Consider the following 55859-nt stretch of genomic DNA (forward strand, 5'->3'; position numbering starts at 1 on the left):
GTTGCGCGGGCCGCGCACCTCGACCTCGGTGGCCTCCCACAGCTGTTCGTGCACCTCGCGGGAGCCGCCGCGGCTGTTCTCCGCCAGCCGGGCGGCGATGGTGTACGAGTCGATCTCGGCGGGCTCGCCGCACAGCGAGTACTGGCGGACCAGCCCGGACGGCAGGACGAGGTCGAGGTGCGCGCCCGGCTCCCAGGCGGGCAGGTCCGCGCCGTACCCGCCGGACAGCCGCAGCTGCACCACGCCGTCGGCGATCTCCGTGCGCTCGGCGACGGTCAGCACCATCGTGGCCTGCCGGTTCCCGGCGGCATCGGAACCAGCGCCGCAGCCAGCAGGGGTACCGGGGACGGCGGCGGGGGCGGACGGGCCCGGGGCCCGCCGGTCGCGGCGCTTCGCCAGGTGCCTGGCCGTCAGCGCCGCCGCACCGGCGGCGAGCAGGACTGTGCGGAGTCGGGGAACGCCGACGTTGTTAGACATGGCGTCAATGTACTGACCGGTATCCGGGCGCACCAGGGGGCTGCGGCCACCCGGCGCGTGACGTCCGCCGCGGCACCGGGCGCCGCGGCGGACGTCACGCGCCTCACTCACGCGAGGGGTTCAAGCGTCCCGCCGTCGGCGAGGGTGGCCGTCAGCTCCGCCTTGGCGCCCTCGTGCGCCTCGGCGGCCAGCGTCCGCCCCTGCGCCTCGGCCGACACGTCCCCGGTCGCGGTGACGGACGTGACCTGGCTGCTCCCGGCGGCCAGCACGTACCAGGTGCCCGCCGCCGACTTCCACAGCACGCCGCTGAGGACCCGGGGGTCGCGCGGTCCGCAGGCCGGATCGTCCTCGGCCATGGCGGCCACCGCGCCCGGCGTCGCGGCCCCCTCGGCGGCCGCACGCTGCCCCGCGGTGGGCGGCGCCTGGAACTGGACGAGCGCCCGGGTGCCCGGACCGCGCCACGTCTCCGTGCGGGTGCACACCCAGCGCGCGGACCCGTCCCCCTCCGGCAGCTCCTGGGAGGCGAACGCCCAGGTGTTCACCGAGCGCACCCCGCCCCCGGCCACCGTCGCCAGGTGGCAGGCGGAGCGGGCCAGCGCCTCGCGTCCGCCCGGGGTGAGCGGGTCCTTCGGGCCCGACCCCGGCCTGCCCTGGGTGAGCAGGGCCGGGGTGATCTCGCCGAGGTCCGTCAGCAGATAGGGCGTCTCCCTGCCGTGCGCGGCTACCCGCAGCGCGGGCCAGACGGCGCACTCCGACCGCCCCAGCGGCGGGCTGGTCACCGGCTGGGTGACGCCGTCCTCGCGGCGCTCCACGGGGCCGCCGGCGTCCTCCGCCCTGAGCAGGTCCACGGTCGCCAGCTCCGTGACCCAGGGGGCCGTCAGATAACGGGCGTTGCCGTCGCTGCGGGTCAGCAGCACCGCACTGGCGGACTCGGCACCGGCCGCGTCCGCCCGCGCGAAGTCCAGCCCCACCGGCCCCTTGGTGCCGCCCTGCGGCTCGGCGTAGCGCACGATGCGCAGCCCGTCGTACAGCAGCACCACGGAGGCGGCGTCCACCACGCCCGCGTACAGCAGCTGCGGGGGCCCGGCCGCGGGACCGGCCTGCGTGCCCGGCGTCGCGGTCACGTTCACCTGGCCGCCGGGCCGGGCCCACACCGCCAGCGCCCGGCGCAGCAGCGCCTCGTCACCGGCGAGCGAACCCCGCGCGGGCCACACCGAGAAGTCGGTGCGGGCGGAGTCCTTCCACGCCGCCTCCGCGACGCGCACGAGCTTGGCCGGGTCCAGGGCCCGTTCGGCCGCGGGGTTCTGCGCGTAGGCCGGGGCGGCGGCGCCCTCCCGCCCCCAGGTGTCGCCGGGCAGGCCCAGCAGCACGCCGCACACCACCGCGGCGGCGAGCGCGGCCAGCGCCGCGCGGGCGTGCTGGCGGCGGCGCATCAGGTCCGTGGGGCGGGCCTGGAGCGAGCAGGCGTCGAACTCGGGCGACTCCAGCAGCACGCGGTCCCGGCTGCCGGGGGGCGTGGCCACCCCGTCCGCCTCGGCGAGCGCGGCCTGCGGCTCCGCGACGCCGGCGGCCTCCAGCAGCCGCACCACGTCGGGGTCGGCCATCCGTTCCAGGCCGCGCAGGACGAACGCGGCGCGCCCGGGCCCGCCGACGGCTCCCAGCGCCTGTTCGAGCGCCACCTCGTCGGCGCCGCCGGACCGGGGGAACAGGCGCAGACCCGCCACCTGCGGCAGCAGCGGCCGGGGCCGGGGCACCCAGCCCAGTTCCCGGCCGCCGAGGCGGGGCGGGCGCGGCGCGGCCAGGGCGCCGCGCACGACCCTCAGCCGCAGGTACGCGTAGTGGGGATCGGTGGTGCGCTGCCGGGGCAGGGGCGGTTCCTCCTTCGCGGCCCGCCCGCGCGGGAGCGCCCGCTGGGCGAGCGCGTGGGCGGTCAGCGCGCGCCGGTGCCGGCCGAGCGAGGGCGGCAGCAGCAGGTAACCGAGCCGTACCAGCCGGGGGTAGTGCTCGACCAGTGCCGCCTCGGCCCGCTCGACGTCCACGGGACCGGCGGAGGGGGACTGATGGGGGGAGGTCGCATCCTTCAGGGCCACGTATCGCTGAACGAGCGACGTGGGCGATGGTCACTGGCGGACGGCGTCCGGCCGCCCGCCGGCGGCTGCTCCGCGGGCCTCCCCGGGAGGACGCCCGGTCCCCCTCCGGAGGGCGCGTCCGGAGGCAGGCCGGGGTGAACTCGCCCGCTTGTGCCCGGAGTCCGGAGCCGAAGTCCAAAGTCCGGACAGTCCCGGGCGGTGCTGTGACAAACATCGTTCAGGACCGGTCAGATACGGGCGTGATCATGTCATGATTCCGTGAATCCGGGCCTCCGGGGACACCGGAATCAGCGACCCCGGCCCCCGGAGTACCGGCTCGACCCGCCCCGCCACCGCCCCTCCCGGCGCACCGTCCCCGTGCGCGACCCCCTACCCCGGAGGAGCACCTCGCCCATGTCCGTCGACACCCCTGCCCAGAAGCCCGCCCCCGGCGCGGCACCGGCCCGGCCACCGGCCCCGCGCCCGTCCGCCTGGTCCGCCCTGCGCCCCGTCGTCCTGCGCCTGCACTTCTACGCCGGTCTCCTCGTCGCCCCCTTCCTGCTGGTCGCCGCGGTCACGGGGGGCCTGTACGCGGCGTCCTACCAGATCGAGCGCGTCGTCTACGCCGACGAGCTGTACGTCCCCGGAGGGGGGACCGTCCTGCCGCTGGACCAGCAGGTGGACGCCGCCCTGGACGCCTACCCGCAGGGCACCCTGACCGCGGTGTGGCCGTCCGCCGGACCCGGCGCCACGACCCGCGTCCTCATGGACCACCCCACCGCGCCGGAGGGCCGCGCCCTCGCCGTCTTCGTCGACCCCCACACCGCCGACGTCACCGGAGACCTGGCCAGCTACGGCAGCAGCGGTGCGCTCCCGTTCCGCGCCTGGATCTCGGAGTTCCACGCCGGGCTCGGCCTGGGCGACCCGGGCCGCTTCTACAGCGAGCTGGCCGCGAGCTGGCTGTGGGCCGTCGTGCTCGGCGGCCTCGCCCTGTGGCTCACCCGCCGCCGTGCCGCCCGGAAGCTGCGCGGCACGAAGGGCCGCCGCCGCACCCTGGCCGTGCACGGCACCGTCGGTGTGTGGGTCGCGCTCGGTCTGCTCGTCCTCTCCGCGACCGGCCTGACCTGGTCGCAACTGGCGGGCGGGAACGTCGGGGACCTCAGGTCGCAGCTCGGCGGCACCACGCCTTCGATTCACATCGGCGGCGGCGAGCACGCCGGGCACGAAGGCCACGCCGGAGACGGAGGCGGCACCTCCGGCCACGACACGTCCGGCGTGCGGGAACACGTCAGCCTGGAGCACGTCCTGACGACCGCCAGGACGCAGGAGGGCCTGACCGGGCCCGTCGCGATCACCGTGCCCGCGCCGGACGGAGCGGGACCGGCCGCGTACGTCGTCAAGCAGACGGACGCCCAGGTGCCGCAGCGCATGGACCAGGTGGCCGTGGACGCCACCAGCGGTGAGGTCACCGGACGGCTCGACTTCGCCGACTACCCGCTGCTGGCCAAGCTCACCTCCTGGGGCATCAGCCTGCACGACGGCAAGCTGTTCGGCCTCGCCAACCAGATCGCGCTGTTCGCCGTCGCGGCCGGGCTCGTCGTGCTCATCCTGTGGGGCTACGCGATGTGGTGGAACCGGCGGTCCGGCCAGGCCCCCCGGTATGCCGTCGGCCGCCCGTACCCGCGCGGCGGACTGCCCCGGACGCCGCCGCGCGTGCTGCTGCCGCTGCTGGCCGCCGCGGCGCTGGCGGGCTGGTTCGTGCCGCTGCTCGGCCTCAGCCTGCTGGCGTTCCTGGCCGTGGACACCGGCCTGGGAGCCCTGGCCCGGCGCCACGGCCGCAACTCCGCCTGAACCCGCCGCGCCGGACGGCGCCTGCCCGCCGCGGAGGCAGGCGCCGTGCGGCGCGCACCCCGTCCCGCGCCCCCACGACCCGCGGGCCTCCGCGGACCACCGGCCGTGCACCGGCCGTGCACCGGCTGTGAAGCGGCTGTGAAGCGGCTGTGAACCGGGTCGCACCGGCGCCCCGCGCCGGACTGGAGGAGGCGCGGGCGGGTACCGGCATAGGCTGGGCCCCGCCCCGGGCGCCGATCACCCCGCGTCACCCCGCGTACCGACCAGGAGGAACCCACCGTGCCGCAGATCACCGTCGACTACGCGGCGCCACTGGCCGCCGCGTTCGACCGCCACGCCTTCGCCCTCGCCCTGCACACGGTCACCGAGCAGACCATCGGCGCCTCGGTCGCCGCGTGCAAGACGCGCTTCCGGCGCATCGAGGAGTGCGTGATCGCGGAGGGCGAGGAGCGCGTGGACATGATCCACATCGAGGTGGCCGTCCACTCGGGCCGCACCCAGGAGGCCAAGACGGAGCTGGCCCGCGCCGTGTGCGAGATGGCCCGGACCCGGCTGCACGCCGCCCCCGGACGGCGGCTTGACGTCTCCGTCCACGTCGGGGAGATGGACCGGCAGGCGTACGCCGCCCACCAGGAGGACGCCCGGGACCAGGGGGTGCCCGCGTGAGGATCGGCCTGCTGGGCACCGGTCACTGGGCCGCGCACACCCACGCCCGGGCCCTCGCCGGGCACCCGGGCGCCGAACTGGCCGGGGTGTGGGGCCGCCGCCCCGAGGCCGTCGCCGCGCTCACCGAGCGCTACGGCTGCCCGGGGTACGCCGACGTGGACGCGCTTTTGGCCGACTGCGACGCCGTGGCCGTCGCCCTGCCGCCCGACGTGCAGGCCCCGCTCGCGGTCCGGGCCGCCGAGGCAGGCCGCCACCTGCTGCTGGACAAGCCGCTGGCGACGACGGTGCCGGGCGCCCGCGCGGTGGCCGAGGCCGCCGCGCGCAGCGGGGTGCGCTCGGTGGTCTTCTTCACCCTGCGCTTCGCGGAGTCCTCCGCCCGCTGGATCGCCGAGCAGTCCGCCGCCGGGGGCTGGGTGACCGGCCGGGCCGACTGGTACTCGCCCGTCTTCGGCGGCGCCGACAGCCCCTACACGGCCTCGCCCTGGCGCCGCGAGAAGGGCGCGCTGTGGGACGTCGGCCCGCACGCCCTGTCGCTGCTGCTGCCCGTCCTCGGGGACGTCGCCCCCGAGGACGTCACCGCCGCCCGGGGGCCGGGGGACACCGTCCACCTGCTCCTGCGGCATGCGGGCGGAGCCTCCAGCAGCGTCACGGTCAGCCACTCCGTGCCGCCGGCCGCCGCCGGTGTCGTCGCCGAGCTGCGCGGCGCCGCCGGGGTCGTGGCGGTGCCCGAGCGGGACGAGCCCGCCCACGCCGCCTACGCCCGCGCGGTGGACGCGCTGCTCTCCGGCGAGCCGCACCCCTGCGACGCCGCGTTCGCGCTGCGCGTCACCGAGCTGCTGGCCGCCGCCGAGCAGCGCCTGCCCGCCGCGACGGCCACGGCACCGTGACACGGCGGCCCGGTCCGCGGGGAACGGACCGGCCCGCCGTGCCGCCCCCGCCGGCCCGGAAGCGGCGGCGTCAGTCCAGGGCGGCCACCCGCTCGCGGTAGCCGCGCACCGGGGGCGCGTCCCGGTACGGCTCCAGCCGCCGCTCGAAGTCCCGGACGTACTCGTGGGCCCGCACCGAGCGCAGCTCGGACACCGCCCTGGCGGCGTCCGCGCCGAGCGTGCACGCCTCCTCCACCTCCCCGAGCCCCAGCCGCGCCGTCGCCAGCACGATCCGGGTCAGCACGCGGCTGCGCGCGTAACCCGGAGCACGCAGCTCCAGCGACCGTTCCGCGTACCGGGCGGCGGTGCGGTACTGCTGGAGGTCACGGTGGCAGTGCGCGAGGTCGTCCGCGAGCTGCGCCTCGTCGAAGAAGCGTGCCCAGTGCGGCACCTCCTCGCCCGGCCCGGCCGCCTCCAGCGCCCGTTCGGCCCGCGCCAGGGACGCCGTCGCCGAGCGGGCGTCGCCGAGCACGCCGTGGGCGCGGGCCTCCGCGGCGTGCAGCAGCGCCTGGACGGGGGCGGGCACGGCCGTACCGAGCCCCTGCTGTGCCACCCGGGCGAGCTGCACCGCCTCCCGGCCGTGCTTCAGGTGGACGGCCTGGCGGCTCATCGTGACCAGCACGTAGCCGCCGTAGGTCCGGTCCCCGGCGGCCTGCGACAGGCGCAGCGCCTGCACGAAGTACCGCTGGGCGAGGCCGTGCGCGGCGATGTCGTACGCCGTCCAGCCCGCGAGCCGCGTCAGGTCGGCCGCCGAGGCGAACAGGCGGCGGCCCAGCACCTCCCCGTAGGTGCCGCGCAGCATCGGCTCCGCCTCGTGTTCCAGGTACCGCACGAGCGCCTGCCGGGCGTGCCCGCCGCCGTACGCGTGGTCCAGGGCGCGGAACAGCTCGGCCACCGAGCGCAGGGCCGCGACGTCGCCGCCGGTCACCCGCTGTCCGGGGCCGCGCTCGACCTGCTCCATGCGGTCCACCCGCAGCCGGGCCACCGTCGGCCCCCGGCCCTGCGGGGGTACCCGGGGCAGCGGTGGCGGGTCCCCGCGCCCCACCCGCTCGTCGGGACGGCCGATCAGCCAGTCGCGGCTGGGCACGACGAGCCCCGCCGCGGTGAACGCGATCTTCCGCAGCTCCCGGTGGCTCCCGGCGTCTTTGCGCCACAGCCCGCCGACGATGTCCACCGCCTCGCGGGGCGTCGCGGCGAACTCCAGACCCGCGTACACCGGGGCGCACGGGTCCAGGCCGAGGTCCTGGGCGGTGAGCCGGCGGCCGAGCCGCCGGGTGAAGACCTCGGCGATGAGCGCCGGGGTGGTGCCGCGTGGCTGCTGACCGCGCAGCCAGCGGGTGACGGAGGTCTTGTCGTATCTGAGGTCGAGGCCGTGTTCCAGGCCGAGCTGGTCCACCCGGCGGGCCAGGCCCGCGTTGGAGAAGCCCGCCTCGGCGATGAGCGCGGCGAGCTGGCGGTTGGGCGTGCGCTGCTGGGAGGGGCGGCTCCCAGGTCGTTCCGTCGACATCGGCTGTGCGGTCTCCTGCCTGTCGTTCGGTACAGACGCCTGGGCGCCCTGCGGAAACGGCGTGAATGTAACGGCCTGGCCAGCCCCGGCTTGGCGCTTGGCGCGGTATTCATCCATACGTGTGAGTGCGAGCGGTGCCCGCTCCCCGCCGCCGCCCGAGGCGACACCACCCGTCCGCCGTACAGTGGGCGTCAGACGTGCGGACGGCACGGATGGCCGTCCGCGAGCACGAGAGGGGAAGCCGCCGTGAGCGAGCTGCGCTTTGTCCACCTGGGCTTCGGCGAGGACGCGGTGGAGTACCGGGCGGCCTGGCAGCGGCAGCGCGACGTCCACGCGGCGCGGTTCGCCGACGAGATCCCCGACACCTGCCTGCTGCTGGAGCACCAGGCCGTCTACACCGCCGGGCGGCGCACGCTGGACAGCGAGCGCCCGCTCGACGGGACGCCCGTCGTCGACGTGGACCGGGGCGGCAAGATCACCTGGCACGGCCCCGGGCAGCTCGTCGGCTACCCCATCCTGAAACTGCCCCGCCCGGTGGACGTCGTCGCCCACGTGCGGCGCCTGGAGGAGGCGCTGATCCGCACGTGCGCCGAGTTCGGCGTCGAGACGACGCGAGTGGAGGGCCGCAGCGGGGTGTGGGTGCTCGGCGATCCACTGGAGCAGCGCCGCGCGCTGGGCGGCCTCGCGCTGGACTTCGGCCCCCGGCCCGCCGCGGCGTCGGGCCCCGGGCCCGACGCCGCGGGGCCGGACGCGGCCTCCGGGGGCGACGACGACTACGACCCGCGCCTGATGGGCCCCGAGTACGCGCCGTCCAACGCGGGCCAGCGCGGCGAGGACCGCAAGCTGGCGGCCATCGGCATCCGGGTCGCCAAGGGCGTCACCATGCACGGCTTCGCGCTGAACTGCGCGCCGGACAACACGTCCTTCGACCGCATCGTGCCCTGCGGCATCCGGGACGCCGGGGTCGGCTCGCTCTCCGGCGAACTGGGCCGCACGGTCACCGTCGCGGAGGTGCTGCCGGTCGTCGAGAAGCACCTGCAGGCCGTCCTGGAGTCGGCCGAGCCGCTGCCGCGCGCAGTGTGACGGTCACCACCGTGCGTCCTGGCCTTGGTAACCGTGGCGCACCATCGTGAAAGACGGCGCGACCATGGGGCGTACCCTGGAAGACGCCGAGGAATCGAAAGCTTTAGGAGCCGGACGTGTCCGCTGTCGCACCCGACGGTCGCAAGATGCTCCGCCTGGAGGTCCGCAACAGCCAGACCCCCATCGAGCGCAAGCCCGAGTGGATCAAGACCCGGGCGAAGATGGGGCCGGAGTACAACGCGCTCCAGTCCCTGGTGAAGAGCGAGGGCCTGCACACGGTCTGCCAGGAGGCGGGCTGTCCCAACATCTTCGAGTGCTGGGAGGACCGCGAGGCGACGTTCCTCATCGGCGGCGAGCAGTGCACCCGGCGGTGCGACTTCTGCCAGATCGACACCGGCAAGCCCGCCGAACTGGACCGCGACGAGCCGCGCCGCGTGGCCGAGTCCGTCCGCCAGATGGAGCTGCGGTACGCCACGATCACCGGCGTCGCCCGCGACGACCTGGAGGACGGCGGCTCCTGGCTGTACGCGGAGACGGTGCGGCAGATCCACGCGCTGATGCCCGGCACCGGCGTGGAACTGCTGATCCCCGACTTCAACGCCGTCCCCGAGCAGCTCGCCGAGGTCTTCTCCTCCCGCCCCGAGGTGCTGGCGCACAACGTCGAGACGGTGCCGCGCATCTTCAAGCGCATCCGTCCCGCGTTCCGCTACGAGCGCTCCCTGGAGGTCATCACCCGGGCGCGCGAGGACGGGCTCGTCACCAAGTCGAACCTCATCCTCGGCATGGGCGAGACCCGCGAGGAGGTCAGCCAGGCCCTGCGCGACCTGCACGAGGCGGGCTGCGAGCTGATCACCATCACCCAGTACCTGCGGCCCACGCCGCGCCACCACCCCGTCGAGCGCTGGGTGAAGCCGCACGAGTTCGTGGAGCTCCAGCAGGAGGCCGAGGAGATCGGCTACGCGGGCGTCATGTCCGGCCCGCTCGTCCGCTCCTCCTACCGCGCCGGACGGCTGTACCAGCAGGCCGTCGAGCGCCGCGAGGCGGCCGCGGCGGCCGCCGTCCCCGACGCCGCCGCGGCGGCGGGCGGAGCGGCCTAGCAGCCGGACCGCACCGGGGCGGCCGAAAGGCGTTCCACGCCTTTTGACCGCCCCGTCACGCGGTGGTAACACCATGCGGTGACGCTGGTGCGGTGGCCGGCCCCCGTCCTGCCCCGGTCCCGCCCGCCCGTCCGCGTGTGCCCGTTCCGTCCCGTTCCGCCACGCCCTCCGGAGGTCCCGACCATGGTCCTGCAGGCAGCCGACGCCCCCCGCACGCCGGTGCGCCAAGGCCGTCCCGTCGACCACGTGACGGTCACCGCCGCCCGGCCGTCCCTCTCGGACGCCCTGCGCGCGCTGGAGACCGTCCTGCTGCGCGGCGGCCACAGCACCGCCCGGCGCAACGCCTGGACGTCCGTGCTGGAGGACCGCCGCAGGGCCAGGGACCGGCTGGAGGTCGCGCACGTCCTGCAGGCCGCAGCGGAAGGCACGCGCCGGGCCACGTAAACTTCCTCCCATGGCGAGGAAGGAACAATCCGAGAACCCGGGGCGGCTCAAGCAGATCGCCCTGACCTACAAGATGACCCGAAGGGCCGACCGCTGGATCGGGTTCATCCTGCTCGGCGTCGGTCTGCTCACGTTCGGTGTCGTCCTCGGCATCGGGTTCCTCATCGGGCACCCGGTGTACCTGGGCATTCTGGGCTTCCTGCTGGCCTTCCTCGCGGTGGCGATCGTCTTCGGCCGACGTGCCGAGCGGGCGGCGTTCGGGCAGATGGAGGGCCAGCCGGGAGCGGCGGCGGCGGTGCTGGAGAACATCGGGCGCGGCTGGTCCGTGACCCCGGCCGTGGCGATTAACCGCAGCCAGGACGTCGTCCACCGCGCGGTGGGGCGCCCCGGCGTGGTGCTGGTCGCCGAGGGCAACCCGAACCGGGCGCGGGGCCTGCTGGTCTCCGAGAAGAAGAAGATGGCGCGGCTGCTGGGCGATGTCCCCGTGCACGACGTGATCGTCGGCAACGGCGAGGGCGAGGTGCCGCTGAAGAAGCTCCGCACCACCGTGGTGAAGCGGCCGCGCGTCCTCGCGGGCTCCCAGGTGACCGAGATCAACGACCGGCTGCGGGCGGTCGGTGACCTGATGAACAACATGCCGATCCCGAAGGGGCCCATGCCGAAGGGCATGCGCATGCCGAAGGGTGGCCAGGGCGGCCGTCGCTGAGACCGGGCCCGCCACCGGGCCACGGCCGTGACGAGGGAACGAGGGGCACGCCGGTCACCCGGCGTGCCCCCCTTCGCGACCTGGACGGGCCGGAACGGCGGGGCGGCCCGGACGCGGCGAGGGTGACCCGGAGCGTCAGGTGCGGACCTGGACGGCGCCCGAGAGCCGGTCGTGCAGTCCCCGGGTGTCCCGGTCCCACACCAGTGCCGGGAGGGCGAGCACCAGCAGTGCCGTGCGCAGCAGCACCCGGGGCACCGACAGCCGTCCGCCCGTCACCGACAGCACCTGCAACCGCAGGATCCGCTTGCCCGGCGTCGAACCGACCGTCCCCACCGTCAGGAACGACATCACGCCGAAGACCAGCAGCGTCCAGTTCCCCGTCCCGCTCACGCCCGAGTCCGACAAGAGCCCGTAGGCGATCACGAGGCACAGCAGCCAGTCGATGAAGATGGCGGCGAACCGGCGCCCGAGCGGCGCGACGGAACCCGGCCCCTCCTCGGGCAGGCCGAGCCGTTCACCCCGGTAGCCGAACTCCGCGCCCATCTCCTCGGCCGCGGCGCGCGGGCCCGAGAGCCAAGATCCGATTGCCTGCCTTTTGTCCACGCGTCCACGGTAGCGCGCGTGCTCCGCGAGGCGGACGGCGGCCGCCCGTCCGCGCAGGCGGGGACCGTATGCGAACGCGCGCCGGGCCCGTCGCGGCGCCCGGGAAGCCGGGCCACCGGGTCGCGCCTGGTTAACATCGGCGAAACAATCGGGTCATGCTGGAGAAATCCCGTATGCCTAGGGTCGAGCCCAGCGGGCCACCGCACTGGGCTGCGACCTTTAGCTGCAATCCCGTCCCGTCGCGGCGGGACTAGGAGGACTTGGATGTTCCAGAACGCCGACGAGGCCAAGAAGTTCATTTCGGACAACGACGTGAAATTCGTCGACGTCCGCTTCTGCGACCTGCCGGGGATCATGCAGCACTTCACGGTCCCCGCGGACATCTTCGACCCGGCCGAGCACCTGATGTTCGACGGCTCCTCGATCCGCGGCTTCCAGGCCATCCACGAGTCCGACATGGCGCTCGTCGCCGACCTGTCCACCGCGCGCCTGGACCCGTTCCGCAAGGACGCCACCCTCAACGTCAACTTCTTCATCCACGACCCGATCACCGGCGAGCAGTACAGCCGCGACCCGCGGAACGTGGCGAAGAAGGCCGAGGCGTACCTCACCTCCTCCGGCATCGCCGACACCGCCTTCTTCGGTCCCGAGGCCGAGTTCTACGTCTTCGACGACGTCCGCTTCGAGACCAAGGCCAACGCCGGGTACTACCACATCGACTCCGAGGCCGGCGCCTGGAACACCGGCGCGATCGAGGACGGCGGCAACCGCGGCTACAAGGTCCGCTACAAGGGCGGCTACTTCCCGGCCCCGCCGGTGGACCACTTCGCGGACCTGCGCGCGGAGATCTCCCTGGAGCTGGCAGCCGCCGGGCTCAAGGTCGAGCGCCAGCACCACGAGGTCGGCACCGCGGGCCAGGCGGAGATCAACTACAAGTTCAACACCCTGCTCGCCGCCGCCGACGACCTGATGCTCTTCAAGTACATCGTGAAGAACGTCGCCTGGCGCAACGGCAAGACCGCCACCTTCATGCCCAAGCCGATCTTCGGCGACAACGGCTCCGGCATGCACGTCCACCAGTCGCTGTGGAGCGGCGGCGAGCCGCTGTTCTACGACGAGCAGGGTTACGCGGGCCTCTCGGACACCGCCCGCTACTACATCGGCGGCATCCTCAAGCACGCCCCCTCGCTGCTGGCCTTCACCAACCCGACGGTGAACTCCTACCACCGCCTGGTCCCCGGCTTCGAGGCCCCGGTGAACCTGGTCTACAGCCAGCGCAACCGCTCCGCCGCGATGCGCATCCCGATCACCGGTTCCAACCCGAAGGCCAAGCGCGTCGAGTTCCGCGCCCCGGACCCGTCCTCCAACCCGTACCTGGCCTTCTCCGCCCTGCTGATGGCCGGCCTGGACGGCGTCAAGAACAAGATCGAGCCGGCCGAGCCGATCGACAAGGACCTCTACGAGCTGGCCCCCGAGGAGCACGCGGGCGTCCCCCAGGTCCCCACCTCCCTCCCGGCCGTCCTCGAAGCCCTCGAAGCCGACAACGAGTACCTCCAGGCGGGCGGCGTCTTCACCGGCGACCTCATCGAGACGTGGATCGACTACAAGCGCACCCACGAGATCGCCCCGATGCAGCTCCGCCCCCACCCCCACGAGTTCGAGCTCTACTTCGACATCTGAGCGGCCCGGCCGGGCGACCCGGGCGGAAGCCCGGGAGGCAGGCTCTGGCCTGTGCGCCGAGTGCGCGCCGCCCCGCCAGCGCTCTGACGTGATGTCAGTTGGGCAGTCCGAGGGCCGTCACCCCATGGCCGGGGTGGCGGCCCTCGCTGGCTTGGCCGGGCTCTGCGCGGCGGCACCTCCTCGGTCTCCTGGGAGCTGATCAGAACGGCGCGGAGACAGCACTATGCATCGTGCGTGACGAGTCGCGGGCGGCCTCACCGTGCCACCACAGGGCCTCCGAGCCCCCAGCCCACCCGTCTCTTGTGCCGGTGGACGGCTGTTTCCAGGCGGGGAGGGGGAGAACCAGCAGATCGTGCGGCGTTCCTGCCTCCCCCCGCGGTAGCTCAGAAGGTGGCGGGGGAGTCAGCGTGTGTCCCAGCGGCGCAGCAGGGTTCCGTCGGCGGCGTAGAGGACGGTCTCCAAGCCGTCCGACAGGCCGGCTCCCGCGCGCCGCAGATGGTCGCGGACGAGGGCGTCCAGCGCCTCGGCACGTTGGTGGTCCTCGGGGCCGAGTTCCGTGCGTACCACGACGAACGGTGTGCCGTCGGTCCGGCTGTGCCGGTACAGGAGCCGCACCCCCTGGGCGTCCGTGCCGCTCGCGGCTGACCGGAACCGCGCGGCGTTCTCGGCGGCCCGCTCTTCCAGTAACGCCGCCGAGGAGGGTCCGTCCACGGAGTCGCGCCCCCGCGGCGTGCTCTCGTCGGGGGCCGTCGACCTGCCCAGGAGGAAGGCGGCGGCCACGAGCACCGCGGTGAGTGTGACGCCGAGGACGGTTCGCCATGGGCGGTGCAAGGTGCGCTCCTTCGGAGGGTGGGACGGCGCGGTGTGCCGGGGTGGTCCGGGAACGATTGTCCCGGGTCGGGGTGGGCACGCGGGCCGGGGGCGTCACAGGGCGGGGTGATGTCCGAGGTGGCGGGCCAGGGTGGGGTCGGGCCAGGGGAGGAGGCTGGTGTCGGGGTCGGGGTCGCCCTTCAGGCTCTGGACGGCGTGGGCCAGCGCCCGGGACAGGGTCCCGGTGCGGGTGTGGAAGGTTCCTGCGGTCCAGCTTCCGGCGGTTTCGTGACGCCGCAGGGCGCGCCAGGTACGCAGGAGCATCAGGGACGTCAGCGGTCGCGGTTCGCGGCGGGCGGCCGGGGGGCGGGCGGGTCGGCGCTCGCAGCGGGGGGCGGAGTCGGCGGTGTCGAGGTCGGCGGCCTGGCGTGCCCAGTGCCGGGCGTGCCGCAGTTCGCCCCGGGTCAGGTGGAGCAGGTACAGGCATTCAGCGGCGGCCGGTTTCCCGGCCCCGGCAGCGAACTGCCAGAGGAATTCGGCCTGTTCGTCGCGGTCGGCGAGGTGGAGCAGGCAGGCGAACACCAGGGCGCCGTCGGGGTCGATCTGGTGGGTGGCGGCCAGCGCGGCGATGAGCTGGGCGGCGCCCGGGCCGTGGACGGCCCAGTAGGAGAGCTGCCGCAGTTCGCGGGCGGCCCGTTCCCGTCGGGGCAGGGCGGCGGGGGGAGGAGGGCCGCCCCGGGCAGCGCCGCGTGCGACCGCCTCGGCGGCGGCGTCCTCCAGCCGGTGACGGGATGCCCGCCCCTCCTCCGCGCCGGGGTGGTCGTGGGGGAAGGCGCGGGCGTCGTTCAGGAGGTCGTCCAAAGTGCGCGGCGGCTGCATGGGGGCGGTACTCCTCATTCCTCGTCGGGTCCGGGCTCCAGGCCCAGTTCGTGGGCGAGCCGTTGGCGGGCGCGGTGGCGGTGGGAGCGCACGGTGGCCTCGGTGATGCCCATGATGGCGGCGGTCTGCGCCGGGTCGTAGCCGAGGACGTCGCGCAGGACCATCACGTCGAACTGCCGGGCCGGGAGCCGGGAGATGGCGGCGTACAGGCCGATGCTGGTCTCCATGGCGGCGAACTCCTCGCGGGTGCCTTCCAGGACGGCGCGGCTGACGCGCCCGAAGGAGGCCGTCTCGACCATGGCGGACTCGCGGCCCTGGGCTATGAGGATCTCGTCCACGGCCTCCTTGAGCTGGGCCCAGGCGCTGGAGGCGGGGCTGGCCTCCTCCATCAGCCGCGACCAGCTCCGCATGAGGTTCTGGAAGACGCGGTGGGCGACGCGGCCGGCGAGCCGCGCGTCGCCCAGGTGCAGTTCCGCGTAGGCGCGGTAGGCGGGCCAGTAGCGTTTGTGGAAGGCCCAGAAGACGACGGGGATCACGTGGGGCGCGCGCAGTGCGGGTCGGGGCGGTCTCGGGTGGTTCCTCTCCTCGTCGTCGTTCACGCCCGCTCCTCCTCGCCGGGGGGAAGGGCCGGTCCGCCGCGCCGGTGGACCGGGGCGGCGGTGTACCGCGGTTCGCCGAGTGACGCGGCTCCCACTCTGACGCCCGCCGCGAGTCCGCGCCGGGCCAGGCGCGCCGCGTCCGGCACGAAGACGCGTACCGCGGTGGTCAGTGCCAGCGCGCCGATGAGCACCTCGTACAAAAGGTTCTGCCTTCCATCTCGTCGGTTCCGTCGGCACGGCTGGCCCCCGCGCTTCGCATGTCGTCGCGTGCCGGAGGACGGGTTGTCCTCACTGGCCAGCTAACCGGTCAGGGGTGGGCAAACGTGGAGGGCACTTGTGGGGAATTTCCGCAGAACATGACCACGTGTGTGCTGCATATGCCCTTCGCATAGCCGGTACCGACCGGTAGTGATCCGTTCACCCTTGGTTATCAGCCGTGACCTGCGCTTCCGTGGCCCCACGCGTCACGGGCGTGACGGTGGGCCGGTGGGGCCCCGGCGAGGAGGGTGACGCACATCACAGGCAGGGGCGGTGGGGTCGGGATGCGTACGCGAGGGCCGCGGTCGGCGGAGCGTGTGGCCCGGGTCCGCCGACGGGACGGTGTGGCCGTATCCGGCGGGCCGTCCTGTCCCGTACCGGCTGTCCCTGGGTGTCGCCGCTCCCCGCCGGCGGAAGGGGCCCCGCGTGGGGCGGTCGCTCCACGACCGGCCCGGCGGACCCGCGGGCCGGTCCGACGTCCGAGGGAGTGTGGGAACTCTCTCCCGTGCCGCGTCCGGGTGAACCGGCCGGAAGCGGTCTGCGGGAACGTGCGGCTGGACGTCGCACCGGGCGACACCGTCCGCCTGGAGACCGAGGCGACGACCACGGGCCTCAGGTCCGGTGAGGTGCCGCACGTCAGGTACCAGGTCGGGGACCTGGGCGGCGCCCAGGCGGACGTCGTCCTGACGGACTGAGCCCCTGCCGCGGAGGGGCCGGTCCGGGGGCGCCCCGGGCGGGCCCCGGTGGCGCGTGCGGTCGTCCACCACGCGCCCCGCGGCTCTCGCATGACCGTGTGGATTGTCATCCTTTCAGGTGGTTTACCGGCGTTGCGCGGTCTGCGCGTTCTGGTGGTCAGATGATTTTCCTTCGGGTCGTGGTCCTGCGGCCCGGAGAAGGGATGGTGCGAACACCGATGAGCGCGAGGCGACGAACAGTTCTGGGGGCCGCCGTGGCCGCCCCCTTGCTGGCCCAGTTCGCGGGTGCGGCGTCCGCCGCGGCGGACGACACGTGGGGCACGGTATCCGACGGCTGGGTGGAGATCCGCTGGACCGGGCAGGTGCGGGAGGAGATGGACCGGCTGGGGGCCGTGGTCGAAGCGGTGGCTCCGGCCCGGCTGGTCACGGACACCCGGGGCACGGCGGTCCGGTTCCCCGTGCGCGCGGGCAAGGGCGACCCCTCCGTGAGGCGCCTGTCCGACGTCGAGGGGGACAGCGCGTTGGAGGGCGGGATCACGGTCAGCACACCACGCGGCGAGTTCCGGATCGTCGCCTTGCACGGCGTCCTGCGGGACGGGGTGGCGTCCGGGAGGTGCACGGCCAACGGCGTCGAGGTCGGGCACCGTTCGGTGTTCCGCTGCGGCCTGGACGAGGGCTCGCTCACCACCAGCGGCGCCCCGGCGGGCCAGCCGCTGAGAGTGCGGGTCAGCGAGGTGCCGCTGCACGCCACCCCCGAGCTGATGGAGGCGTACGTCGCCACCTTCGGCGAGCCCGTGTTCACCGCGGGCACGCTGCTGGGGTACGTGACCGCGGAGGGCGTGTACACGCCGCCGAAGCCGTGAGGTGACAGCCGGCCCGGGGGTTCACGCGTCCCGGGCCGGTTCCTCCTCCACTGGGCGGGCGGGACGGGGGAGGCTCCCGCCGAACCGGCGCTGGCGTCCCTCGTACACCGTGACGGCCTCCCGCAGCTGGGCCAGGCCGAAGTCGGGCCAGGGGGCCGGGTCGAAGACGAGTTCGGCGTAGGCCAGGTGCCAGGGCAGGAAGTTGCTGATCCGCTGCTCGCCGGAGGTGCGGATCAGCAGGTCGACGTCGGGGAGACCGGGCACGTACAGGTGGCGGGCCAGGTCCTCCGGGTCGATGTCCTCGGGCCGGATCGTCCCGGCGGCCGCCTCGGCGGCCAGCGCGCGGGCCGCGGCGGTCAGTTCGTCCCGTCCGCCGTAGTCGACGCAGAGGGTCAGGGACAGCGCGTCGTTGTGCGAGGTCATGCTCTCCACCAGCGTCAGGGCGGAGGCGAGCGACGGTTCCAGGCGGTCGCGCCGCCCGCACCAGCGCACCCGCACGCCCAGCTCGTGCAGCCACTCGACGCCCAGGGCGATCCCCTCTCCCAACGTCTCGAACAGGAAGGTCACTTCCTCCTGGGAGCGATCCCAGTTCTCGGTGGAGAACGCGTAGACGCTCAGGTGCCGGATGCCCAGCCGCAGGGCGGCGTTGACCAGACGCATCGCGGCCCACTCGCCGGTGCGGTGGCCCTGGGAGACCGTCAGCCCGCGCCGCGCCGCCCACCGCCGGTTGCCGTCCATGATGACGGCGACGTGGTGCGGGACTTCCCCCGTGTGCGGCGGGCTCGCGCGGCGCAGTGCCGCGCCGGTCGACGTCAGCGGTTCGACGCCGTCGGTGAAGATCCGGCCGCGCTGGAGCGTGACCTCGTCGAACTGGAGCTGCACTCCCAGGATCAGGGTGTGCAGGAACGGCTGGTACGGGAGGCCCACCATCGCGGCCACCGGCACCACTTGCTCCAGCAGCTCACACCAGCGGCCGAGCTGGACGTCCGCCAGCGCGTCCAGCGCCCCCCGGGGTTCCCCGCGCCGGAGGTCCCCGACGGCCAGCCCGAACCGGCGCAGGTCGGCGTGCGGCAGGTAGCAGCGGCCGGCGGCGAGGTCGAGCGGGAGGTCCTCGACGTTGTCCACGAGCTGGCACACCTCCCCGAGCACCGAGAGCGTCGCCGTCGCCCCCGGCACCTCCGCTTGCAGCATCGGAGCCCACATCTCGAAGATCGTGCCCGCGATGCCCCGCAGGTAGCGCCGCTGGTCGTCGAAGGTCTCGAAGGCGGGCGGGGCGGCGCAGTCGGCCTGGAGGGTGTCGAAGAACTCGGCGAGCACCGCCTGGTCGAGGTCCCACCGCAGCACCGTGTCGACGAACGCCCGCCGCAGCGGGTGCCCGCTGTGCCCGGAGCACAGCTCCGCCAGGGTGTCGGAGCGCCACCGGGCGATCCGGATCTCGCGGTCGGCCCGGGTTCCGCCCTCGTCGGCGATGCGGTCGCTCCGCGCCAGGAACGCCTGCATGGCGTGGAAGTGGGGGCGGAGCGCGACGGGCAGCATCTCGGTGGCCCGCCACATCGGCGCCAGGAACTGCTTCGCCTCGGCCGCGCACAACGCGTACGACTCCCGCAGCGCGGACGAGTCGAAGGCGTCCTCGTGCTCCTGCATGGGCTGGCCTCCCCTTCGGTCGCGCCGCCCACGCGGGCCCGCCGCTCCGGTGCGGCGGCGGGGGCGGCGCCTGCTGCCCCGGCCCGCGGCCGCGGGCTCCACCCTCACCAACGAGACGCCGCCCTGCCGGTACCGGGGTGATGGACAAATTTTCTGTACAAGTGACAACCGCCGCCCGTGCGTACCGCCGCCCGCGTGCTCCGGCGCCCGGCGGTCGTCCGGCCGCGGGGCCGTGCCCCGGGGCGGACTGCGGTGCGCGCCCGGCGCGGAGCCGGCTCCGCGCGGCCGTCCGCCCCACCACGGGAAGGCCGGTGCCGTACCCGGACCCGGTGATCACTAGGCTCGTGCCATGCGATACGCCAGAACGATAACCGCCGTCGTGGCCGCCGGTCTGCTGACCGCCGGCTGCGGCGGGGACACCGAAGACGACGCGGCCTCCACCGCCACGCCGACGGCCGCGGCGGGGGCGGCCGTGGACGAGGAGACGGGGGCTCCGGCGGACGGGGCGCGGCCCGAGGGGGAGCAGCGGCCCGTCGTGGTCGAGCCGCCCGCCGAGGAGCCGGTGCGCAGCAACCCGACGCTCAGCCCGTCGCCCGACTCCGGAGCCGACCTCACCGAGAAGATCATCTACGAACTCCGCCAGCGCACGGTGGAGATGGCCGGTGTCGTCAAGGACACCGAGGGCTCGTGCGAAGGCGGCGAGGTGACGCTCAAGGCGGGCGCCACGACCGCGTGCACGATCACCTACGAGGGCGTCGAGGTGCCCTGGGAGGTGAACATCGCCGACGACTACGAAGAGGGCTCGTTCATCGTCCGCTACGACATCGCCCCCACGAAGGGCGTCCTCGTCGGCGAGACCGTCCGGGCGGAGTTCTGGAAGCTCCAGAACACCATGAGCGACGACCTGCGCTGTGACGAGCTGCCCGAGGTCGAACTCGTGGAGATCGACACGGACACGGGCTACCGGTGCCAGTACCTCATCGAGGAGGACGACGGCCCGGGCCGCTACAGCGACCGCATCGTCAAGGTCGACGACCGGGACGTCGAGTTCGACCTTCCGTGAGGCGGCCGGCCGCGGTGGTCCCGGGCGCGCCCGGGACCACCGCGGCCCCTCCTCCGCGGCGCCGTCTGCTACATCGCGGAAAGAACCCCGGTCCGACCCGGTTAGGTCATGCTCCGTGACGGCATGGTCACTGTGTGAAGCCAGATACTCCATCCACCGACGCCGCGCGGACCTTCCGCATGCGCTTCAGCTCCACCCAGCGCGGGGCCCGGCTCGCCCGGCGGTTCGCCGCCGAACGGCTCGACGCCTGGGGGCTGCCGTACGGCTGCGAGCTGGCGCGGAACGCCGAACTCGTCGTCGGGGAACTGTGCGCCAACGCCGTGTGGCACGGCTGCGTCGCCGGACGGGACTTCGAGCTGCGGCTCGCCGTCGTGGGGCGGTGCGTGCGGATCGAGGTGTCCGACGCCCGCGACGAGCGGTACCCGCCCACGGCGGTCCGTCTCCCGCCTCCCGGCGCCGAGTCCGGTTACGGCCTCGTCCTCGTCGACGCCCTCGCCGTCCGCTGGGGCAGCCGCCCCCGCGATCCGGTCGGCAAGACCGTCTGGGCGGAGCTGGCCAGGCCGGTCAGGCCCAGCGGACCCCTCGGGCGGTGACGCGCGGCGCGCGGGCGGTGTCGCGCGGTTGTCGGTGGCGGGTGTCAGGGTGGACGGGACCGCTGTCGCCAAGTGGAGGTAATGCGTCGTGCTGAGTACCGCGTTCGTGCCGGGAGCACCCGTCTGGATCGATCTGGGCAGCCGGGACGTGGCCGCTTCGGCCGGGTTCTACCGGAGGCTGTTCGGGTGGGCGTTCCGCCCGGCCGGGCCCGACGCCGGGGGGTACGGCTTCTTCGAGTCCGCGGGGCGCGTCGTCGCCGCGGCCGGGCCGCTGCGGGACGGCGGCGACCCGGCGTGGACGGTGTACTTCCACACCGAGGACGCCGACGCGACGGCCCGCGTCGTCGAGGCCGCCGGGGGAGAGGTGCGGGCGGAACCGGCCGAGGTGTTCACCGCCGGACGGGCGGCCACGTTCGCCGATCCGACCGGCGCCGCGTTCGCCGTCTGGGAGCAGGGCGAACGGCTGGGCCTGGACGTGGTGGACGCCCCGGGCGCGCTGTGCTGGACGGAGCTGTACAGCACCGACGCCGTCGCCGCCCGGGACTTCTACGCCGCCGTGTTCGGCTGGGAGTTCACCGACGTGCCGATGCCGGGCACCACCTACTGCGTCGCCGCGCCCGCCGGGGCCGGGGACGCCGGGGCGCACGCGGGGCTGATGACGCTCCTGCCGGAGAACCTCGCGGCCGGTTCCGGTTCCGAGTGGCACCCGTACGTCGCGGTGGAGGACTGCGACGCCGTCTGGGCGGAGGCCGTCGCGGGCGGGGCGGAGGAGCTGTTCGGGCCGATGGACGTGCCGGGCAACGGACGGCTGGCGATGTTCCGCGACCCGCAGGGCGCCGTCTGCGCGATCCGCACCGGCCAACGCGCCTGACGCCGCCCGAGCCGAGCCGAGGCGGCTGCCAAAGCCGGGGACGCCTCCGACGCAGGGGCCGCCGCCCGAGCCGAGGACGACGCCCGAGCCGAGGGCCCGCCGACGCAGGGGCCGCCGCGGGGTGTGGGCCGGGGAAGCACCGCCGCGGCCGGTCCCCGCTCCTGCGCCGGAAGGCCGTTGTCAGTCCCCTCTGCGAGGATGGCGAACACGCGCACAGCTTGGGCGACAAAGGGGCGACGCCATGGCAGAGATGCAGGTCAGCGAGGTTCGTGAGGTCCGCGGAGCCGATCGCTGGGCGGAACGTGAGGCCGTTCGTGACGGGACGGCCGACGGTGACTTCCCGCAGCTCGCCGACCCGTTCCGGCGCGAGCTGCTGGCCCACTGCTACCGGATGCTGGGATCGGTGCACGACGCGGAGGATCTCGTGCAGGAGACGTACCTGCGTGCCTGGCGGGCCTACGACAAGTTCGAAGGCCGCTCCTCGATGCGCACCTGGCTGCACCGGATCGCCACCAACACCTGCCTCGACGCGCTGGAGAGCCGCAGCCGCCGCCCGCTGCCCACCGGGCTCGGGCAGCCCAGCGCGGACCCGTCCGAGGATCTCGTCGAGCGCGGCGAGGTGCCCTGGCTGGAGCCGGTGCCGGACGCCCTGGTCGGCGCGGCCGGGGCCGATCCGGCCGCCGTCGTCACCTCGCGCGAGAGCATCCGGCTCGCCTTCGTCGCCGCCCTCCAGCACCTGCCCGCCCGGCAGCGCGCCGTCCTGCTGCTGCGGGACGTGCTCAGGTGGCGGGCCGCCGAGGTGGCCGAGCTGCTCGGCACCTCCGTCGCCTCGGTCAACAGCGCACTCCAGCGCGCCCGCGCCCAGCTGAAGCAGGTGGCCCCCACGGAGGAGTCCGTCACCGAGCCCGCCGGGAGCGAGCGGCGTGCGCTGCTGGACCGCTACGTCGCCGCCTTCGAGGTGAAGGACGTCGCGGAGATCGTCAAGCTCTTCAGCCAGGACGCCGTCTGGGAGATGCCGCCGTTCACCGGCTGGTACCAGGGCCCGGCCGTCATCGGCGAGCTGATCGACACCCGGTGCCCCGCCGGTCCGGGGGACATGCGGCTGATACCCGTCGAGATGAACGGCCAGCCCGCCTTCGGCGTCTACATGCTCGGCGAGGACGGCACCTACCGGCCGTTCCAGCTCCAGGTCCTCACCCTCACCCCGGCCGGCGTCTCGCACGTCGCCGCCTTCCTCGACACCAGCCTCTTCGCCACCTGCGGCCTCCCGGAGAGCCTGCCGGCCGGAGCCGAGTAGGGACCGCCCACGCGGGGCGCCGCCCCCGGCCGCCGGGGCGGGCGTCACCATGGGAGCGCCGCCGGGAGAGGCCCGGCCGCGGAAGGGCCCCACCGGTGGATCATCCCCGCTACGTCACGCACGCGTCACCCACCGGGCCGGGAGCCCTCGTCCTGCTCCTGCACGGAGGCCGTTCCGGGGCGCTGGAGCCGCCGACGCGGTGGAACCTGCCGGGCCTGCGGATGCGGCCGTTCGCCCGTGCGATCGCACGGGAGTGCGCGCGGCTGCGGCCCGTCGTCGCCCACGTCCGCTACCGCCACCGCGGCTGGAACGGGGAGCGCGCCGACGCCCTCCAGGACGCCGAGGAGGCCCTGCGCGCCCTGCTGGCGGCCATCGGAGAGGTGCCCGTCGTCCTGGTGGGGCACTCCATGGGCGGCCGGGCCGCCCTGCGTGCCGCCGCCCACCCGGCCGTGCGCGGCGTCGTCGGGCTCGCCCCCTGGTGCCCGCCCGGCGAGCCGGTCGCCCACCTCGCGGGCAAGCGCCTCGTCCTCCTGCACGACCGGGACGACGGCGTCACGGACCCGCACGGCACCTGGGCCCTCCTGGACCGCGCCCGCGACGCCGGGGCGGGCGCCTGCGGCGTCGTCCTCGCGGGCAGCGACCACGCGATGCTGCGCCGCGCCGGGACGTGGCACACGCTCGCGGCCCGCCTCGCCCACGGCCTGCTGCTGCCCGCCGCGCTGCCGGGCCCCGTCAGCGCCGCACTCGCCGCGTCCGCGGGCCGCCCGCCGGAGCTTCTGACCCCGGCGCGGATACCGGCCGTGCCCGCGGCGGCCGTCCCGGCGCCCCGGCAGGACGGCTCCGGGCGGCCCTGAGCACCGGCCCGGCGGCCTCCGGTCAGCGGCGTGCCGTCGGCGGGGCGCCGGGACGCGTTCCCGGCGTGCGGGGGCGGTTGACGAGGTGCGCGGCGAGGAAGCCGAGCGAGTTCAGCGCGGTGTGGAGCAGGGCGGGGGCCACGAGACTGCCGCTGCGGTGCCGCAGTGCCGCGAAGAGCACCCCGGCGGCGCCCGTCGCCAGCACGTTGCCCGCCGCCGTCGCCGCCGTCGAGGGGGTGCCGCCTGCCGTGGAGGCCCGGGCCAGGGCGGGGTTGGCCCGGGGCAGGGCGGTCGCCGGCAGGACGTGCCACAGCCCGAACAGGGCGGCGGCCGTCGCATGCGCCCGCGCCTGCCCGTACCGGGGCCGCAGCAGCGCGGGCAGCACACCGCGGAAGCCCGCCTCCTCCAGCAGCACCGTGCCCAGCGGCACGTCCACGAGGGCCTGGCGCAGCACACCGGGCAGCGTCGGCGCGGCCCGCCGGTCGGCGAACAGCGGGCGGGTGGCGGGCAGGGCGGCCCCGGCGCCGTACAGCGCGGCGACGGCGCAGGCCGCCGCACCGCCGTCCCGCAGGCCGCGCCGGGCGGCGGCGGGGGAGAGCCCGATGTCGCTCCGGCGCAGCCCGGCCCGGTGCCCGAGCGCCAGCACCGCCCCGGCGGCGGCGACGGACACCGGCACGCCGGCGGCCCGGGGCAGCCGGTCCTTGAGGAACTGCGCGGTGCCGAGCACGCCGAGCACCGCGAGGAGCGCGGGCCGGTCGCGGCCGGGCCGGGCGGGGAGCGGAGGCGTCATGAGGAGGGAGCGTACGCCCGCGCCGCGCGTTCCGTGCCGCCCGCCGCCCGCCGCCCGCCGCCCGCCGGGTCCGGGACAGGGGCGGCCGGGCAGACCATCGCGCCGCTCCTCCACGGGCTGGGGAGGTGGAGCGGCGCGACGACCTCGTGGGCCTCCTCACCTCGGCCACGACGCACCCGGCCTTCCTGGCACCGCACCGGCGCCACTCGGCTGGGCACGTCCGGCCACTCCTCCATGGTGCGGTCATATCGCCCGGTCGCGCACGTTCGCCCGTGCTTGCGGTGTCCCGGCCGGTGGAGCCGTCACGCGGCGGCGGCGTAGGTTGGGGCGCATGGAGATCTGGGTCAACCCCGCCTGTTCCAAGTGCCGCAGCGCCGTGCGCACGCTGGACGAGGCGGGGGCGGAGTACACCGTGCGGCGCTATCTGGAGCAGCCGCCCACCGAGGAGGAGCTGCGTGACGTGCTGGGGCGCCTCGGTCTCGAACCGTGGGACCTCGTGCGCACGCAGGAGCCGCAGGCCAGGGAGCTGGGCGTGCGGGACTGGCCGAGGACGGAGGCGGAACGGGGCCGCTGGATCGCCGCCCTCGCCGCCCACCCGAAGCTCATCCAGCGTCCCGTGATCACCGCGGACGACGGGACCGCCCTCGTCGCCCGCACCGACGAGGCCGTCCGCGACGCCCTGGCCCGCCGTCCCTAGGCCTGCCGCCCGGTGAGGGGGACGGGGAGGTAGCCGCGGTCCAGGAGGCGGGGGAGGAAGTGGGCGAGCGCCGCGACGGTCGGCTCGCGGCCGTCGCCGCCGTCGTGGGCGAGGACGATCGCGCCCGGGTGGACACCGCGCAGCACGCGGGTGCGGATGGTCCGGGTGTCGGGCCGGGTGACCCAGTCGAGGGAGTCCACGGACCAGCCCATCGGTTCCATTCCCAGCTCGGCGCAGATCCGCAGTGACGGGGCGTCCCAGGCGCCGTAGGGGGCACGGGCCAGCAGGGGCGGGGCGCCGAGGGCGCGGTCGACGAGGTCGCAGGTGCGGCCCAGTTCCGTGCGGACGCGGGCGGCGGGGACCAGGTCGAGCTGCGGATGGCTCCAGGAGTGGTTGGCCACCACGTGCCCGTCCGCCGCGACGGCCTTGAGCACGTCCGGGTGCCACGCCGCGTTCTCCCCGATGACGAAGAACGTCGCCCGGACGCCGTGGCGGCGCAGGACCGCCAGAACGGCCGGGGTCCGCGTGGGGTGCGGGCCGTCGTCGAAGGTGAGGGCCACGTAGCGGCCCGGCCGGGGCAGCGTCTCGTGCGCCGCCGTCCGGACGGGGACGGGGCGCCGGTCCGTCCCGTCCCCCCGCCGTCCGTGCCCGGCCAGCGGGCGCAGCCGGTACGAGGGCGGAGCGGGCGGACGCGCGTCGGCCCGCGCGGTGGGGCGGCCGGGGGACCCGGACGGCGCGGAGCCGGGTCCGGGCCCCGGTCCGGCGCCGGGCCGCCCCGGCGGGAGGGGCCCGGGTTCGCCGGTCAGGAGGCGGTACAGGGCGAGCACGCCGAGCCCGGCGCCGCCGCGCAGCAGGAGGCGGCGGGAGGCGTCACGAGGGTCGTACTGCATGACGTACGGATCTCATGCCCGCCGCCTCCCGCCGCCCAGGCGCACCGCGCCGCCGGGAACGGCACCCGGAAGACCGGCCCGGCGCGCGCCCGGCCCCGCGCCCGCCTACCGTGGTGACGGACTGGGCCGCGCGCCGTGCCCGGCCAGGGCGCGCCCACGGAAGGCGTGCCCCGGGGAGCCCGGCCCGTCAGCCGCGCGGCAGCACCGTGGAGAGCACCCGGGGCAGCGGCGTCCAGTCGGTCGAGACGACCGTCGCGTGGGCCGCGGCCAGCTGCGCCACCCGTGCCCGCGCCGCGTCCTCGCCCGGGTTGCGGGCGTCCAGCGCGGGCGGCACCGCGTGCGCCGACGTCATGACGAGCAGGTAGTGGTGCCGGGCGTACCAGGCGGTGTCCACGCCGCCGCCCGCGTAGGCGGCGGCGTCCCCGTCGAAGACCACGAACCACGGCCGCAGCCCGGTGTCCGCGTAGCGCTCGCGCGGGTCGCCCGGCCCGGCGCGGTGCACGGCCGGGAAGGCGGCCGCCCGCCCGAGCGTGCCGGAGGCGGCCAGGGCGCGCAGGTGCCGGGCGTACTCCACGTCCGTCCACAGCGAGTCGAAGGGGTTGCCCTCCTCGACGGTGCCGGGGATCAGGTGGATGAGGAACTTCCCGGCGAGTGCGTCCCGCGACGGCCAGGCACCGGCCCGCGCCGCCGCGTCCGGCGTGGGGTGCGCGCCCATCAGGTCGGCCGGGCGGAAGACGGCGTCGCCCAGCTCCCGGTCCACCAGCGCGTCGAACGCGGCGGGCCCGCGTCCGGCCTGCGCGTTGAAGCCGTCCTTCAGCTCGATCTTGAGCTGGATCGGACGGTGCCCCGGGTTCGCCTCGTGCCAGGCGCGCAGGTCGGACAGGCAGCCCGCGAGGTCCCGGTTGCGCGCCTTGCTCCGCAGCTCGGCGGCGGAGGAGGCGTCCACGCAGTTGTTGGCGTTCCACAGCGGCGTCTCGTGCGAGACCCGCCATCCCGCGCCGAACGCGTTGGTCCACACGTCCAGTTCGAGCAGCGCGGCGCCGGAGTCGAGGGCGTCGGCGAGGTAGGGGTAGGCAGCCTGTTCGTAGGCGTTGTGCACGCCGACGCCGGTGGTCGCGGAGTACGGGAGGGCGTCCGGCCCGGCGTCGGCCGGGCGGGGCTGGGCCTGGGCGGGCACGGTGGCCAGTGCGGCAAGGAGCACTGCCGCGGCCAGGGGGGTGGACTTGCGCACGTCGGGGTCGCCGCCTTCGCTGTCGAGACCGGGGCCCGGCCGGGCCGTTCCCGGCCGGGCTGGAGCAAAACAGCGACAGGCTAAGCGGGTTGGCCCGCGTCCGGGTACGGCTCAGGCGAACAGCCGGCCAACCCCGGGCGTCACGGCGTCAGGCCGCGCGGAGGACGGGGCGGGGGCACGCGGGGACGCCGAAGTCGCGGCGGACGGCCTCCGCCGCGCGCAGCGCCGAACGCAGCGCGCCCTGCGGCGTGCCGGTGTCCCGGTGGTCCCCGCACAGGTAGAGCCCGGTCAGGACGCGCACCGGGCGCCGGGCGTCGTGCGGCGCGGGCATCGCGGGGACGGCGTGCGGCTCGTGGTGGACGGCCAGCAGCTCCCACCGCCGGGCGTCCACCCCGTACAGGGCGCCGAGTTGCGGGCGGACGGCCTCGTCGAGGACGCCCGGCGGGGCGAGGGCGTTCGCGCCGAGCACCACCGACGTCACCAGGGTGCGGCCGGGCGGCGTCCGGGACGGGTCGACGGCGGAGGCCACCGCCGTGTGGGTCACCGGGCCGCGCCGGTCGCCGTCCAGCACCAGTGCCGGATCGGCGGGCGGCGGCGCCGCGTCGGCGGCGTGGTGCAGGACGGTCACCGGGTGGTACCGGGGCACCCGGACGCCCGGCAGCAGCGCGGCGGCGTCCCGCGCGCCGGTCGCGATGAGCACGGCCCGGCAGCCGAGCGTGCCGCCCCCGTCCGTCTCGACGGCGTTGGCCGACACCGCGACGGCCCGCACGCCCGTACGCACCGTGCCGCGCGGCAGGGCCGCCGCGAGCAGGCCCGGCAGCGTTGACGCGCCACCGGCGGGCAGGGCCAGGCCGCGCCGGGCGAAGCCGCGCAGCGCCAGGTCCACGACGCGGCTGGACGTCGTGAGCCCCGGGTCCGCGGTGAGGGCGGCCACCAGTGGGCGCAGCAGCGTCCCGACGGTGCGGGAAGGGACGCCCCGCGCCGCCCAGGCCCGCGCGGCCGGCTGCTCGGGGCGGGCGAGCAGCCGCTCCGGGGCGGTGGCGGCGAGCCGGGCGAGCTGGGCGCGCAGCCGGGCGGCGTCGAGCGCCGTGCCGAGGGAGCGCGCGGTGTGCCGGGCGCTCCCGCCCGTGCTCCCGGTACCACCCCCGGCGGCGCCGCCCGCGCCGGGGCGCAGCGCCCGCGCGCCGCCCAGCCGGACCGTGCGCTCCGTGCCCCGCACCACCGCGCCCGGGGCGAAGGGCCGCAGCGTCAGGGCGGCGAAGGCGGGGAAACGATTCAGCTCGGGCCAGTCGGCGCACAGCAGGTGCGCGCCGTGGTCCAGCCGGTAGCCGTCCGCGTCGGTGGTGGCCATCCGGCCGCCCACCGCGTCGGCGGCCTCCACGACGGTGACGGCCAGACCCGCTCCGGCCAGCTCGTGTGCCGCCGCCAGCCCGGCCAGACCGGCTCCGACGACGACGACGTCCGCGGTGTCCGTGCGACGTATGGGTGCAGTGCCGAGCACGTGCCCTCCCGAGGTCGGTGAACCCGATGGAACCCGCGTCGGCCCGTCCCGTGCGGCCGAGCGTGCCGGGCTGATGCCCCCCGGGCCGCTCCGGCAAAGCTCCGGTGTGCCACGACCCTACGGAGCTACGGGAACCGGTGGAGACGCGCATGGACAGGGCACGGGCGCACACCGGTCGCACAGCGCCGCGGCACGGGCGCACACCCCTGCGGTCACCCGCCGGCACGTGGCGGATCACCGGTGGGGTGACAGGCCGCCGCAGGACGCCACGGGCCACGGAGCGTCCGTTACAAGAGCGTCCGTTACGGGAGGGCGGCGCGGATGGCGTCGTCGATGCGGGGGAACGCGAACGTGAACCCCGACTCCGTCAGCCTCCCCGGCAGCACCCGGGCGCTGCCGAGCACGTCCCCGGCGAACTCGCCCAGCGCCAGCCGCAGCAGCGGTGCGGGGGCGGTGGCCAGCGTCGGCCGGTGCAGCACCCGCCCCATGGCGGCCGTCACCTCCCGGTTCGTCACCGGCTCGGGAGCGGTCAGGTTCACCGGCCCCGACACGTCACCGGCCTCCAGCAGGTGCCGCAGCGCGGCGACGGTGTCGTGCAGCGCGATGAAGCTCCAGAACTGCCGCCCGTCGCCCAGCCGTCCGCCCAGCCCGGCGCGGAACAGCGGGAACAGCCGACCCCACGCACCGCCGTTCCGGGCCACGACCAGCCCGGTGCGGGCGAACACCGTCCGCACCCCGGCGTCCTGCGCGGGCGCCGCCGCGGCCTCCCACTCCTGGCACAGCTCCGGCAGGAAACCGGTGCCCGGCCCGTCCGACTCGTCCACCGGACGGCTGCCGGGGTAGCCGTAGAAGCCCACCGCGCTGCCGCACACGAAGACGCGCGGCGGCGTGGCGAGCCCGGCGACCGCCTCGGCCACCACCCGCGTCCCGCGGACCCGGCTGTCGCGGAGCGTGCGCTTGTAGGCGGCCGTCCAGCGGCGGTCGCCGACGCCCGCGCCCGCCAGGTGCACCACGCCGTCGCAGCCCGCGAGGCCGGAGGAGTCCAGGTAGCCCTGCTCGGGACGCCACTGCGCCTCGTCAGCCGCCCGTGCCGGGCGCCGCACGAGCCGCACGACCTCGTGCCCGTCGGCGCGCAGCGAGCGGACGAGGGCCGAGCCGATGAGTCCGGTGGAACCGGTGACCGCGATGCGCATGCGCCCATCCTCGCCGACGCGCGCGGGCTCAGCCGCGAAACCGCGCCCACAGTCCGGGGAACCGCTCGGCCAGCGCCCGGTCGTTCTCGAAGTCGAGGGGCGCGCCCTCCGGTTCGTCCTGCGGATCGGGCAGACCCAGGTCCGGCAGCTCCGTGCCGAGCAGCGCCTCGTACGCCTCGTCCGCCGCGTACCCCAGGTCGTCGCCGTCGCCGTCCACCTCGGGGTCGAAGTCCTCCAGCAGCCCGGCCAGGGCGTCCGGATCCCGGTGCAGGGCGCCCTCGAAGACCTTGCGGCCCTGCCCGATGAGCCAGCACCGGAAGGCGTCGAACACGTCGTCGCTGGCCCCGTCCAGCAGGACCCAGGCCGCGCCCCACACGTCCCAGCGGTACGCGCGGCGGCAGCGGACCTCGAAGTGCCGGGCGAAGTCCGTGACGGAGTCCGGATCGAGCTGCGTCAGCCGCTCGACCAGCAGTTCCGCGTGCTCCTCCGGGTCGCTGCCGGCTGCCGCGCGCGTGCGGTCGATCAGCTCCCAGAACTCGTCCTCGTGCATCGTCACGCGAACAGCATCCGCCCGCGCCCCGCGCCCCGCACGCGGAGGACGGCCACGGGGGAGACCCGCCCGCGGATCCGCGGGAAAACCTGACACGAGCTGACGGGTATCGGTGCGAACGTGACGCCGCAGACCGACGGACGGACACGAGGGAGCGGGATGGGCACGACGACGCAGAAGGCGGCGGGAACGCGGGGGCCGCTGGCCGGGCGGACCGCCCTGGTGGCGGGCGCCACCAGGGGGGCGGGCCGGGCGATGGCCGTGGAGCTGGGCCGGGCGGGCGCGACGGTGTACGCCACCGGGCGCACCACCCGCGAGCGGGTCAGCGAGGTCGGCCGGGCGGGCGAGACGATCGAGGAGACGGCCGAACTGGTGACGGCCGCGGGCGGCCACGGCATCGCCGTGCCCACCGACCACCTCGTCCCCGAGCAGGTCCGTGCCCTGGTGGAGCGCATCGACGCCGAGCGGGGGCGGCTCGACGTGCTGGTCAACGACATCTGGGGCGGCGACCACCTGATCGCCTGGGAGAGCCCGATGTGGGAGCACGACCTGGCGGACGGACTGCGCGCGCTGCGGCTCGGCGCGGAGACGCACCTCGTCACCAGCCACTACGCCATCCCCCTGCTGATCCGCCACCCCGGCGGGCTGGTCGTGGAGGTGACCGACGGCACCACCGCGTACAACCGCGAGTACCGCAAGCCCCTCTACTACGACCTCGCCAAGAACGCACCGCTGCGGATGGCCTACGCCCTGGCGCAGGAACTGCCCGCGCACGGCGCGACGGCGCTCGCCCTGACCCCCGGCTGGCTGCGCTCGGAGGCGATGCTCGACACGCACTTCAAGGTGACGGAGGAACGCTGGCGCGACGGGCTGGCGCAGGACCCGGCGTTCGCCGTGTCCGAGTCCCCGCTCTACGTCGCCCGCGCACTCGTCGCGCTCGCCGCGGACCCGGACGTCGCCCGGTTCAACGGGAAGTCGCTGGACAGCGGCTCGCTCGCCCGGATCTACGGATTCACGGACGCGGACGGCTCGCAGCCCGACGCCTGGCGCTACCTGCTCGACGCCCGCGCGGGCACCGAGGGGAACCCGGAGGACTACCGCTAGCACTGCGCCCGGCCACCCCGTCCGCGACGGACAACCCGGGCACGTCATCGCCCGGCTCACGGGCCGTGCCGGTCTCACGGCTTCGTCGGCGCTCAGAGCCCGAGGTGGAAGCGCAGCAGGCGGACCCGGTCCGGGCCGAGAACGTCTTCGGCGTCGTCAGCACCGAGGCCCCAGGCGGTCGTCCATGGTCGTCCACGGCGGCGACCCTAAGCGTGGACCGAGCCGTGGCCGTCGGCGGTTCCGGGGGGTTCGGCCGGGGTGGCTGCCTCGTAACGCTGCGTCATGCGGCGGGCGGCTTCGGCGAAGCGGGTCCGCAGGGCGGCGGGTGCCAGCACCTCCGCCTCGGGGCCGAGCGCGAGGAGCTGTTCGAAGGCCACGTCCGGCGACTCGACGGGCAGGGTGACGGTGATCCGCCCCTGCCCGTCCCGCTCGCCCGCCGCCAGCGCCTCCCGCGCCGCGGCCCTGTCGCTGTGCACGTGGGGGAGCCTGTGCGCTCCCGGCTCCGTGAGGCGCAGGACGACCTCGTCGCGCAGCAGTGACCGGGCGAACTCGGCGGCCCGCCGCTCCCAGAACGCGGGCAGGACGAAGTCCCCGTCGCGGGCGAAGTGTTCACCCGAGTGCCGTACCTCGGCGAAGCGGTCCACCCGGTAGACGCGGTGGCCGGAAAACGTCTGTTCGCCGGAGACGGCCCGGGCTATGAGGTACCAGACGCCCGCCTTCAGGACGAGCCCGTACGGCTCCAGCTCCCGCGCCACCTCCGTGCCGCCGCGCCGGTACCGGACGGTGACCCGCCGGTCGTCCCACACCGCCTCCGCCAGCTCCGGCAGCAGCGCCGGTGCCGTCGGTTCCTGCCACCAGCCCGGCGCGTCCAGGTGGAAGCGCTGCGCCACGCTGGCCCGCGCGTCGCCCAGCTCCGGGCGCAGCGCGGCGAGGATCTTGAGCCCGGCCGCCGACGCCGCGTCCGCCAGGCCCAGATCCCGCAGTGCGGAGGGCACGCCCGACAGGAACAGCGCCTCGGCCTCGGTGCGGGCCAGCCCCGTCAGCCGCGTCCGGTAGCCGCCGACGAGCCGGTAGCCGCCCGAGCGGCCCCGGTCCGCGTACACCGGCACCCCCGCCTCGGACAGCGCCGCCACGTCCCGCATGACCGTCCGCTCCGAGACCTCCAGCTCATGGGCCAGCTCGGCCGCCGTCATGCCCCGCCGGTTCTGGAGGAGCAGCACGAGGCGGATGAGTCGGGCGGCACGCATGCGGCCATTCTCCCGGTTCCGCGCCCTCGGCTCGCGCCGCCCCGTCAGATGACGCCGTCTCACCAGGTGAGCCGACGAGCGCTCCGGAGGCGATCGTTTCCAGCCACTGTTAGCGTGCAGGCACCTGGACAAGCACCGAGGAAATGTGACTATGAGTGATCAGCCCCGCGAGCAGTGGGGGACCCGGGCGGGGTTCATCCTGGCCGCGATCGGTTCCGCCGTCGGTCTGGGGAACATCTGGCGCTTCCCCGCCGAGGCGTACCGCAACGGAGGAGGCGCGTTCCTCCTGCCCTACCTCATCGCCCTGCTGACGGCCGGTCTGCCCCTGCTGATCATGGAGTACACGATCGGCCGGCGTTCGCGGAAGTCACCGCCCGCCGCCTTCCGCCGCCTGGCCCGTCCGGCGCAGTTCATCGGCTGGTGGCAGGTGACGATCTGCTTCGTCATCGCCACCTACTACGCGCTCATCCTGGCCTGGGCCGTCCGCTACGTCGGCTTCTCCGTCACCCAGGAGTGGGGGGGCTCCGCCGAGGACTTCCTCTTCGCGGAGTTCCTCCAGCTGGGCGAGACGCCCGGTGAGCTCGGCGGTTACGTCAGCGGCGTGTTCTGGCCCCTGCTGCTGGTGTGGGCGGCCGTCCTCGTCGTCCTGGCCCTCGGGGTCCGGCGCGGCATCGAGGCGGCGACGAAGGTGTTCATCCCGCTGCTGGTGGTCTTCTTCGGCGTCCTCGTCGTCCGCGCGGTCACCCTGGACGGCGCGTCGATCGGCCTGGACGCCTTCTTCACCCCCGACTGGGGGGCCCTGACGGACGGGAGCGTGTGGGTCGCCGCCTACGGGCAGATCTTCTTCTCGCTCTCCGTCGGCTTCGGCATCATGGTCACCTACGCGTCCTACCTGGGCCGCCGCTCCGACCTCACCGGCTCCGCGCTCGTCGCCGGGTTCGCCAACAGCTCCTTCGAGATCCTCGCGGGCATCGGCGTCTTCGCCACGCTCGGCTTCCTCGCCGCCAGCTCCGGCGGCGCGATCGGGGACGTGGAGGGCGGCGTCGGCCTGGCCTTCGTCGCGTTCCCGACGATCATCTCGCAGATGCCGCTCGGCGCCCTCTTCGGCGTGCTGTTCTTCCTGTCGCTGGTGATCGCCGGACTGACCTCGCTCATCAGCATCGTGCAGGTCATCGTCTCGGCCGTGCAGGACCGTTCCGGCATGCGACGGGTGCCCGCGGTGCTCTCGGTGGGCGGCGCCGTCGCCCTCGTGTCGCTGCTGCTCTACCCGACCAACGGCGGCCTCTACCTGCTGGACGCCGCCGACCGCTTCATCAACCAGTACGGCATCGCGCTCGCCGCGGTCGTCGCCGTCGTCACCGTCGCCTGGGTGCTGCGCAAGCTGCCCGAGCTCCAGCGCGACGCCGACGCCACCTCCGCCGTCTCCCTCGGCCGCTGGTGGAAGCTCTGCCTGGGCGTCGTCACGCCGATCGTCCTGGGCTGGATGCTGGTGGACGCGCTGAGCCAGGAGCTGGCCGAGAACTACGCCGGGTATCCGACCGGCTTCCTGCTCTGGGCGGGCTGGGGGGTGGCCGCCGCGGCGCTCGTCGTCGCCGTGCTCATCGCCCTCCTGCCCTGGCCCGGCCGGACGGACGGGGAACCGGCGGAGCAGGTCACGCGTGAGAAGGGGAGCCGCTGATGTCGACGAGCGCCGTCGTGATGATGATCGTCTCCATGGCCGTGGTGTGGGGCGGGCTGCTCGCGGCCGTCCTCAAGCTGCGCGGCCACCCCGAGACGGAGGTGCCGCCCGAGTCGCCGGAAGGCCACTCGGTCTGACGCGGCCGGACGGCCGCCCGCCCCGGCCGGACGGCGGCCGGGGCGGGGGACGGACTGGGCGGGGGACGGACGGCGGTCCCGGGCCCCCGGGACCGCCGTGCTCCGCCACAACCGGCCGGGTCAGGCCAGCCCGTAGCGCTCGGCCGCCTGCCGCACCGTCTCCTGCTTGACGTCGCCGCGCCGGGCGAGCTGGGCCAGCGCCGCGACGGCCACCGACCGCGCGTCCACGCCGAAGTGGCGGCGGGCGTTCTCCCGGGTGTCGGAGAGGCCGAACCCGTCGGTGCCCAGCGAGGAGTACTCCTGCGGCACCCACTGGCTGATCTGGTCCGGCACCTGGCGCATCCAGTCGCTGACCGCCAGCACCGGACCCGGCGCGCCCTCCAGCGCCCGCGTCACGTACGGGGTGCGGTCCTCGCCGCGCAGGGCGGCCGCGTCGCACTCCAGGGCGTCGCGGCGCAGTTCGCCCCAGGACGTCGCCGACCACACGTCGGCCGCCACACCCCACTCGTCGGCCAGCAGCTCCTGCGCCTCCAGCACCCAGTGGATCGCCGTCCCCGACGCGAGGAGCTGGACGCGCGGCGCCTGTCCGCCGTCCCGTGCCTCGGCCCGGCCCTCGCTGAACCGGTACAGGCCCCGGACGATGCCCTCCTCGACGCCCTCGGGCATCGCGGGCTGCGGCTTCGGCTCGTTGTAGACGGTCAGGTAGTAGAAGACGTCCTCGGCGTCCTCGCCGTACATGCGGCGCAGGCCGTCCTTGACGATGACGGCGATCTCGTAGGCGAACGCCGGGTCGTAGGAGAGGGCGGCCGGGTTCGTCGAGGCGATCAGCGGGGAGTGCCCGTCGGCGTGCTGGAGTCCCTCGCCCGTCAGCGTCGTGCGGCCCGCCGTCGCGCCGACGACGAAACCGCGGCCGAGCTGGTCGCCGAGCGCCCAGAACTGGTCGGCGGTGCGCTGCCAGCCGAACATCGAGTAGAAGATGTAGAACGGGATCATCGGCTCGCCGTGCGTGGCGTACGCCGTCGCCGCGGCGGTGAAGTCCGCCATGGCACCCGCCTCGGTGATCCCCTCGTTGAGGATCTGCCCGTCGGCGGCCTCCTTGTAGTACATGAGCTGGTCGCGGTCGACCGGCTCGTACGTCTGGCCCAGCGGGGAGTAGATGCCCGCGGAGGGGAACAGGGCCTCCATGCCGAACGTCCGCGCCTCGTCGGGGACGATCGGCACCCAGCGCCTGCCCGTCTCCTTGTCCCGCATCAGGTCCTTGACCAGGCGGACGAACGCCATCGTCGTGGCGATCTCCTGGCTGCCCGAGCCCTTGGTGAGCGACTGGAAGGACCGCTCGGCGGGGGCGGGCAGCGCGACCGGGTGGACCCGGCGGGCGGGGGCCGGGCCGCCGAGCGCGGCACGGCGCTCGTGCAGGTAGCGGACCTCGGGCGCGTCGGCGCCCGGGTGGGCGTAGGGGACGAGGTCGTCGTCCAGCTTCGCGTCCGGGATGGGCAGTTCCAGCAGGTCCCGCATGGCGCGGAACTCCTTGCCGGACAGCTTCTTCATCTGGTGGTTGGCGTTGCGCGACTCGAAGCCGGGGCCGAGCGTCCAGCCCTTGACCGTCTGGGCCAGGACGACGGTCGGCGCGCCCTCGTGCTCGATCGCCGCCCGGTACGCCGCGTACACCTTGCGCGGCTCGTGGCCCGCGCGGGAGGTGTGGAAGCACTCGGCGATCTTCGCGTCGGACAGCGTTCCCGCCATCGCGGCCAGCGCCGGGTCCGCGCCGAAGAAGTGGTCGCGGATGTAGGCGGCGTCGCGGGTGGCGTACGTCTGGAACTGGGCGTCCGGCACCTCGCGCAGCCGGCGCAGCAGCGCGCCGGTGGTGTCGAGCCGGATCAGCTCGTCCCACGCGGTGCCCCACAGCGACTTGACGACGTTCCAGCCCGCCGCGCGGAACTGGGCCTCCAGCTCCTGCACGATCTTGAAGTTCGCGCGGACCGGGCCGTCGAGGCGCTGGAGGTTGCAGTTGATGACGAACGTGAGGTTGTCCAGCCGCTCGCGGGCGGCGAGCGCCAGGGCGGCCGTCGACTCGGGCTCGTCCATCTCGCCGTCGCCCAGGAACGCCCACACGTGGCTGCGGCTGGTGTCCTTGATGCCGCGGTGGTGCAGGTAGCGGTTGAACCGGGCCTGGTAGACGGCCGACAGCGGACCCAGCCCCATGGAGACGGTGGGGAACTCCCACATCCACGGCAGCCGCCGCGGGTGCGGGTAGGACGGCAGGCCCTTGCCGCCGGACTCCTGGCGGAAGTGGTCGAGGTGCTCCTCGGTGAGGCGGCCCTCCAGGAACGCGCGGGCGTAGATGCCGGGGGAGGCGTGGCCCTGGATGTAGAGCTGGTCGCCGGAGCCGTGGGCCCGCGGGTCGTCCTTGCCGCGGAAGAAGTGCTGGAAGCCGGTCTCGTAGAGCCAGGCCGCCGACGCGTACGTGGCGATGTGGCCGCCCACGCCGTAGCGGCTGCCGCGCGTGACCATGGCGGCGGCGTTCCAGCGGTTCCACGCGGTGATGCGGCGCTCCAGCTCCGGGTCACCGGGCGGCTCGGGCTCGGCGGCGGTGGGGATGGAGTTGACGTACTCCGTCTCCAGGAGCGACGGCACGGCGAGTCCGCTGGTGCGGGCGTGTTCGACGGTGCGCCGCACCAGGTAGGCGGCGCGCTGCGGACCGGCGGCGTCCGCGACGGCGTCCAGGGACTCGCGCCATTCGGCGGTCTCCTGGGGGTCGCGGTCCGGGAGCTGGTCCAGCTCGCTCGGACGGCTGCGTACGGGGTCAGTCATCAAGGCCGCCTTCCGGATGGGGACGGGTGGGGCTGGGGCGCAGGGCAGGACAGGGGTGAGCCCGCGCGGATGACGATAATCCCCGATCGATGATCGATCAAAGCTTCGAGCGCGACTTTTCGCATTCCTGAAAGAAATAGGCATCGCGTGTCACAAAAGACGACACTCAGTGCCGTCCTCCCAGGTCAGCCGCCGGACGGGCGCTCACGCCGCGGGCCGGGCGCCAAAGCCGCCCGGGAGGGAGCCCCACCCGGCTAGCCGGCGCCGGAGGCCGCCGCGGCCTCCGGGGCGGGCGCGCAGCCGAGCACGTGCTCCTTCACGAGCTGCGCCACGTCCGCGTCGGACCGCCTGAACGCCTCGACGACCGCCTCGTGCTCCTCCGCGTACGACTGCTGCACCGTGCCGAGCCAGCGGATCGACAGCGCCGTCCACACCTCGATGCCCAGCGACTCCCAGGTGTGCAGCAGCACGCTGTTGCCCGAGGCCCGCACCAGCTCCCGGTGGAACGCCACGGTGTGCCGCACCTGGGCCTCCGCGTCCCCGGCCCGGTCCGCCTCGTACAACGCGGCCACGTGCGGTTCCAGCGCCGAGACGTCCCGCGCCAGGAGCGGAGCCGCCAGCTCCGCCGCCATCTGCTCCAGCCCCGCCCGCACCGGGTAGATCTCCTCCAGGTCGGCCGCCGACAGCGCCCGCACCCGCACGCCCTTGTTCGGCGCCGACTCGATCAGCCGCAGCGCCTCCAGCTCGCGCAGCGCCTCGCGCACCGGCGTCTGGCTGACCTGCAACTCCACGGCGATGCGCCGTTCCACGATCCGCTCACCCGGCTTCCACCGGCCGCTGACGATCCCCTCCACGATGTGTTCGCGGATCTGCTCACGCAGCGAGTGGACGACGGGCGGTGCCATGGGCGCTCCTAACTGTCACCCCCGACAATACGGCGCCGCCCGCCTCCCCTACTCACCGGTCACCGTCACCGGCCCGCGTCAGCCGCAGGCGCCCTTCACCCACTGGTGGGACTTGAGCATGTAGGTGCCCGCCAGGTTCCCGCGCCGGTCCTGGCGCGTGCAGCCCTTGCGGGTGCTGTAGTTCCGCCACTGGTAGTAGGCGACACCGCTGAAGTTGGTCGCCGTGCCCCGGTTCCACACCGACTTCACGTTCCGGCTCTGCGACCAGGAACACCGCTGGGCGCCCTGCGTCCAGTCCGGGTCCGCCACCGACCAGGCGCACTTCGCGCCCGTGCCGTTCGCCCCCGTGTAGAAGCAGACGTGGCCCCGCGCGCAGGCCCCCCACGCCTCTTCCGTCTCCTCGCCCGCCGTGGCACCCGGCGTGCCCAGCGCCGTCGCGCCCAGCATCCCGGCGACGGCTACGGCGGCCAGCTTCCTCCGCAGACAGCGCATGTACGAACCATCCCCTCGTGATCTCCCGGAGGACCGCGCCCGGTCACGGCACGGCCCGCCCCACGACAGTGCGGCACGGGGGAGCGCCGCGGCAGTACACGGAGCCCCAAACCACCCGCACGCGTGTCCGCGAGGCAGCCGCCGCCCGGCCGTCCGCCGGAGCGCGGGACGCCCGCTCCCGCCCACGGAGGCGTGGCGTAGGGTCGGCCCCGTGCCCGAGATCACCCGCATCGACGCCGCGGAACTCGCGGTCCACGCCGACGGCCTCGCCGACCTGCTCGCGGCGACCGTGGACGGCGGCGCCTCCGTGGGCTTCCTCGCCCCGCTCGACCACGCCGCCGCCCGCGCCTGGTGGACGGCCCAGGCGCCCGCCGTCGCGGACGGCGGCACGCTGCTCTGGCTGGCCCGCTCCGGCCCCCGCGTCACCGGCACCGTCAGCCTGCGCCGGGGGGCCATGCCCAACGGGCGGCACCGCGCGGAGGTCGCCAAGCTGATGGTCCACCCGGACGCCCGGGGCCAGGGCACCGCCCGCGCCCTGCTGGCCGCCGCCGAACAGCACGCCGCCGGAGCCGGGATCACACTCCTCGTCCTGGACAGCGAGACCGGCAGTCCCGCCCACCGCCTCTACCGCGACACCGGCTGGACGGAGTGCGGCACCGTGCCGGACTACGCCGCCGACGCCACCGGCACGCTGCGTCCCACCACGTACTTCTACAAGAGGACGCGACCGTGCAGGCCCTAGAGGCCGCGGCCATCGCCGCCGCCGGGTTCGCCGCCGGGGGGATCAACGCCGCCGTCGGCTCCGGGACCCTCATCACCTTCCCCACGCTGCTGGCCTTCGGCTACCCGCCGGTGCTGGCCAACGTCTCCAACAACCTCGGGCTGGTGCCCGGCGTCCTCAGCGCCGCCTACGGCTACCGCCGCGAACTGCGCGGCCAGCGCCGCCGCCTCCTGCGCTTCGGCACCGCCTCACTGGCCGGGGGCCTCGCCGGCGCCCTGCTCCTGCTGACGCTGCCCGCCGAGGCGTTCGGCACGGCGGTCCCCGTCCTCATCCTCGCCGCCTGCGCCCTGGTGCTCCTCCAGCCCCGGCTCAACCGCCGCCTCACCCGGCGCCCACCGGGCCGCCGGGAGGACGGCGGGGTGCCCATGTGGCTGGGGGTCCTCGGCACCGGCGTGTACGGCGGCTACTTCGGCGCGGCGCAGGGCGTCATCCTCATGGGCCTGTTCGGCAGCTTCCTCCGCGACGACCTGCAACGCCTGAACGCCGCCAAGAACGTCCTCGCCCTGATCGTGAACGGCGTGGCGGCCGTCGTCTTCGTCCTGGCGACGCACGTCGACTGGGCCGTCGCGGGCATGGTCGCCACCGGCTCCGTCCTCGGCGGCCTGGTCGGCGCCCGCGCCGCCCGCCGCCTGCCCGCGGCCGTGCTCCGCGCCGTCATCGTCATCGTGGGCACCACGGCCGCCACCCTGATGCTCCTCACCTGACCGGTCCTCCCCGTGCCCCGGCGGCCCGCCCCGGGGCACGGGGCACGGGACGGGAAGACGACGGTGCCCCCGCCCTGGTGGGGGCGGGGGCACCGTCGGGGCGGCGGGGCTCAGAGGCCGAGTTCGCCCTCGAACTCGCCGGCCTCCAGGCGGGCCTTGACGTCCGCCAGGTAGCGGGCCGCGTCGGCACCGTCGACCAGCTGGTGGTCGTAGGAGAGGGTGAGGTAGACCATGTCGCGGATCGCGATCGTCTCGCCCAGCTCCGGGTGGTCCATGACGACCGGGCGGCGCACGGTGGCGCCGATGCCCAGCTCGGCGACCTGCGGGTAGTTCACGATGATCGTGTCGAACAGCGCACCGCGCGAGCCGGTGTTGCTGATCGTGAACGTGCCGCCGGACATGTCGTCCGGGCTCAGGCCGCCGCCGCGGACCTTGCCGGCCAGCTCGGCGGTCCGCTTGGCGATGCCCGCCAGGCTCAGGTCGCCCGCGCCCTTGATGACGGGGACCATCAGGCCCTTCTCCGAGTCCACCGCGATGCCGATGTTCTCGACGTCGTGGTAGGTGATCGTGCCGTCGTCGTTGATCTTGGCGTTGACGGCCGGGTGCACCTTCAGCGCCTCGGCGGCGGCCTTCACGAAGAACGGCATCGGGGAGAGCTTCACGCCCTCCCGGGCGGCGAAGGACTCCTTGGCACGCGTCCGCAGCTTCATGACGCGGGTGACGTCGACCTCGACCACGGTGGAGAGCTGCGCCTGGTTGTGCAGCGCCTTCATCATGTTCTCGGCGATGACCTTGCGGATGCGGGACATCTTCACCGTCTGGCCGCGCAGGGCCGACGGCTGGGCCGTCTGCGCCTTCGGGGCGGACGGTGCCGCCGCGGCGGCCGGAGCCGGGGCCTTGGCGGCCTCGGCCGCGGCCAGGACGTCCTGCTTGCGGATGCGGCCGCCGACGCCGCTGCCCTTGACGGTGGTCAGGTCCACGTTGTTCTCGCCGGCCAGCTTGCGCACCAGCGGGGTGACGTAGGCGCCCTCGCCGCCGGTGGCGGGAGCGGGAGCCGGGGCGGCCTGGGCCGGGGCCTTGGCCTGGGCCGCGGGCTGGCCAGCCGGGGCGGCGGGCTGCGCCTGCGGCGCCGGGGCCTGCTGCGGCGACGGCGCCGGGGCGGGCTCGGGCTCGGGCTCGGGCTGCGGGTCCTCCCGCGCGGGCTCGGGCTCGGCCTGCTGCGGCTCGGGCTCCGGCTTGGCCTGCTCGGGCTCGGCCTGCGGCTCCTGCGCGGGGGCGGCGGCCGGGGCCGCGCCCTTCTCGCCGATCACCGCGAGCTTCGCGCCGACCTCGGCCGACTCGTCCTCGCCGACCAGGATCTCCAGCAGGGTGCCCGCCGTGGGCGCCGGGATCTCGGTGTCCACCTTGTCCGTGGACACCTCCAGCAGCGGCTCGTCGGCCTCGACGTCGTCGCCGACCTCCTTGAGCCAGCGCGTGACGGTGCCCTCGGTGACGGACTCGCCCAGCGCGGGCAGCACGACGTCGGTGCCGGACGCGGAACCGCCACCGCCCTGCGGGGCCTGCTCGGGCTCGGCCTCGGCCTGCTGCGGCTCGGGCTGCTCCGGCTGGGCCTGCGGCTCCGGCTGGGCCTGCTGCTGCGGCTGGGCCTGCTGCTGCGGCTCGGGCTGCTCCGGCTGGGCCTGCTCCGGCTCCGGCTCGGCCTCGGCCTCGGGAGCGGATCCGCCGCCGGAACCGTCGTCGATGACGGCCAGCTCGGCGCCGACCTCCACCGTCTCGTCCTCGGCGACCTTGATGGAGGAGAGGACACCGGCGGCCGGGGCCGGGATCTCGGTGTCGACCTTGTCCGTCGAGACTTCGAGCAGCGGCTCGTCGGCCTCGACGGTCTCACCCTCGGCCTTCAGCCAGCGGGTGACGGTGCCCTCGGTGACGCTCTCGCCGAGCGCCGGCAGGGTTACGGAAACCGCCATGGTTTCGGTTGCTCCTTACGAAAAGGTACGGATGTGGTCGCGCCCGACGTGATCAGTCGTGGGAGTGCAGCGGCTTGCCGGCCAGCGCCAGGTGCGCCTCGCCGAGTGCCTCGTTCTGCGTGGGGTGGGCGTGGATGAGCTGCGCGACCTCGGCGGGCAGCGCCTCCCAGTTGTAGATGAGCTGGGCCTCGCCGATCTGCTCGCCCATCCGGTCACCGACCATGTGGACGCCGACCACGGCTCCGTCCCGCACCTGGACGAGCTTGATCTCGCCCTGCGTCTTGAGGATCTTGCTGCGGCCGTTGCCGCCGAGGTTGTACTTGAGCGTCACGACCGCGTCGGCGCCGTACACCTCCTTGGCCTTCGCCTCCGTGAGGCCGACCGAGGCGACCTCCGGGTGGCAGTAGGTGACGCGCGGCACGCCGTCGTAGTCGATCGGCACGACCTTCTGCCCGGCCAGCCGCTCCGCGACGAGGATGCCCTCGGCGAAGCCGACGTGCGCGAGCTGGAGCGTGGGGATGAGGTCGCCCACGGCCGAGACCGACGGCACGTTCGTCTGGCAGTACTCGTCCGCCAGGACGTAGCCGCGCTCCATGGCGACGCCGGCCTCCTCGTAGCCGAGGCCCTGCGAGACCGGGCCGCGGCCGATGGCGACGAGCAGCACCTCGGCCTCGTACTCCTTGCCGTTGGCCAGGGTGACCTTGACGCCGCTGTCGGTGTACTCGGCCTTCTCGAAGAAGGACCCGAGGGAGAACTTGATGCCCCGCTTGCGGAACGCCCGCTCCAGCAGCTTGGAGCTGTTCTCGTCCTCGGCCGGCACGAGGTGCGGCAGGCCCTCGATGACCGTGACCTCCGAGCCGAAGGACTTCCACGCGGACGCGAACTCGACGCCGATGACGCCGCCGCCCAGGATGATCGCGGACTTCGGGACCCGGTCCAGGACGAGGGCGTGGTCGGAGGAGATGATCCGGTCGCCGTCGATCTCCAGGCCCGGCAGGGACTTGGGCACCGAGCCGGTGGCCAGCAGGATGTGGCGGCCCTCGTAGCGCTGGCCGTTCACGTCCACCGAGGTCGGGGAGGACAGGCGGCCCTCGCCCTCCACGTAGGTGATCTTTCGCGAGGCGATGAGTCCCTGGAGACCCTTGTAGAGTCCGGCGATCACGCCGTCCTTGTACTTGTGCACGCCCGCCATGTCGATGCCGTCGAGCGTGGTCTTGACGCCGAACTCGGCGCCTTCCCTGGCCTGGTCGGCCAGCTCACCGGCGTGCAGCAGAGCCTTCGTGGGGATGCAGCCGTAGTGCAGGCAGGTGCCGCCCACCTTGTCCTTCTCGATCAGGGCGACGTCCAGACCCAGCTGCGAAGCGCGCAGTGCAGCGGCGTACCCGCCGCTGCCACCACCGAGGATCACTAGGTCGAAAACGGTGCTGGCGTCGTTCGCCACGTCACGTCCTCCATGCATGGGTGCGCCGGAGCCGGTCGGCTGTGACCGGGCGGCTTGTGCGTTCGGCCGCTTCTTGCTTCGGCCCTGTGGGTTGAGCGGGCCCCTGTCCTGCCGAGACAACATCTTCGCACTTGTCGGCGCGTGACGGGACGCGGGGCCGGTGTGTGAGACGTCGCGTGCACCGTCCGATGACCGCGTACACGCCCCCACGGGGGGACTACCGGGCAGTAGGCACGCGTGATCGCTGAGGGCGAACACCGGTGGACGCCGCGCGGCCCTCCCCGGCGGCGCGGCGCGCGCCGCCGGGGAGGGCCGCGATCGCGGTCCGGGACGGCCCCCGGGGGAGGCCGCCGCCGTCACCGTCCGGGCGGGGGTCAGTCCAGCTCGCCGTCCGCCGTGCGCTCGGCCAGCCGCACCAGCGTCCGCACCGCGGAGCCGGTACCCCCCTTGGGGGTGTAGCCGAACGGCCCGGACTCGTTGAAGGCGGGACCGGCGATGTCCAGGTGCCCCCAGCGGGTGCCCTCGGCGACGAACTCCTTGAGGAAGAGACCGGCCACCAGGCCGCCGCCCATCCGCTCGCCCATGTTGGCGAGGTCGGCGACGGGGGAGTCCATGCCCTTGCGCAGCTCGGCGGGCAGCGGCATCGGCCAGGACTGCTCCCCGGCCTCCTCGGCCGTGCCGTGCAGCTCCGCGCGGAACGCGTCGTCGTTCGACATGATCCCGAACGTGCGGTTGCCCAGGGCGAGGACCATGGCACCGGTCAGCGTGGCGACGTCCACCACCGCGTCCGGCGACTCCTCGCAGGCGCGGGTCAGCGCGTCGGCCAGCACCAGGCGGCCCTCGGCGTCGGTGTTGAGCACCTCGACCGTCTTGCCGCTGTACATGGACAGCACGTCGCCGGGGCGGATCGCGGAGCCGGACGGCATGTTCTCGGCGAGCGCCAGCCAGCCGGTGACGCCCACGGACAGGCCCAGCCGGGCCGCGGCCACGACGGCGGCGAAGACGGCGGCGGCGCCGCTCATGTCGCACTTCATGGTCTCGTTGTGACCGGCCGGCTTCAGCGAGATGCCGCCCGAGTCGTACGTGATGCCCTTGCCGACCAGCGCCAGCGTCCGCTTCGCCTTGGACGGCGTGTAGGCGATGCGCACCAGCCGGGGCGGGTTCTGCGAACCCTGGCCGACGCCGAGGATGCCGCCGAAGCCGCCCTTGGCGAGCGCCTTCTCGTCCCAGACCTCCGCCGTGAGGCCGTGCTCCTTGGCGGCGGCCAGGGCCTGCGCGGCGAAGACGGCGGGGGTGAGGTCGTTGGGCGGGGTGTTGATCAGGTCCCGGGCCCGCGCGACCTCGTCGGCGAGCACGGCCGCCCGGGCGACGGCCGCCTTGTGCGCCTTGTCGCGCGGCTTGGCGCCCAGCAGGGTGATCTCGGCCAGCGGGGCGCTGCCGTCGTCCGGCGTCTTCGCGCCCTTGCCCGCCGCGCGGCCGCCCTTGCCGCCCTTGCTCCCCTTGCCGCCCTTGGCGCGGGCGCCTTCCTTGCCCTGGTAGGCGGTGAACGCGTAGGCGCCCAGCAGCGCGCCCTCGCCCACCGCGGCCACGGACTCGGTGCTGTCGGCGACGGGCAGCGCGAAGGCGGCCTTGCCGGTGCCGGTCAGGGCGCGGGCTGCGGCGCCCGCCGCCCGCCGCAGCGTCTCCGGCGCGAAGCCCGCGCCGTCCGCGAGACCCTCGGGGGCCGTGCCGAGGCCCACCGCGAGCACGACGGGGGCCTTGAAGCCCTCCGGGGCGGGGAGCTTGGTGACCTCGCCCTCGCCGCCGCTCGCACCGAGCGTCTCCAGCACGGTGGCGAGCCGCCCGCCGAATGCCTGGTCCACCGTTTCGGCACCGGGTGCGAGCACCGGGGTGTCGGCGCCGTCGGCGCTCTTGGCGATGCCGATGACGATGGCGTCCACGCGCGTCGTTGCGGCGGACGAGGTACTGAGCGTCAGTGCAGTCACAGTCCTGGCGATCCTGTTCGTCGGAGATTCGTGTGAATGTTCCGGGAGTCTGATGGAGTCCGAGCCTACGCCCCGCCGCGTCCACCGGGACGGGCGGCCGGGAACCGTCCGGGGCTCAGCCCGCCAGCAGCACGAACAGGCACGCCGTGCCCGCCGTTTCGGCCACGGCGCCGAACACGTCACCGGTGACGCCGCCGAGCCGCGTCCGGCACCGGCGCAGCAGCAGTTCCGCCGCGCCCAGGCCCGCGAGGACACCCGCCGCCCACCGCGCGGCGTCCGCGGGCCCGCCCAGGGCGCCCGCCGCCCCGCCCGCCACCGCCACCGCCGCGGCCACGGCCAGCGCGCCCCCGGCGGGAACCGCCTCCGCCACGACGGCGCCCAGGCCCTCCGCCCGCGCGGCGGGCACGCCGCGCCGGGCGGCCAGCGTCAGCGCGGCCCGCGCGGTGGTGGCGGCGACGACCAGGGCCGCCGCGCCGGTGGCCCAGCCCCGCCCGTACAGCCCGGCCAGCGCCGCGACCTGGCCCAGCACCACCAGCACCAGCGTGACGACGCCGAACGGGCCGATGTCGGACTGCTTCATCACCGCCAGCGCCCCGGCGGCGTCCCGGCCGCTGCCCAGCCCGTCGGCGACGTCGGCGAGCCCGTCCAGGTGCAGGCCGCGGGTCAGGACGGCGCAGGCCGCGACGGCGACGACCGCCGAGGGCAGCGGCCCCGCGCCGAGCGCCAGCGGCACCGCGCCCGCCAGGGCGGCGGCCATCCCGACGGCCAGACCGGCCGCCGGCGCGCAGAGCATGCCGCCCCGCGCGGCGGCGCGGTCCCAGCGGCGGACGGTGACGGGCAGCACGGTGAGCGTGCCGAAGGCGAAGCGCAGGCCGTCCGCGGGACGTGCCGGTGTGTCGTTCATCGGGCGAAAGGCTAACCGCGCCGCCGGAGGCGAACCGGCACGGGAGGAGGCCCCGGCGTCCGTCAGGTGGCCTCGAAGAGTTCCGGCGCCGCGTCCCCCGCCGCCTCCGGCTCCGGCTCCGGGGAGGCGTCCGGCACCTCGGGCAGTTCGGCGGCCAGCGCGGCGGCGGCCTGCACGAGCGGCAGGGCCAGCAGCGCCCCGGCGCCCTCCCCGAGCGTGACGCCCTGGTCCAGCACCGGTTCGAGGTTCAGGCGGTCCAGCGCCTTGGCCTGGCCCGGTTCGCCGCTGACGTGCCCGGCGAGCCACCAGTCCGGCGCCCGGAACGCGACCCGCTGCGCCACCAGCGCGCACGCGGCCGACACCACACCGTCCAGCAGCACGGGCGTGCGGCGCACCGCCGACTGGAGCAGGAAGCCGGTCATCGCGGTGAGGTCGGCGCCGCCGCAGGCGGCCAGCAGGTGCAGCTGGTCGCCCAGGGCGGGCCGGGCGCGGCGCAGCCCGTCCCGGATGGCGGCGCACTTGCGCATCCACGTCAGGTCGTCGATGGCGGTGCCGCCGCGTCCGGTGACGACCGAGGCGTCGGTGCCGCACAGGGCCGCGATGAGGATGCCCGCCGCCGTGGTGCCGCCCACGCTGAGGTCCCCGAGCACCACCAGGTCCGTACCGGCGTCGGCCTCCTCGTCGGCGACGGCCATCCCGGCCCGGAACGCCCGCGCGGCCTCGTCGGCGGTCAGGGTGTCCTCGATGTCCGCCCGCCCGCAGGAGCGGCGCACCCGGTGCCGGGTGACCTCGGCGGGCAGTTCGTCCGCGGGGCAGTCCAGCCCCATGTCCACGATCTGCAGCGGCACCCCGGACCGGCGGGCGAGGACGGCGCCGGGGCTGGTGCCCTCCAGCGCGTCACGCACCAGCGCCGCGGCCGAGCCCGCCGGGCGCCCCGAGACGTCCAGCTCGGCGATGCCGTGGTCGCCGGCGAAGACGACCAGGCGGGGCCGTTCCAGCGGCCGCACCGGCACCCTGCCCTGCGCGGCGGCGAGCCACTCGCCGAGTCCGTCCAGCCGCCCCAGCGCGCCGGGCGGCTGGGCGGTGCGGGCCCGGCGCTCCTCGGCGTCGCGGCGGACGCCGCCGTCGGGCCGCTCGACGAGGTCGCCGAAGTCGTCCAGGTTGAGGCGGTCTTCGCTTGGAGGGACGCTCATGGGGCGAGGTTACCCGCCCGGTGCGCGCGTCCCACCGCACGCCCCGGGGCCTGCGGCCCGCCCGGCCGCCCGGTCCTGCCGGGAGCGTCCGCCCGGCCCTGCCGGCTCGCCGGGAGCGCCCGGCTACACGTCGCCGCGCAGCGGCAGCGCGTTCCCGGCGACGACGAGGAGGGCCTGCTCGCACTCGGCGGAGACGGCGGCGTTGAGCCGTCCCAGCTCGTCACGGAACCGGCGGCCCGCGGGCGTGCCCGGCACCACGCCGGAACCGACCTCGTTGCTGACCGCGACGACGGTGCGGCGCGTCGCGCGCAGGGCCGCCACCAGCGCGTCCGTCCGGCGGGCCAGCTCCCGCGCGCCGCCGTTCGCCCACGCCGCGTCCGACCAGGCGTCCACCGCGTCCATCGCGTCCGTCAGCCACAGCGCCAGGCAGTCCACGAGCAGCGGCGGCCCGTCCGCGTCGGCCAGCAGCGGCACCAGGTCGCAGGTCTCCGCGGTGTGCCAGGTGGCCGGGCGGCGCTCGCGGTGCGCGCTGACGCGGGCGGCCCACTCGGCGTCGCCGTCCCTGCGTCCGCCCGTGGCGACGTACAGGACGCCGGGGAACGCCGCGAGCCGCCGCTCGGCCTCCGCCGACTTGCCCGAGCGGGCGCCGCCCAGCACCAGGGTGCGGCGCGGCACGTCGGGGACGGCGCGGAAGTCCCCGGCGGTGAGCGTGGTGCCGTCCGGCTCGGCGCGGGCACCGGCGGCCGCGAGCCGGCGGTGCAGCTCGGGCCCGGGCGGCACGTCGTGGTCGAGGTGGACGGCCACCACGTCCGTGGTCGGCCCCACGGCCTTGGCGGCGCGCAGCCGGGCCAGCGCGGCGGGGCGGCCGACGACGTCGAGCAGTACCAGGTCGTAGGGGACGGCGGCGGGGGCCAGCCCGGCGGGTGAGCCGCCCGGCGGCAGGTAGAGCAGCCGCCGCCCGTCGGGGCCGGTGATCTCGTACCCGGTGCCGGGCGCGTCCAGCGCGACCGCCCGCACCCGGTGGCCGCTGATCAGCACCAGCTCCTGCCCGTCCGGCACCCGCACCGGCGCGGGCAGCCCGGCGGGGATCTCCAGGGCCGGGCCGTCCTGCGGGTGGGACAGCAGCACCTGCCGCACCCCCTGGAGGGACCGGCCCGCGCGGGCGGCGGCGAAGGCCGGTCCGGGCGTGAGGTCGACGAGGAGGGTGCCGTCCACGAGCAGCGCGGTGGCGGCCCGCGCGCGGTGCCCGGCGGAGCCCGCGCAGGCGGCGCACGGGCAGTCGGGGCGGGGGAGTCCGGCCGGTGCGCCGGTGCCGAGCAGAGTGACGTCCACGGCACGATCGTCTCGCGTCCCGCTCCGGTCGGCGCGCGCACCCGCCCGGACACCGCCGGGCCGGGGCGTCCCCGCCGGGCCGGCACGGGTAGTCCTAGTACCCTGCGGGCAGGGATGCCGGTGATCTTCCAGTGTTTCCGCAGCAGCCAGGAGGCCGACATGGCGTGGACGTGGCAGTTCGAGAGCGCGGACGGCAGCGGGGTGGACTCCCCGGTGCCGGTCGAGGAGTTCTCCACCCAGGGCGACGCGGAGTCCTGGATCGGGGAGAACTGGAAGGAACTGCTGGACCGGGGCGTCGACCAGGCGCGGCTGCTGGAGGACGGCGCCGAGGTCTACGGTCCGATGAGCCTGCACGCGGACGACGCGGGCTGAGCGCCCCCGTCACGCCTCGCCGAGGCGGACGCGGACGGTGTCCCGTTCCCCGCCGCGCCGGTAGGTGACCGTCACCCGGTCTCCGGGCTCGTGCCCGGCCAGCGCCTCGGCGAGGGTGACGACGTCGGTGACCTCGTCGTCGTCCACCCGCACGACGACGTCCCCGGCGCGCAGCCCGGCCGCCTCGGCGGGCCCGCCGTCCGCGACGTCCACGACGGACACCCCGGCCGGGCGGAAGTCGTCGCCCAGCACGGTGCGCACGGTCACGCCGAGGGCCGCCTTGTCCGGGTCCACCACCTCGCCGTGCTCGATCATCTGCCCGGCAAGGTCGCGCACCGTCGCCGCCGGGATGGCGAACCCGATGCCCGGCGCGGGCGCCGCGCCGAACTGCGGGTCGCGGGCGGCGAGCGTGGGGATGCCGATGACCCGCCCGGCCAGGTCCACCAGCGCGCCGCCGCTGTTGCCGGGGTTGATGGCGGCGGAGGTCTGCACCATGTCGCCGATCGTCGCCCCGCCCTCGCCCTCGCTCACCGAGCGGCCCACCGCCGAGACGATGCCCTGGGTGACGCTGGAGGACAGGCCCAGCGGATTGCCCATGGCCAGCACGATCTGCCCCACCTCCACCCGGGCGGAGTCGCCGAAGACGGCCGGCCGCAGGGCGCGCGGCGGCTTCGCCAGCCGGATGACGGCGAGGTCCTGGTCCTGGTAGGCGGCCACCAGCTCCGCCTTCAGCGGCCCGCCGCCGGTGGCGAGAGTGACCTCGAACGTCTCGGCCCCGCCCACCACGTGCGCGTTGGTGACGATGTGGCCCTCGGCGTCGTACACCACGCCCGAGCCCAGGTCCTCGTCCGTGGTGATCTGGACGACTGACGGCAGCACGTCCTCGACGACGGACCGGTAGCGCTCCTGGAGCGCGTCGGGACCGGACGGCGCGCCGGAGCCGCTCGGACCATTCGGACCGCCGGACGGGGCGGGCCCGGAGGCGGACGCGCCGGGGGAGGGGCCGCTGCCGGAACCGCTCACCCCGGCGCAGCCCGCCAGCAGCGCCGCCGCGCACAGGGCGGCGGCGCAGGCGCGGGCGGCACGGGGCCGGGAGAGGCGGAGCCGGGTGGGGTGGGACCGGAAGGGGCGGGGCCGGAACGGGCGGGGAGGAGCCGGACGGCGGGCGGCAGCGCTCATGTCCGCAGTCTCCCCCTCGCCCGCCCGGCAGGGGATGCTCACTCCGCCGGACGGCGCCACGCGGTGACCCGTCCGGCGACCAGGGGGCTCAGACGGCCGGGAACAGCCCGTCGTCCGACAGCATGGCCCGCACCTCGTCGATCGTGGCCCCGCGTTCGGGGAGGATCAGCTCGGAGGGTTCCAGCGCGTCGTCCGCGAGCGGCGTGCCGAGGCGGTGCACGGCGTCGAGCAGCGCCCCCAGCGTCCGGCGGAAGCCCGCCTCGTCACCGCCCTCCAGCTCGGCGAGCAGCGCGTCGTCCAGCTCGTCCAGCTCGGTGAAGTGGGCGTCGTCCAGCTTCACCTGCCCTTCCCCCATGATCCGTACGATCACGTTGCGCTCCTTCTCAGGGGACCCCGGCCCGGGGGCCGGGTCGTACACCCGTCCGTCGCGGACGGCGGTCACTGCTTGTCGAACCGGGGGGCGTCCTGCTGCTGGGACGACGGCTGCTGCTGCGGGGCCTGCGCCCCGCCGCCCGCGCCGCCCTCGATGGCCTGCTGGCCCGCGCTCGGACCGCCCGCCAGCTCCGCCTTCATCCGCTGGAGCTCCAGCTCGACGTCGGAACCGCCGGAGATGCGGTCCAGCTCGGCGCTCAGGTCGTCCTTGGCCGTGCCCGTCGGGTCGTCCAGCGCCCCGGAGGCCAGCAGCTCGTCGATCGCCCCGGCGCGGGCCTGGAGCTGCGCGGTGCGGTCCTCGGCGCGCTGCACCGCGAGGCCGACGTCGCCCATCTCCTCGGAGATGCCGGAGAACGCCTCGCCGATGCGCGTCTGCGCCTGCGCGGCCGTGTAGGTGGCCTTGATGGTCTCCTTCTTCGTGCGGAAGGCGTCCACCTTGGCCTGGAGCCGCTGCGCCGCCAGCGTCAGCTTCTCCTCCTCGCCCTGGAGCGTCTGGTGCTGCGTCTCCAGGTCGGCCACCTGCTGCTGGAGCCCCGACCTGCGGGTCAGCGCCTCCCTGGCCAGGTCCTCCCGGCCCAGCGCCAGCGCCTTGCGGCTCTGCTCCTCCAGCTTCCCCGCCTGCTGGTTGAGCTGCCCCAGCTGGAGTTCGAGCCGCTTGCGCGAGGTGGCCACGTCCGCGACACCGCGCCGGACCTTCTGGAGGAGTTCGAGCTGCTTCTGGTACGAGTAGTCCAGCGTCTCGCGCGGGTCCTCGGCCCGGTCCAGGGCCTTGTTGGCCTTCGCGCGGAACAGCATCCCCATCCGCTTCATGACACCGCTCATGGGCCTCGCGCGCCCCCTTCGTGACGGACTGTTCGAGCCTCAGCATCCCTACAGGAACCCACAGTACGGGCCCTGTCTCCATTACCGCACTGCCACGGGCCTGATCTGCTCCTTCTCCAGGACGATCGTGCGCCGCGCGTCTCCCGCCAGGGGATGAGCGAGCAGGGTCGCGGACCGGGGACGGGAACGGCGCGCGGCCGCCCCGCCGGGCACCGTTGCCGGATCGTTCCCCGTGCGGGTGAGGGCCACACCTGTGCACGACGTACTCTTGGGGGCGTGTTCCGAAGCCGTTCCAAGGATGACCAGGGCGCGTCCGCGACGCCGGACGTGGATCTGACCAAGCAGCCGCGCGACCCGCAGGCGCCCAAGGGCCGCCCCACGCCCAAGCGCTCCGAGGCCCAGGCCCAGCGCCGGGCGGTGGCCAAGGTGCCCGCCAACCGCAAGGAGGCGGCCAAGCGCGCCCGCGAGACCCGGCGCGCCGAGATGGCCCGGCAGCGGCAGGCGATGGCCACCGGTGACGAGCGCTACCTGCCGCTGCGCGACCGGGGCCCGGAGCGGCGCTTCGCCCGCGACTTCGTGGACGGCAAGTGGCACGTGGCGGAGTTCTTCCTGCCCATCGCCCTGGTGATCTTCGCCATGAACCTCGTGCAGAACCCGCAGGCGCAGAACATGTCGCTGCTGCTGTGGCTCGGCGTGATCGTGATGATCGTGGCCGACTCGTTCGTCACCGTGCGGCGGCTGAAGAAGGGGCTGCGCGAGCGTTTCCCCAACGAGAACCTGCGCGGCGTCACCCTGTACGCCCTCATGCGCACCCTCCAGATGCGCCGCATGCGCCTGCCCAAGCCGCAGGTCGCCCGGGGCGAGGCGCCCCGCCGCTGATGCCCGACGCGGTTCGCGCGACGCTCGTCGCGCACCGGCTCGACGCGCACCTCGCCGAGCGCTTCCCGGTGGGCCGCCGGCTGCGGGTCCTGGACGTCGGGGCGGCGCCCGGCCCGCACCACCTGCTTCCGGAGCCGATACCGGGGGAGCAGCCGCTGCGGCTGGCCGGGCTCGGGCACGAGGTGACCGTCCTGGCCCCGGAGGGCCCAGGCCTCAGCGCCGTCCGGGCCCGCGTTGTGACGAAACCGGCGGGCGTGCGGAGCCGGGTGCGGCTGCTGGCGGGCGCGCCGGGGGAGACCGGGGTGCACTTCCAGCCGCGCACGTTCGACGTCGTCCTGTGCCACGGCGCGCTCTCCCACACCGACGAGCCGGGGCCGCTGCTCGCCGGGCTGGCGCGGGTCCTCGCTATCGGCGGGCTGCTCTCGCTCGTGGTGCGCAACGCCGACGCCCTGGCCCTGCGCCCGGGGCTCGCGGGGGACTGGGAGGCGGCGCTCGCCGCCTTCGACCACCCCATCGTGGCGGGGGAGGACGGCCGCCTGGCCCGCACCCACCGCCGGGCCGCGCTGACCGCCACCCTCGCCGGGATCGGCGCCCCGCTGCACGCCTGGTACGGCGTCGGCGTCTTCGCCGGAGGCCCGGCCGCCCCGTCGCCGGGCCCGGACGCCGGGGCCGGGCCCGGGCCGGAGGAGGGGGAGCTGGCCGCCGAGGAGCGTGCGGGCCGCACCGACCCCTACCGTGACGTGGCCGAACTCCTCCACCTCTTCGGCGTGCGCGGCTGACTCGCGGCCGAGGTTCCGGTGCCCCGCGGGGCGGCCCGGGCCCGGTGAGTGCGGGCGGCCCGGGCGGCCCCGCAGGGCTCAGACCCGGCTCACGGCAGGGCCAGCATCCGCTCCAGCGCCAGCTTGGCGAACTTCTCCGTCTCCGGGTCCACCTGGATGCGGTTGACCACCGTGCCGTTCGCCAGCGACTCCAGCGCCCACACCAGGTGCGGCAGGTCGATGCGGTTCATCGTCGAGCAGAAGCACACCGTCTTGTCGAGGAAGACGATCTCCTTGCCCTCGGCGGCGTAACGGTTCGCCAGCCGCCGCACGAGGTTCAGCTCGGTGCCGATGGCCCACTTCGACCCGGCGGGCGCCGCGTCCAGCGTCCGGATGATGTGCTCCGTCGAGCCGACGTGGTCCGCCGCCGCGACGACCTCGTGCCGGCACTCGGGGTGCACGAGCACGTTCACGCCGGGCATCCGGTCGCGCACGTCGTTCACCGAGTCGAGCGAGAAGCGGCCGTGCACCGAGCAGTGCCCGCGCCACAGGATCATCTTCGCGTCCCGCAGCTCCTCGGCGGTCAGCCCGCCGTTCGGCTTGTGCGGGTTGTAGACGACGCAGTCCGTGAGGGACATGCCCATGTCGCGCACGGCGGTGTTCCGGCCGAGGTGCTGGTCGGGCAGGAACAGGACCTTCTCGCCGCTGCCGAACGCCCAGTCCAGCGCGCGGCGGGCGTTGGAGGAGGTGCAGATGGTGCCGCCGTGGCGTCCGGTGAACGCCTTGATGTCGGCGGAGGAGTTCATGTACGAGACGGGCACGGTGACGTCGGCTATGCCCGCGTCGGCGAGCACGTCCCAGCACTCGGCGACCTGCTCGGCCGTCGCCATGTCGGCCATCGAGCAGCCCGCCGCCAGGTCCGGCAGGATCACCTGCTGGTCGTCCCCGGTCAGGATGTCGGCGGACTCGGCCATGAAGTGCACGCCGCAGAAGACGATGTACTCGGCCTGCGGGCGGGCGGCGGCGTCCCTGGCCAGCTTGAAGGAGTCGCCGGTGACGTCCGCGAACTGGATGACCTCGTCGCGCTGGTAGTGGTGGCCGAGCACGAAGACGCGCTCGCCGAGCGCGGCCTTGGCCGTGCGGGCGCGCTCCACCAGATCCGGGTCCGAGGGGGCCGGCAGGTCGCCGGGGCACTCCACGCCGCGCTCGCTGCGCGGGTCGGCCTCCCGGCCGAGCAGCAGCAGGGCCAGCGGCGAGGGCTGGACGTCCAGGGTGTTGGCGGGGTTCACGTTGTTCACTCCTCTGGGCGAATCCGGGCGCCTCGGAAGCTGACGGCACGCACCCTTGATTCGGGGACCTCCGGGACCGGAGACCCCTTTCTCGTCTATCTGACGTTATTAATGATAGCCGCTTCGTGTCAGTCTGACGATGCTGAGCGGGGCGATGTGACGCACTCCCCGGCCACCGGCCGTCCGCCCCCCTCACGCGCCCGTGACCGGTGGGCGGGCGGTGTGCGAGCATGAGGGGAGGAGAGACCGCGAGATCCCCAGAACCGCAGTACATCCGAAGAATTCCGCCACGACGTGCCCGCACCGGAATGAATCCGGGAGGCCGCCTGTTCCCCAGGTGGCAGAGCAGTCCGTACAACCCGGGAGAGAAGCAGATGTCCGTATCGGACGAGACGGCCACCCAGACTGACGGCATCATCCTGTCGGACGCCGCGTCGGCGAAGGTCAGGAGCCTGCTGGAGCAGGAGGGCCGGGACGACCTGGCGCTGCGCGTCGCCGTTCAGCCCGGCGGCTGCTCGGGGCTGCGCTACCAGCTCTTCTTCGACGAGCGCTCCCTCGACGGCGACGTCGTGAAGGACTTCGACGGCGTCAAGGTGGTCACCGACCGCATGAGCGCCCCGTACCTGCACGGCGCCTCGATCGACTTCGTCGACACCATCGAGAAGCAGGGCTTCACGATCGACAACCCGAACGCCACGGGCTCCTGCGCCTGCGGCGACTCCTTCAGCTGAGGCCGCCGCCCGGCCGCACGGCCGGGACGGCGAACCGCCGAAGGGCGGTCACCCCACCGGGGTGACCGCCCTTCGGCGTTGCCGTGCGACGGCGCGCGGGCGGCGGCGTCCTCAGCCGCGCACGGGCACGCGGTCCCCGGCCGCGTCCACCACCGTGCGGGCGCCCACCGGCCGCTCCAGCGTGACCTCCAGCGCCAGTTCCTTCGCGAGGAGGATGCACGGCTGCCCGGGGTCGACCGCCTCCTGTGAGACGGAGATCACCACGCGGTCCGCGCTCTCCTCGGCCCGTGCCGCGTAGGCGTGGCAGACGCCGCCCGTCAGGTGCACGG

Annotated in this window: 55 protein-coding genes (2 of these 55 cut by a window edge); 25 read left to right on the top strand and 30 right to left on the bottom strand. The window is 75.0% G+C overall.

The features are described from left to right. Both V1J52_RS10515 and V1J52_RS10520 read right to left on the bottom strand, forming a co-directional pair. On the bottom strand, window positions 1–477 hold the 5' portion of the coding sequence (locus V1J52_RS10515) for a PDR/VanB family oxidoreductase (protein ID WP_330139383.1). The gene continues 660 nt to the left of window position 1, outside the view; only the first 477 of its 1137 coding nucleotides appear in the window; the start codon lies at window positions 475–477; its stop codon lies beyond the left edge, outside the window. A gap of 107 nt (window positions 478–584) precedes the next feature. Then, window positions 585–2516: a hypothetical protein gene (locus V1J52_RS10520; protein ID WP_330139384.1), complete on the bottom strand. Its 1932-nt coding sequence runs from the start codon at window positions 2514–2516 to the stop codon at window positions 585–587. Between the two features lie 444 nt (window positions 2517–2960). Here V1J52_RS10520 and V1J52_RS10525 point away from each other — a divergent pair, with 444 nt between their 5' ends. The 3 genes from V1J52_RS10525 (at window position 2961) to V1J52_RS10535 (ending at window position 5950) form a co-directional block, all read left to right on the top strand. Continuing rightward, window positions 2961–4397, top strand: a complete 1437-nt coding sequence (locus V1J52_RS10525; RefSeq protein WP_330139385.1) for a PepSY-associated TM helix domain-containing protein — start codon at window positions 2961–2963, stop codon at window positions 4395–4397. 279 nt (window positions 4398–4676) lie between these two features. Next, window positions 4677–5063: a 5-carboxymethyl-2-hydroxymuconate Delta-isomerase gene (locus tag V1J52_RS10530; protein WP_330139386.1), complete on the top strand. Its 387-nt coding sequence runs from the start codon at window positions 4677–4679 to the stop codon at window positions 5061–5063. Next, a complete protein-coding gene (locus V1J52_RS10535) occupies window positions 5060–5950 on the top strand; it encodes a Gfo/Idh/MocA family protein (RefSeq protein ID WP_330139387.1) in 891 nt (296 codons plus the stop codon). Before V1J52_RS10530 ends, V1J52_RS10535 begins: the two co-directional genes overlap by 4 nt. A 70-nt stretch (window positions 5951–6020) precedes the next feature. Here V1J52_RS10535 and V1J52_RS10540 read toward each other — a convergent pair whose 3' ends face one another. Next, window positions 6021–7496, bottom strand: coding sequence for an NsdA family TPR-like regulatory protein (locus tag V1J52_RS10540; protein ID WP_330139388.1), 1476 nt, complete (start codon window positions 7494–7496; stop codon window positions 6021–6023). A 246-nt stretch (window positions 7497–7742) separates the two neighbouring features. Between V1J52_RS10540 and lipB the strand changes: the two genes are divergently transcribed. The 4 genes from lipB (at window position 7743) to V1J52_RS10560 (ending at window position 10826) form a co-directional block, all read left to right on the top strand. Beyond that, window positions 7743–8579 (top strand): lipoyl(octanoyl) transferase LipB, encoded by an 837-nt coding sequence (gene lipB, locus V1J52_RS10545; RefSeq protein WP_330139389.1) that lies wholly within the window; start codon window positions 7743–7745, stop codon window positions 8577–8579. A gap of 116 nt (window positions 8580–8695) precedes the next feature. Then, a complete protein-coding gene (gene lipA, locus V1J52_RS10550) occupies window positions 8696–9676 on the top strand; it encodes a lipoyl synthase (protein WP_330139390.1) in 981 nt (326 codons plus the stop codon). Between the two features lie 189 nt (window positions 9677–9865). After that, a complete protein-coding gene (locus V1J52_RS10555; RefSeq protein ID WP_443075797.1) occupies window positions 9866–10120 on the top strand; it encodes an SCO2195 family GlnR-regulated protein in 255 nt (84 codons plus the stop codon). 10 nt (window positions 10121–10130) lie between these two features. Next, complete coding sequence (locus V1J52_RS10560; RefSeq protein WP_330139392.1) at window positions 10131–10826, top strand: DUF4191 domain-containing protein; 696 nt, start codon at window positions 10131–10133, stop codon at window positions 10824–10826. Between the two features lie 135 nt (window positions 10827–10961). Here the strand turns inward: V1J52_RS10560 and V1J52_RS10565 are convergent, their stop codons facing one another. Continuing rightward, entirely contained in the window at window positions 10962–11429 is a 468-nt protein-coding gene (locus V1J52_RS10565; RefSeq protein WP_330139393.1) for an RDD family protein, read from the bottom strand. A gap of 264 nt (window positions 11430–11693) precedes the next feature. Here V1J52_RS10565 and glnA point away from each other — a divergent pair, with 264 nt between their 5' ends. After that, a complete protein-coding gene (gene glnA / locus V1J52_RS10570; protein ID WP_330139394.1) occupies window positions 11694–13109 on the top strand; it encodes a type I glutamate--ammonia ligase in 1416 nt (471 codons plus the stop codon). Between the two features lie 402 nt (window positions 13110–13511). Here glnA and V1J52_RS10575 read toward each other — a convergent pair whose 3' ends face one another. The 4 genes from V1J52_RS10575 to V1J52_RS10590 form a co-directional block, all read right to left on the bottom strand. After that, entirely contained in the window at window positions 13512–13940 is a 429-nt protein-coding gene (locus V1J52_RS10575) for a hypothetical protein (protein WP_330139395.1), read from the bottom strand. A gap of 93 nt (window positions 13941–14033) precedes the next feature. After that, window positions 14034–14798, bottom strand: a complete 765-nt coding sequence (locus tag V1J52_RS10580) for a hypothetical protein (protein WP_330139396.1) — start codon at window positions 14796–14798, stop codon at window positions 14034–14036. 14 nt (window positions 14799–14812) lie between these two features. Then, the gene (locus V1J52_RS10585; protein WP_330139397.1) at window positions 14813–15397 is read right to left on the bottom strand and encodes an RNA polymerase sigma factor; all 585 of its coding nucleotides are present in this window, start codon (window positions 15395–15397) and stop codon (window positions 14813–14815) included. Beyond that, entirely contained in the window at window positions 15394–15597 is a 204-nt protein-coding gene (locus V1J52_RS10590) for a hypothetical protein (protein ID WP_330139398.1), read from the bottom strand. The genes V1J52_RS10585 and V1J52_RS10590 overlap by 4 nt, the downstream gene beginning before the upstream one ends. 576 nt (window positions 15598–16173) lie before the next feature. Here V1J52_RS10590 and V1J52_RS10595 point away from each other — a divergent pair. Both V1J52_RS10595 and V1J52_RS10600 read left to right on the top strand, forming a co-directional pair. After that, entirely contained in the window at window positions 16174–16350 is a 177-nt protein-coding gene (locus V1J52_RS10595) for a hypothetical protein (protein ID WP_330139399.1), read from the top strand. A 254-nt stretch (window positions 16351–16604) separates the two neighbouring features. Further along, entirely contained in the window at window positions 16605–17213 is a 609-nt protein-coding gene (locus V1J52_RS10600) for a hypothetical protein (RefSeq protein WP_330139400.1), read from the top strand. Between the two features lie 21 nt (window positions 17214–17234). Here V1J52_RS10600 and uppS read toward each other — a convergent pair whose 3' ends face one another. After that, on the bottom strand, window positions 17235–18857 hold the full coding sequence (uppS, locus tag V1J52_RS10605) for a polyprenyl diphosphate synthase (RefSeq protein WP_330139401.1): 1623 nt from the start codon (window positions 18855–18857) through the stop codon (window positions 17235–17237). A 349-nt stretch (window positions 18858–19206) separates the two neighbouring features. Here uppS and V1J52_RS10610 point away from each other — a divergent pair, with 349 nt between their 5' ends. From V1J52_RS10610 to V1J52_RS10630, 5 genes are all read left to right on the top strand, one after another. After that, a complete protein-coding gene (locus tag V1J52_RS10610) occupies window positions 19207–19920 on the top strand; it encodes a hypothetical protein (RefSeq protein ID WP_330139402.1) in 714 nt (237 codons plus the stop codon). 179 nt (window positions 19921–20099) lie between these two features. Further along, window positions 20100–20513 carry an ATP-binding protein gene (locus V1J52_RS10615; protein WP_330139403.1) on the top strand — a complete coding sequence of 138 codons (414 nt, stop codon included), beginning with the start codon at window positions 20100–20102 and terminating at the stop codon, window positions 20511–20513. 88 nt (window positions 20514–20601) lie between these two features. Then, the gene (locus V1J52_RS10620; protein WP_330139404.1) at window positions 20602–21384 is read left to right on the top strand and encodes a VOC family protein; all 783 of its coding nucleotides are present in this window, start codon (window positions 20602–20604) and stop codon (window positions 21382–21384) included. A gap of 250 nt (window positions 21385–21634) precedes the next feature. Further along, the gene (locus tag V1J52_RS10625; protein ID WP_443075798.1) at window positions 21635–22681 is read left to right on the top strand and encodes a sigma-70 family RNA polymerase sigma factor; all 1047 of its coding nucleotides are present in this window, start codon (window positions 21635–21637) and stop codon (window positions 22679–22681) included. Window positions 22682–22776: 95 nt separating this feature from the next. After that, the gene (locus tag V1J52_RS10630; protein ID WP_330139406.1) at window positions 22777–23535 is read left to right on the top strand and encodes an alpha/beta fold hydrolase; all 759 of its coding nucleotides are present in this window, start codon (window positions 22777–22779) and stop codon (window positions 23533–23535) included. A 22-nt stretch (window positions 23536–23557) separates the two neighbouring features. Here the strand turns inward: V1J52_RS10630 and V1J52_RS10635 are convergent, their stop codons facing one another. Beyond that, the gene (locus V1J52_RS10635; RefSeq protein WP_330139407.1) at window positions 23558–24325 is read right to left on the bottom strand and encodes a CPBP family intramembrane glutamic endopeptidase; all 768 of its coding nucleotides are present in this window, start codon (window positions 24323–24325) and stop codon (window positions 23558–23560) included. A 331-nt stretch (window positions 24326–24656) separates the two neighbouring features. Here V1J52_RS10635 and V1J52_RS10640 point away from each other — a divergent pair, with 331 nt between their 5' ends. After that, window positions 24657–25022: an arsenate reductase family protein gene (locus V1J52_RS10640; RefSeq protein ID WP_330139408.1), complete on the top strand. Its 366-nt coding sequence runs from the start codon at window positions 24657–24659 to the stop codon at window positions 25020–25022. Here the strand turns inward: V1J52_RS10640 and V1J52_RS10645 are convergent. The 5 genes from V1J52_RS10645 to V1J52_RS10665 form a co-directional block, all read right to left on the bottom strand. Next, on the bottom strand, window positions 25019–25912 hold the full coding sequence (locus tag V1J52_RS10645; protein ID WP_330139409.1) for a polysaccharide deacetylase family protein: 894 nt from the start codon (window positions 25910–25912) through the stop codon (window positions 25019–25021). The two genes, V1J52_RS10640 and V1J52_RS10645, sit on opposite strands and share 4 nt — an antisense overlap. Window positions 25913–26099: 187 nt before the next feature. Further along, the gene (locus V1J52_RS10650) at window positions 26100–27143 is read right to left on the bottom strand and encodes a phosphatidylinositol-specific phospholipase C domain-containing protein (protein WP_330139410.1); all 1044 of its coding nucleotides are present in this window, start codon (window positions 27141–27143) and stop codon (window positions 26100–26102) included. 148 nt (window positions 27144–27291) lie between these two features. After that, a complete protein-coding gene (locus V1J52_RS10655) occupies window positions 27292–28644 on the bottom strand; it encodes an FAD-dependent oxidoreductase (protein ID WP_330139411.1) in 1353 nt (450 codons plus the stop codon). Window positions 28645–28946: 302 nt separating this feature from the next. Continuing rightward, window positions 28947–29837, bottom strand: coding sequence for a TIGR01777 family oxidoreductase (locus tag V1J52_RS10660; RefSeq protein WP_330139412.1), 891 nt, complete (start codon window positions 29835–29837; stop codon window positions 28947–28949). Between the two features lie 28 nt (window positions 29838–29865). Beyond that, window positions 29866–30387: a DUF4240 domain-containing protein gene (locus tag V1J52_RS10665; protein WP_330139584.1), complete on the bottom strand. Its 522-nt coding sequence runs from the start codon at window positions 30385–30387 to the stop codon at window positions 29866–29868. 159 nt (window positions 30388–30546) lie between these two features. On the opposite strand from V1J52_RS10665, the gene V1J52_RS10670 reads away from it, so the two are divergent. Continuing rightward, complete coding sequence (locus tag V1J52_RS10670) at window positions 30547–31491, top strand: SDR family oxidoreductase (RefSeq protein WP_330139413.1); 945 nt, start codon at window positions 30547–30549, stop codon at window positions 31489–31491. Window positions 31492–31697: 206 nt separating this feature from the next. Here V1J52_RS10670 and V1J52_RS10675 read toward each other — a convergent pair whose 3' ends face one another. Continuing rightward, on the bottom strand, window positions 31698–32738 hold the full coding sequence (locus V1J52_RS10675) for a helix-turn-helix transcriptional regulator (RefSeq protein WP_330139414.1): 1041 nt from the start codon (window positions 32736–32738) through the stop codon (window positions 31698–31700). 151 nt (window positions 32739–32889) lie between these two features. On the opposite strand from V1J52_RS10675, the gene V1J52_RS10680 reads away from it, so the two are divergent. Both V1J52_RS10680 and V1J52_RS10685 read left to right on the top strand, forming a co-directional pair. Beyond that, entirely contained in the window at window positions 32890–34416 is a 1527-nt protein-coding gene (locus V1J52_RS10680) for a sodium-dependent transporter (protein ID WP_330139415.1), read from the top strand. Continuing rightward, window positions 34416–34553, top strand: coding sequence for a methionine/alanine import family NSS transporter small subunit (locus V1J52_RS10685; protein WP_330139416.1), 138 nt, complete (start codon window positions 34416–34418; stop codon window positions 34551–34553). The genes V1J52_RS10680 and V1J52_RS10685 overlap by 1 nt, the downstream gene beginning before the upstream one ends. Before the next feature lie 120 nt (window positions 34554–34673). Here V1J52_RS10685 and aceE read toward each other — a convergent pair whose 3' ends face one another. From aceE to V1J52_RS10700, 3 genes are all read right to left on the bottom strand, one after another. Next, window positions 34674–37364, bottom strand: coding sequence for a pyruvate dehydrogenase (acetyl-transferring), homodimeric type (gene aceE / locus V1J52_RS10690; RefSeq protein WP_330139417.1), 2691 nt, complete (start codon window positions 37362–37364; stop codon window positions 34674–34676). Between the two features lie 254 nt (window positions 37365–37618). Continuing rightward, the gene (locus V1J52_RS10695) at window positions 37619–38269 is read right to left on the bottom strand and encodes a GntR family transcriptional regulator (protein WP_330139418.1); all 651 of its coding nucleotides are present in this window, start codon (window positions 38267–38269) and stop codon (window positions 37619–37621) included. A gap of 78 nt (window positions 38270–38347) precedes the next feature. Next, entirely contained in the window at window positions 38348–38761 is a 414-nt protein-coding gene (locus V1J52_RS10700; protein ID WP_330139419.1) for a peptidase inhibitor family I36 protein, read from the bottom strand. Window positions 38762–38972: 211 nt separating this feature from the next. Between V1J52_RS10700 and V1J52_RS10705 the strand changes: the two genes are divergently transcribed. After that, window positions 38973–39503: a GNAT family N-acetyltransferase gene (locus V1J52_RS10705; RefSeq protein WP_330139420.1), complete on the top strand. Its 531-nt coding sequence runs from the start codon at window positions 38973–38975 to the stop codon at window positions 39501–39503. Beyond that, window positions 39491–40246 carry a sulfite exporter TauE/SafE family protein gene (locus V1J52_RS10710; protein WP_330139421.1) on the top strand — a complete coding sequence of 252 codons (756 nt, stop codon included), beginning with the start codon at window positions 39491–39493 and terminating at the stop codon, window positions 40244–40246. Before V1J52_RS10705 ends, V1J52_RS10710 begins: the two co-directional genes overlap by 13 nt. A 110-nt stretch (window positions 40247–40356) precedes the next feature. On the opposite strand, the gene sucB is transcribed toward V1J52_RS10710, so the two are convergent. The 6 genes from sucB to V1J52_RS10740 all read right to left on the bottom strand — a co-directional run bounded on the left by sucB (window position 40357) and on the right by V1J52_RS10740 (window position 49068). Continuing rightward, the gene (gene sucB / locus V1J52_RS10715; RefSeq protein WP_330139422.1) at window positions 40357–42213 is read right to left on the bottom strand and encodes a 2-oxoglutarate dehydrogenase, E2 component, dihydrolipoamide succinyltransferase; all 1857 of its coding nucleotides are present in this window, start codon (window positions 42211–42213) and stop codon (window positions 40357–40359) included. A gap of 52 nt (window positions 42214–42265) precedes the next feature. Then, entirely contained in the window at window positions 42266–43654 is a 1389-nt protein-coding gene (gene lpdA, locus V1J52_RS10720) for a dihydrolipoyl dehydrogenase (protein ID WP_330139423.1), read from the bottom strand. Between the two features lie 374 nt (window positions 43655–44028). After that, complete coding sequence (locus V1J52_RS10725) at window positions 44029–45639, bottom strand: leucyl aminopeptidase (RefSeq protein ID WP_330139424.1); 1611 nt, start codon at window positions 45637–45639, stop codon at window positions 44029–44031. Window positions 45640–45754: 115 nt separating this feature from the next. Then, window positions 45755–46543, bottom strand: coding sequence for an adenosylcobinamide-GDP ribazoletransferase (locus tag V1J52_RS10730; RefSeq protein WP_330139425.1), 789 nt, complete (start codon window positions 46541–46543; stop codon window positions 45755–45757). Window positions 46544–46605: 62 nt separating this feature from the next. Continuing rightward, on the bottom strand, window positions 46606–47736 hold the full coding sequence (cobT, locus tag V1J52_RS10735; RefSeq protein WP_330139426.1) for a nicotinate-nucleotide--dimethylbenzimidazole phosphoribosyltransferase: 1131 nt from the start codon (window positions 47734–47736) through the stop codon (window positions 46606–46608). A 123-nt stretch (window positions 47737–47859) separates the two neighbouring features. Then, on the bottom strand, window positions 47860–49068 hold the full coding sequence (locus V1J52_RS10740; RefSeq protein WP_330139427.1) for a bifunctional adenosylcobinamide kinase/adenosylcobinamide-phosphate guanylyltransferase: 1209 nt from the start codon (window positions 49066–49068) through the stop codon (window positions 47860–47862). Between the two features lie 159 nt (window positions 49069–49227). Between V1J52_RS10740 and V1J52_RS10745 the strand changes: the two genes are divergently transcribed. Continuing rightward, window positions 49228–49440 carry a hypothetical protein gene (locus V1J52_RS10745; protein ID WP_330139585.1) on the top strand — a complete coding sequence of 71 codons (213 nt, stop codon included), beginning with the start codon at window positions 49228–49230 and terminating at the stop codon, window positions 49438–49440. Between the two features lie 9 nt (window positions 49441–49449). Here V1J52_RS10745 and V1J52_RS10750 read toward each other — a convergent pair whose 3' ends face one another. From V1J52_RS10750 to V1J52_RS10760, 3 genes are all read right to left on the bottom strand, one after another. Continuing rightward, on the bottom strand, window positions 49450–50619 hold the full coding sequence (locus V1J52_RS10750) for a S1C family serine protease (RefSeq protein ID WP_330139428.1): 1170 nt from the start codon (window positions 50617–50619) through the stop codon (window positions 49450–49452). Between the two features lie 88 nt (window positions 50620–50707). Further along, on the bottom strand, window positions 50708–50989 hold the full coding sequence (pspAA, locus tag V1J52_RS10755; RefSeq protein ID WP_330139429.1) for a PspA-associated protein PspAA: 282 nt from the start codon (window positions 50987–50989) through the stop codon (window positions 50708–50710). Between the two features lie 68 nt (window positions 50990–51057). Then, window positions 51058–51873 (bottom strand): PspA/IM30 family protein, encoded by an 816-nt coding sequence (locus tag V1J52_RS10760; protein ID WP_330139430.1) that lies wholly within the window; start codon window positions 51871–51873, stop codon window positions 51058–51060. A gap of 276 nt (window positions 51874–52149) precedes the next feature. Between V1J52_RS10760 and V1J52_RS10765 the strand changes: the two genes are divergently transcribed. Next, window positions 52150–52752 carry a DUF3043 domain-containing protein gene (locus V1J52_RS10765; RefSeq protein ID WP_330139431.1) on the top strand — a complete coding sequence of 201 codons (603 nt, stop codon included), beginning with the start codon at window positions 52150–52152 and terminating at the stop codon, window positions 52750–52752. Beyond that, entirely contained in the window at window positions 52752–53531 is a 780-nt protein-coding gene (locus tag V1J52_RS10770) for a class I SAM-dependent methyltransferase (RefSeq protein ID WP_330139432.1), read from the top strand. Before V1J52_RS10765 ends, V1J52_RS10770 begins: the two co-directional genes overlap by 1 nt. An 89-nt stretch (window positions 53532–53620) precedes the next feature. On the opposite strand, the gene nadA is transcribed toward V1J52_RS10770, so the two are convergent. Then, window positions 53621–54799, bottom strand: a complete 1179-nt coding sequence (gene nadA, locus V1J52_RS10775) for a quinolinate synthase NadA (RefSeq protein ID WP_330139433.1) — start codon at window positions 54797–54799, stop codon at window positions 53621–53623. A 374-nt stretch (window positions 54800–55173) separates the two neighbouring features. Here nadA and V1J52_RS10780 point away from each other — a divergent pair, with 374 nt between their 5' ends. Continuing rightward, window positions 55174–55530, top strand: a complete 357-nt coding sequence (locus V1J52_RS10780; protein ID WP_330139434.1) for a HesB/IscA family protein — start codon at window positions 55174–55176, stop codon at window positions 55528–55530. Window positions 55531–55641: 111 nt separating this feature from the next. Here V1J52_RS10780 and V1J52_RS10785 read toward each other — a convergent pair whose 3' ends face one another. Further along, a protein-coding gene (locus V1J52_RS10785) for a hypothetical protein (RefSeq protein WP_330139435.1) crosses the window boundary here: on the bottom strand, window positions 55642–55859 show its end. Its footprint extends 1405 nt past the window's final position; 218 of the gene's 1623 nt are visible here — the last part of the coding sequence; its start codon lies off the right edge, out of view; the stop codon is at window positions 55642–55644.

The sequence above is a fragment of the Streptomyces solitudinis genome (assembly GCF_036323765.1).
GTDB lineage: Bacteria > Actinomycetota > Actinomycetes > Streptomycetales > Streptomycetaceae > Streptomyces.

Excerpts from the sequence above, each read along its gene's own strand:
- V1J52_RS10760 (WP_330139430.1), bottom strand. The coding sequence starts at position 51,873 with ATGAGCGGTGTCATGAAGCGGATGGGGATGCTGTTCCGCGCGAAGGCC.
- V1J52_RS10700 (WP_330139419.1), bottom strand. The coding sequence starts at position 38,761 with ATGCGCTGTCTGCGGAGGAAGCTGGCCGCCGTAGCCGTCGCCGGGATG.
- cobT (WP_330139426.1), bottom strand. The coding sequence starts at position 47,736 with ATGAGCGTCCCTCCAAGCGAAGACCGCCTCAACCTGGACGACTTCGGC.
- V1J52_RS10540 (WP_330139388.1), bottom strand. The coding sequence starts at position 7,496 with ATGTCGACGGAACGACCTGGGAGCCGCCCCTCCCAGCAGCGCACGCCC.
- V1J52_RS10640 (WP_330139408.1), top strand. The coding sequence starts at position 24,657 with ATGGAGATCTGGGTCAACCCCGCCTGTTCCAAGTGCCGCAGCGCCGTG.
- V1J52_RS10560 (WP_330139392.1), top strand. The coding sequence starts at position 10,131 with ATGGCGAGGAAGGAACAATCCGAGAACCCGGGGCGGCTCAAGCAGATC.
- V1J52_RS10525 (WP_330139385.1), top strand. The coding sequence starts at position 2,961 with ATGTCCGTCGACACCCCTGCCCAGAAGCCCGCCCCCGGCGCGGCACCG.
- V1J52_RS10730 (WP_330139425.1), bottom strand. The coding sequence starts at position 46,543 with ATGAACGACACACCGGCACGTCCCGCGGACGGCCTGCGCTTCGCCTTC.
- sucB (WP_330139422.1), bottom strand. The coding sequence starts at position 42,213 with ATGGCGGTTTCCGTAACCCTGCCGGCGCTCGGCGAGAGCGTCACCGAG.
- V1J52_RS10665 (WP_330139584.1), bottom strand. The coding sequence starts at position 30,387 with ATGCACGAGGACGAGTTCTGGGAGCTGATCGACCGCACGCGCGCGGCA.
- V1J52_RS10750 (WP_330139428.1), bottom strand. The coding sequence starts at position 50,619 with ATGAGCGCTGCCGCCCGCCGTCCGGCTCCTCCCCGCCCGTTCCGGCCC.
- uppS (WP_330139401.1), bottom strand. The coding sequence starts at position 18,857 with ATGCAGGAGCACGAGGACGCCTTCGACTCGTCCGCGCTGCGGGAGTCG.
- V1J52_RS10580 (WP_330139396.1), bottom strand. The coding sequence starts at position 14,798 with ATGCAGCCGCCGCGCACTTTGGACGACCTCCTGAACGACGCCCGCGCC.
- V1J52_RS10645 (WP_330139409.1), bottom strand. The coding sequence starts at position 25,912 with ATGCAGTACGACCCTCGTGACGCCTCCCGCCGCCTCCTGCTGCGCGGC.
- V1J52_RS10670 (WP_330139413.1), top strand. The coding sequence starts at position 30,547 with ATGGGCACGACGACGCAGAAGGCGGCGGGAACGCGGGGGCCGCTGGCC.
- V1J52_RS10635 (WP_330139407.1), bottom strand. The coding sequence starts at position 24,325 with ATGACGCCTCCGCTCCCCGCCCGGCCCGGCCGCGACCGGCCCGCGCTC.
- glnA (WP_330139394.1), top strand. The coding sequence starts at position 11,694 with ATGTTCCAGAACGCCGACGAGGCCAAGAAGTTCATTTCGGACAACGAC.
- V1J52_RS10695 (WP_330139418.1), bottom strand. The coding sequence starts at position 38,269 with ATGGCACCGCCCGTCGTCCACTCGCTGCGTGAGCAGATCCGCGAACAC.
- V1J52_RS10680 (WP_330139415.1), top strand. The coding sequence starts at position 32,890 with ATGAGTGATCAGCCCCGCGAGCAGTGGGGGACCCGGGCGGGGTTCATC.
- V1J52_RS10660 (WP_330139412.1), bottom strand. The coding sequence starts at position 29,837 with ATGCGCATCGCGGTCACCGGTTCCACCGGACTCATCGGCTCGGCCCTC.
- V1J52_RS10745 (WP_330139585.1), top strand. The coding sequence starts at position 49,228 with ATGGCGTGGACGTGGCAGTTCGAGAGCGCGGACGGCAGCGGGGTGGAC.
- V1J52_RS10610 (WP_330139402.1), top strand. The coding sequence starts at position 19,207 with ATGCGATACGCCAGAACGATAACCGCCGTCGTGGCCGCCGGTCTGCTG.
- V1J52_RS10685 (WP_330139416.1), top strand. The coding sequence starts at position 34,416 with ATGTCGACGAGCGCCGTCGTGATGATGATCGTCTCCATGGCCGTGGTG.
- V1J52_RS10770 (WP_330139432.1), top strand. The coding sequence starts at position 52,752 with ATGCCCGACGCGGTTCGCGCGACGCTCGTCGCGCACCGGCTCGACGCG.
- V1J52_RS10615 (WP_330139403.1), top strand. The coding sequence starts at position 20,100 with ATGCGCTTCAGCTCCACCCAGCGCGGGGCCCGGCTCGCCCGGCGGTTC.
- V1J52_RS10780 (WP_330139434.1), top strand. The coding sequence starts at position 55,174 with ATGTCCGTATCGGACGAGACGGCCACCCAGACTGACGGCATCATCCTG.
- aceE (WP_330139417.1), bottom strand. The coding sequence starts at position 37,364 with ATGACTGACCCCGTACGCAGCCGTCCGAGCGAGCTGGACCAGCTCCCG.
- V1J52_RS10675 (WP_330139414.1), bottom strand. The coding sequence starts at position 32,738 with ATGCGTGCCGCCCGACTCATCCGCCTCGTGCTGCTCCTCCAGAACCGG.
- V1J52_RS10625 (WP_443075798.1), top strand. The coding sequence starts at position 21,635 with ATGCAGGTCAGCGAGGTTCGTGAGGTCCGCGGAGCCGATCGCTGGGCG.